The following is a 55,744-nucleotide window of genomic DNA, read 5'->3' on the forward strand; positions in this document are numbered from 1 at the left end:
GAGGCGCTCCAAGAGGCCCTGCCGCCGCTCGTGGAGCTGTGCCAGGCTGTCCGGAGGGCAATCGACTTCGCCGAAGCGATCAAGATGAGTATCCGCATGATTGATTCAAAATGATCCGGCGGCGCCCGCGTGGGCGCCGTCCCTTGAGGGGCCGCGAGGCCCCGGCGCCGGGATCGGATCTCCCGGCGTTCGGCGCGTCGGCGATGATCACCACTCCTTCGCTGCTACGAAGCTGCTGGCGCGCCACCAACCTCACAGGAGAAACCGATGAAATACTGCACCCGCGCCCATGTCTGGCTGCGCAGAAACCTCGTGCGCATTGCGATTGTCATGCTGCTGATCGTCCACGGTGCTCTGCTGATCTGGCCAGGCCAGTAGGTCAGGCGGGGTGCACGCTTCCTGGCCCACCGAGATGGGCGGGAGGTCCTCGCTTCCGACGATACACCGGCGCGGGCCCAAGAAAACGTGGAGCAAAAAGTGGAGCAAATTGAGAGGCATTTTCAGGCACATTGCGCTGAAATCTCTTGTTTCTATGGGCGTATGCGCATCGCATCAGGCCCAAAGTGGCGGAGAGACAGGGATTCGAACCCTGGGAGGGCTTGCACCCTCAACGGTTTTCGAGACCGCCCCGTTCGACCACTCCGGCACCTCTCCGCGAAGGGTCACGGGATGCCTCGTAATGGGCTAGCCGGGGCCGCGCAACCGTTTTCTTGGTATCGGAGACGGTTTTGACGGCACGCTCTCGAGGGGCATTGGCAGGCTTCCGAAAGCGGCGCGGGGGCGATGGCCCGGGCCACCCTTGGCAGCGGGCGCCAAGACTTCTAGATTGGCCCGGCGCTGCATCTGGGCCGCGCGGAACGGGAAGCTCGACCATGCGCCTACGATTTGCCCTCATCGCCGTTGCTGCGGGCCTGTTGCCTTTGAGCTCCATGCAGGGCGCCGTTGCGGCGCAGGAGGCAGGGCAGCAGGACCCCGCCGCCGCTCCCATGGCCTCCGAAACGCAGTCCGCAACCCCAAAGGATGACTCGGCCTCCATCGATGCGCTTTTCGACGCGCTTGGCCTTGGACAAGTGATCGAGACGATGCGCGCCGAAGGGCTCGATTACGGTGCGGATCTCAAGGCGGACCTTCTCGCGGGACAGAATGCCGCCGGCTGGGAGGAGACGGTCTCGCAGATCCATGATGCGGCCGTCCTGGACAGGCTGGTGCGATCCGAACTGGCAGAAAGGCTCGCGGGAGTCGATACGGCACCGCTCGTCGCCTTCTTCGAAAGCCCGCTCGGCCAGCGCATCGTCGCGCTCGAGATCGAGGCGCGGGTGGCGATGGCGATGGAGGGCGCCGAGGAAGCGGCCCGCACGCGTTACGCGCAGATGCTGAAGGATGGCGGGCCGCGCACCGACGCGCTCGCCGAGCTGATCGAGATCGGCGACCTGGTCGAATGGAATGTGATGGGGGCGATGAACTCGAACTATGCCTTCTATACCGGGCTCCTGGACGGGCAGGGGGACATGGCCTCCCCGGATATCAACGAGGAGCAGATCCTCACCGATGTCTGGGGCCAGGAGGAGGAAATCCGCACCGATACCGCCGAATGGATCGGGGCCTATCTCGCGCTCGCCTATGAGCCGCTGAGTGACGAGCAGATCGCGCAATACGCCGAATTCTCGCGCGGCGCCCCCGCGCAAGCATTGAACCGGGCGCTCTTCGGTGCCTTCGACGTGATGTATGCGCAGATCTCACGCGCCCTGGGCTTCGCCGCGGCGACCTACATGCGCGGCGAGGATATCTGAGGCGCCCCCATGAAGACCCTGCTGACCTTCCTGCCGCATATGGCGGCGTTCGATGCATGCTTTCCGCTGGTCGAACGGCTGGCGCATCGAGGGCGCATTCGCTGCGAGACGGTGGTCGGCCCGCGGATCCGGCAGACCGAGCCGCGGGTGGCCGACCTTCTGGAGCGGGCTGATATCGGCGCCGAGCAGGTCTCTCTTGCCGCGCTCGAGGTCTTCTCGCTGGGACGGATCATGCGGGCCGACGCGATCCTGACCCATTCGGACCCGATCGCCTATGGCAAGAAGACACGGTTGCGCGACGTCTATACGCGCGGGACGGGGCGCCGGGTTGCGATGGTGCAGCATGGCATGTTCCAGGGCGGCTTGAACTACACGCTCGGCGGGCGGCGCTGGCGGTATCATTCGGAGTTGCTGCTGCTGTGGCGCGATCTCGATGCGCGCCAGAGGGCGGAGATATTCGACGGACCGGTGCCGAGGATCGTGGAAACGGGCCTGATCAAGACCAACCGGCTACCCCTGCGCGCGCCCGATGCCGATCTCGCCGCGCGGATCGCGGCGGCCCGGCAAGTCGTCCTCATCGCCCATAACTACGGGCATGAAGAAGCCAATTACGACACGCGCGCCCGCGACCGGGCCTTCGCGACCTGGGCCCGGGTCTTCGATGCACGGCCCGATACGCTCTTCATCCTGCGCGGTCATCGCGGACGGCGCCATGCCGAGGTAGGCCCCGCGGTTGCCAAGCTCATCTCCGGGCGCGCGAACGTGCTCCTGTCGGACCGTCACGAGGGCGCCTTGCGCTTTTCGACGATCAACGACGTTCTGGCCTTCAGCGACCGGGTCCTCACCCATCCCTCCACGGTGGTGCTCGATGCGCTCGGGGCAGGCGTTCCGGTGGGGGTTCTGGACAATAACCGCGCCGAGCTTGAACCGCTTGCCCAGATCACCGATGGGGCCGCCTTCGAGGCCTTTCTCGACGCAGAGGATCCGCTGGGGCCGGCCGCGCCGCTCCTTGCCGCCTACGGCGATATCGAGCGCAATCTCGACCGTGCCGCCGAAGCGCTCGAGACGTGGATCGCGCAAGGCTGACTCCGCGCGCGAGGCCCGCGCGCAAGGGTTGACAGGACGCCCGATCGCATCGATAAGCCCGCATTCCCGTCCGGCATGTGGCCGGCGGGTGCTTGCAATGTCGCCCGCATGGGCGCGCTGTCCCAGGCCGGTCGGGCATCACGCCGCCACAATCCGCGCATCGCGCATGCCGGAGCCGAAGGACGCGGTGAAAAAGGAAGACGCATATGTTCGCGGTCCTCAAGACCGGTGGAAAGCAGTATCGGGTGCAGAGCGGAGATGTTCTGCGTGTCGAGAAACTCGCTGCCGAAGCCGGTGAAAAAGTTCAGTTCAACGACATTCTCATGATCGGCGGTACCGTCGGCGTTCCCCTCGTCGAGGGCGCCGGTGTCCAGGCCGAGGTGATCGAGCAGATCAAGGGCGAGAAGGTCATCCATTTCGTCAAGCGTCGCCGTAAGCACGGCTCGCAGCGCACCAAGGGCCACCGCCAGCAGCTGACGCTTCTGCGCGTGACCGACCTGCTCGAGAGCGGTGCTGGCGACAGCGGCGTGAAGGCAGCGGTCGGCACCGGCGGCACAGGGCGCAGCGGTGCCCGTGGCGGGCGCTATGCGATGAACGCCACGCAGCAGGCCGAGATGAAGCAGCGCGTCGCCACCGGCGGTGCCGGCGAGAAGGCGGCCGAAGCCGATGACATGAAGAAGCTCAAGGGTGTCGGCCCGAAAATGGCCGAGACGATGATCGCGCAAGGCGTGACGACCTTTGCGCAGATCGCGGGCTGGTCCGATGCAGATGTCGCCGAGTGGGACGAGAAGCTCGGCACCAAAGGTAAGATCGAGAAGGACGATTGGGTCGCTCAGGCCAAATCGCTCTCTGGCGAGTAAGGAGTAAGACCAAATGGCACATAAAAAAGCAGGCGGTTCCTCCCGCAACGGCCGCGACTCCGCGGGCCGGCGCCTCGGCGTCAAGAAGTTCGGCGGCGAAGCCGTTATCCCGGGCAACATCATCGTGCGTCAGCGCGGCACCAAGTGGTGGCCGGGCGAGGGCGTCGGTCTTGGCCGCGACCATACCATCTTCGCGACCGCCGAGGGCAACGTGACCTTCCGCAAGGGCCTTAAAGGCCGGACCTTCATCTCGGTCGTGGCGCAGGCGGAAGCGGCGGAGTAATCCACGCGATCCTCGGATCGGGCGGTTGCGCCGCGCGCGGCAACGCCCATCTGGGCAAGATCCGGGGGATCGGGGTGTACCCGATCCCCCTTTATTGATTTTGGCGTGCGGTCGGAATGACCTAAGCTCAGATTTCCGGTGGCACGGACGCGGTTCGGCCCCCGACAGGTGGATCCCTTGCCGCCAGAGTGGCAAGGTGCGCGCCAAGAGCTTTGTCCTGTTTTGGGAAACGGGGCGAAGATCGGCCGGGTGAGGGAGCGCCCCGGCAACGTGATCGAGGAGGAAAGCGACATGAACATCACCGTGCTGGACACCCAGCCCACCATCAGGTCCGGACGCTTTACCCTGCGTCCGCCGCGTATCTCGGATGCCGGCCTGATGCGGATGTATACCAGCGACGAGCGCGTGGCGCGGGCCACCGCCTCGATCCCCCATCCACTGCCGCCCGGTGCGACGGAGGCCTTCATCGAGCGGGCAATGACGCCCGGTCATACGGAGGATTGCTGGGTCATCGACGGCAGCGCCACCGAGATGGGCGAGGTCGTCGGCGTGATTTCCCTCAAGCGGATGGACCGCCTGCAATCGGAGATTGGCTACTGGGTCGCGCCGTCGAGCTGGAACACCGGGGTGGCCTCCGAGACGGTCAAGGCGCTGATCTCGGCCAATCCACAAGGGTGCTGCACCATCTTCGCCTCGGTCTTCCAGGACAATCCGGCCTCGGCGCGGGTCCTGACCAATGCGGGGTTCAACTATATCGGCGATGCGGAGACCTATTCCGTCTCCCGCGGCGCGACGGTGCCGACATGGACCTATTCTCTCAAGCTCGACTGAAGTTGAAGCTGACGCGGCCCGGCGGGGCGCCGGTCCTGACCAGCGCCCGGCTGCGGCTGCGTCCCGTCCACGAGGGCGACCTGCCGCATATCCTGCCGGGCCTTGGCAATTACGACGTGGCACGCTGGCTCGGCGAGGTGAGCTATCCCTATACCGAGGAAGCCGCGCGCCAGTTCATCGCGCAAGCCGCCTCGGCGCCCGGCCGCGTCTGGACGATCGAGCACGAGGGCGCGGCGATCGGCGGTATCGCGTTGCAGCCGGAGCTGGGCTACTGGATCGCGAGGCATGCCTGGGGACAGGGGTTCGCCACCGAGGCGGTGGAAGCGGTGATCGACGCGCATTTCTCCCGTCCCGCGGCTGGCACGCTGCACGCCGCGCTCTACCAGAGCAATGCGCGTTCGGCGGCGGTGCTGCGCAAGGCGGGCTTTCGTGCGGATGGCGGCGGCCTTGTCGCGGCCGCCCCGCTCGGCCAGCAGGTTCCCGCACAGCGCCTCACTCTCGAGCGGGGCACCTGGCGCGCCCTGCGCCGCTACAGGCTGGAGACGCCGCGCCTGCGCCTGCGCGAGCTGCGGCCCGGCGATTGGCGCGCGGTGCAGCGGATCGGCTCCGATCCCCGCGTGGCCCCGATGACGATGTCCACGGCGATGCCTTGGCTGCGCGCGGATGTGGAGCGCTGGATCGCTCTGTCGCGCTATCGTGGCCGGCCCGGCTTCCGGGCCGCGATCGTGCTTCCGGGCGGGCGCCTCGGGGGCGTGGCCGGCCTTGGCGGCGCGCCGCTGTCCTGCGCCTTCTTCATCGATCCCGCGCTTTGGGGACGCGGCTACGCGACCGAGGCGCTCTCGGCTTTCCTCGCCGATTGTGCCCGCCGCTTCGGCATCGACCGGGTGGAGGCGGATCACTATGCCGACAATCCCGCTTCGGGCGCCGTGCTGCGCAAGCTGGGCTTCCGGCAGATCGGCACGGGGACGGGTCATTCGCCCGCGCGGCTTGAGCCGGCACCCATACTGCTCTATCGCCTGAGCCCGATGAGTCAGAGAGGCAGCACATGAAATTCCTCGATCTCGCCAAGGTCAATGTTCGTTCCGGATCGGGCGGCAGCGGTTGCGCGTCGTTCCGCCGGGAGAAATATATCGAATATGGCGGTCCGGACGGCGGTGATGGCGGCAATGGCGGCGATGTGGTGATCGAGGCAGTGGACGGTCTCAATACCCTTATCGACTTCCGCTACCAGCAACATTTCTTCGCCAAGAACGGCCAGCCCGGCATGGGCAAGCAACGCACGGGCCGCGACGGTGACGACATCGTCCTGAAAGTGCCGGTCGGCACGGAAGTACTCGACGAGGACGAGGAGACGGTCTTGGCCGATCTTGCCGAGCTGGGCCAGCGCCTGGTGATCGCCAAGGGCGGCAATGGCGGATGGGGGAACCTGCATTTCAAGAGCTCGACCAACCAGGCGCCCCGTCGTTCGAATGGCGGGCAGCCCGGTGTCGAGCGCGTGCTGTGGCTTCGGCTCAAGCTCATCGCGGATGCAGGATTGCTGGGATTGCCGAATGCCGGCAAGTCGACCTTCCTCGCGGCGACCTCGAATGCCCGTCCCAAGATCGCCGATTATCCCTTCACCACGCTGCATCCCAACCTCGGGGTGGTCGGGGTCGACAAGGCCGAATTCGTCGTGGCCGACATCCCCGGGCTGATCGCCGGCGCTCATGAGGGGCGGGGGATCGGCGACAAGTTCCTCGGCCATGTCGAACGCTGCGCCGTGCTGCTGCATCTCGTGGACGGCACCTCCGAGGACGTGGCGGGTGATTACGAGACGATCATCGAGGAGCTCGAGGCCTATGGCGTCGTTCTTGCCGAGAAGCCGCGCGTGACCGCCCTCAACAAGATCGACGCGCTCGACGACGAGGAACGCGCCGAGGCCCGCGCCGCGCTCGAGGCGGTGGCCGGACCGGTGATGATGATGTCCGGCGTCAGCCGCGAGGGCCTGACGGAAGTCCTGCGCGCCGTGCGGGCCGAGATCACCGATGACCGGGTGCGCCAGAAGATCGCGGAGGCCGGCGGCGAGGATGCGGAGGACGCGCCTTGGACGCCCTGAACGGCGCGCGGCGCCTGGTCGTCAAGATCGGCTCCGCGCTTCTCGTTGACCGCGAGAGCGGCGATCTTCGCGCAGGCTGGCTCGCGGCCTTGGCGCAGGATGTCGCGCGCATCAAGGCGCGCGGCACGGATGTGGTGCTCGTCTCCTCGGGCTCGATCGCGCTGGGGCGCGGCGTGCTCGGCCTCGAGCAGGGCTCCTTGCCGCTGGAACAGGCGCAGGCCGCCGCTGCCGTGGGGCAGATCCGTCTTGCGCGCGCCTATGAGGAGATGCTGGCACCCCATGGCCTGATCGCGGCGCAGGTGCTCGTCACGCTCGAGGACAGCGAGGACCGGCGCCGCTATCTCAACACTCGCGCCACCCTCGCGCAGCTGCTCGGCCTCGGCGCCATTCCGATCGTCAACGAGAACGACACCGTGGCCACCGACGAGATCCGCTACGGCGACAATGACCGCCTCGCCGCGCAGATCGCCGTGACCGTCGGTGCCGATTGCCTCGTGCTGCTCTCCGATGTCGACGGGTTCTACAGCGCCAACCCGCAGATCGACCCGCAGGCGCGCCGCTACGATGTCATCGACCGGATCACCCCGGAGATCGAGGCGATGGCCGGTGATGCCGGATCGGGCCTGTCTAAGGGCGGAATGAAAACCAAGCTGATGGCCGCGCGGACCGCGACGGGCGCGGGATGCGCCATGGCGATCACCCAAGGCGCGCCCGAGCATGCCCTGTCGCTCCTCGAGGCCGGGGCGCCCTGCACCTGGTTCACCGCCGAGACGGATCCGCAAACGGCGCGCAAGGCCTGGATCGCCGCGATGAAGCCGCGCGGCACGATCAGCATCGACGCAGGCGCCGAGGCGGCGCTCTCGGCCGGGCGCTCGCTGCTGCCCGCCGGGGTCCGGGCCGTCTCCGGCCGCTTCGGCCGCGGGGATCCGGTCAGCGTGGCGGGGCCGCAGGGCGGCGTGATCGCGATCGGCCTGACGCGCTATACCTCACAGGAAGCCGAGGCGATCCGGGGGCGCCACTCCTCGGAGATCGAGCCCACATTGGGGTATCCGGGACGGGCCGCCCTGATCCACCGCGATGACCTCGCGATCTGAACAGGCCCGGGACAACAGCGCCGCGATGCGCATGAGACGAGAGTGATCCGATGACCGCAGAAACCGATATCCACCAGATGATGCAGAAGATCGGGCGCGATGCGCGCAGTGCCGCACAAGCCCTGTCCTGCGCGAGTGCGGAGCGGCGCAGCCATGCGCTCGAGGTGGCGGCGCGAACCTTGTGGGAGCGCCGCGCGGAGATCGTGGAGGCCAACGAGCGCGACATGGCGCTCGCCCGTGAAAAGGGGCTTGCCGCGGCGATGCTCGACCGGCTGATGCTCGACGAGACGCGCATTGCCGCGATGCGCGACGGGGTTCTCGCGATCGCGCGGCAAGCGGATCCGGTGGGGCAGGTGATGGCCGAATGGGATCGCCCCTCGGGCATCCATATTCGCCGCGTACGCACGCCCTTGGGTGTAATCGGGGTGATCTATGAGAGCCGCCCGAACGTGACCGCCGATGCCGGGGCGTTGTGCCTTCGGGCGGGCAATGCCGTCATCCTGCGCGGCGGCTCCGAGAGTTTCGAGAGTTCCGGCGTCATCGCCGACTGCCTTGCCGCTGGCCTTGCCGCGGCCGATCTGCCGCAGGCATCGATCCAGAGGGTGCCGACCCGCGAGCGCGCCGCCGTGGGCGAGATGCTGTCGATGACCGGCATGATCGACGTGATCGTGCCGCGCGGCGGCAAGAGCCTCGTCGCGCTGGTCGAGCGCGAGGCGCGCGTTCCCGTCTTTGCCCACCTCGAGGGGATCGTTCATGTCTATCTCGACAGGGAAGCCGATCCCGAGAAGGCGCTGCGCGTGGTGCTCAACGCCAAGACGCGGCGGACGGGTATCTGCGGGGCGGCCGAATGCCTGCTCATCCACGAGGATATCGTCGACACGGTGGGGCAGGGCGTGATGCGCGCGCTGCTCGATGCCGGCGTCGAACTGCGCGTCGACGAATCGCTCCGCAAGATCGAAGGCACGCAGCCGGCGCAGGAGGATGACTGGGGCCGCGAATATCTCGATGCCAAGATGGCGGTGCGCAGCGTGTCCGGCCTCGACGCGGCGATCGCGCATGTCCGGCGCTACGGATCGCAGCATACTGACTGCATCATCACCGAGGACCAGGCGGCGGCCGACCGTTTCGGCGCCGAGCTCGACAGCGCGATCGTGATGCACAATGCCTCGACGCAATTCGCAGACGGGGCGGAGTTCGGCATGGGCGCCGAGATCGGGATCGCCACCGGCAAGATGCATGCCCGCGGGCCGGTGGGGGCCGAGCAGTTGACCAGCTTCAAATATCTCGTCTCCGGCGACGGGGCGATCCGCAGCTAGGCGCGGCGTCTAGATGCTGAACTCGAGGCGCAGCTGACGCCGGTGCAGGGTGATCGGTCTGCCGAGGGCGCGCGCGGCTTCGCGCGCGAGGGGGAAATGCACCTCTGCCGCGGCGACCTCCGCCGGGGGCGGGGAAACCTTGAGTTGCTCCCAGAGCGCGTCGATCTCGCGCATCCTGGCGCCCGCGGCGACGATGCGCCAGCCGCCGCCGCGCGGGGCGACATCGACGGTCCCACCCCAAGGCAGGGCCGTCTCGCAGCATTGCAGAATAAGGAAGATGAGCCGCGCCTCGTCGCGCGCGATGTCGTCCTCGGCATGGAGGGTGATCGCAAGCTTTCGGGGCCGGCCGACGGCATCGAGGATTGACTTGATCTCGTTGCAGCCCAGCTGCTGTCCGGGGGAGGCGGCCCCGTAGGCGATGCGGAAATACCTGATGCGCCCATTGGCACTTTCGACACTCTCGCTGATCATGGCCAGTTCGGGCGTGCCCTCGAGCCCGGTCATGCTGAGCAATTCGACGCCATTGCCGATCGCCCCGAGAGGGCTGGTCAGGTCGTGGCAGATGCGCGATCCCAGGAGCGCGGTCAGATCCTGGCTCACGCGGCACCTCCAAGATGAAGGGTTCCACCCATGAACGACATGACAGCGCTGCTCGAGCCGGGGATGATCGTCAGCCACCCGCAGCGCCCCGATTGGGGCCCCGGCCAGGTCCAGTCCAACATAGGGGGGACGGTCACGGTGATGTTCCGCGAGGAGGGGAAGGTTGTGATAGACGGATCACGGGTCAATCTGGTCATCATTAACGAATCCTGAACCCAAGGCGAGCTGCCTTCCACCCCTAGCATGATCTTGGTTAATTTTCTGTTTATACTTGGCCCGGTTCCGCCGTTTCCCAGCTGCGTTGTTGCCAAGAGCGGCGCTGCGCCCTAATCACGGGGCCGGCGCCGTCCTCCCGCGCCGCTGACCCGTGGAAGCCCATGTCCAGGATCGAACCTCGTTTCTCGCTTCGCCTCGCCAGTTGCGAGGATGACCTTCTACGCGCGCAGCGCCTGCGCTACGAGGTTTTCGTGGCGGAACTTGGCGGCGACGGGCCGATGGTGGACCATTCCCAGCGCCGTGAGACGGACGCCTTCGATCCCTTCTACGATCACCTGCTGCTCTGCGACGACGCGCGGCCCGAGGAGGAGCGCGTCATCGGCGCCTACAGGTTGCTCAGATCGGACAGCGCGGCCGCGGTCGGCGGCTTCTACGGCGCGGCCGAATACGACCTCGCGCCCCTCATGCGCAGCGGCCGCAAGCTGCTCGAGCTGGGCCGCTCCTGCCTGCATCCCGATTACCGCGGCGGCAGCGCGATGCATCACCTGTGGAGCGGGCTTGCCGATTACGTGCGGCGCCACGAGATCGAGGTTCTCTTCGGCGTGGCCTCCTTCCATGGCACCCGGATCGCCGCGCTCGCCCAGCCGCTCTCCTTCCTCCATCACCGCTACCTGGCACCAGAGGAGATCCGTCCCGTCTCGCGCAGATTCGAGCCGATGGACCTCGTCGCCGATGACGCCATCGACAGGCTCGCCGCGATCAGGGGCATACCCTCGCTCATCAAGGCCTATCTGCGCCTTGGCGGACATGTGGGCCACGGCGCCTATCTCGATACGGCCTTCAACACGACCGATGTCTGCCTGGTGCTCGACACGGCGCGCATGAACCCCAAGCTCGCGACCCTCTATGGCCGGGGGGTGGTTTGAGCTTTACCTGGTACTCGGAGGAGATGCCGGACGAGCCGGCGATCGGGATCGCGGGCCATGCGCGGGCGGTGCGGCGCGGCCTGCCGCTCGCGCTGCTGGTCACGGCGGCGCTGTCCGCGCTTCTGGCGGCGCGCCTTGCCGAACGTGTCGCCCTGCGCGGCGCGCGCCGCCTGACACCGCGCATCGCGAAATGGTCGTGCCGGGGCGCGCTGTGGCTTCTGGGCATCGGCCATGGCCGTGAGGGGCGCCCGGCCGGTCCGCCGGCCGCGCTCGTCGCAAATCACAGCTCGTGGCTCGACATATTCGCGATCAACGCCGCCGATCCGGTCTTCTTCGTCTCCAAGGCCGAAGTGGCGTCCTGGCCGGGGATCGGGCCGCTCGCCCGCGCGGCCGGAACCCTCTTCATCCAGCGCGACAGGCGCCAGTCGCAAAAACAGCGCGACGCCATGATCGAACGGATGCGCCGGGGCGATCGTTTGCTCTTCTTCCCGGAGGGAACATCGACGGATGGGCGGCGCGTGCTGCCCTTTCGCACGACGCTCTTCTCGGCCTTCTTCGCACCGGAACTGCCGGACGGCTTCAAGGTGCAGCCCGTGACCGTGCGGTTCACCGCGCCGCCCGGCGCCGACCCGCGGTTCTACGCCTGGTGGGGCAGCATGGGGTTTGGCCAGCATCTTCTGAAGGTGCTCGCCGCTCCCGGGCAGGGGCGCGTCGACGTGATCTATCACGAACCGCATGCGCCCGCCGATTTCGCCGATCGCAAGGCGCTGGCCGCCGGGGCCGAGGGGATCGTGCGCAGCGGCCTCGACGCCGAGCCTAGCTGATCGGCGCACAAAGCGCGCGCAGCGCCTCGAGCGGGGCATCGCGGTTCCAGATCTCGTCGCCGATGCCGAAGAAATCGGTGAAGGGCGCGAGCCGCTCGATCGTGGCAAGGTCCAGCGCGCCTTCGGCAACCACCGGCACCTCGATCATCTCCGACCACCATTCGAAAAGTTCGGCCTCGGCCTGCGCGCCGGTGCCAAGCCCGCTCGTCCCCGCAGGACCGAAGCAGACGTAATCGGCCCCCGCCTCGCCGGCATTCATCCCGTCATGGCGGGACGTGCCGCAATGGGTTCCGAGGATCGCATCCGCCCCCAGCTCCTCGCGCAGCTTGCGCAGGTTGTGCTTGCCGCCCGAGACATGCACCCCGTCGAGGCCGAGCCGCTCGGCGAGCTGCACATGCTCGGCCATCACGAGCGCCACGTCGCGCGCATGGGCCACCTCGCGCAGCGCATCGCCCGCCCGCGCCATCGCATCCTCGTCCGATCCCGCCAGCGCGAGCCTGACGCAGGCGACGGGCACGCTGTCGAGGATGGCGGCGAGCTGATCGGGGAAGCTCTCGAGCGACAGGGTCGGAGGGGTGATGAGATAGAGTTGCGGTTGTGCGGTCTCGGCCATGATCGTGCTCCTGTCATGCGTGCGGGCGCTATATCGCAGCGCGCCTGGCTTGACCATCACGATGCGGTCCGGCGGCCCTCCCTTGCCCCGACCGCGGGCGCGGGGCTCGGGCGGCCATTGCGCGGCTCAGAGGGGCGCGCATCCGCTGCGGTGCTTGCCCTTCGGGGCGCCGCCGCCTATCACCGCCGCCGACCCACGGCCTGTCACCTGGCCGCGCCGCTGCCCGGAGCCCCCGTTCATGACACAGCCCGCCTTCGTCCTCGTCCGCCCGCAGATGGGCGAGAATATCGGGGCCGCCGCCCGCGCCATGTGGAATTTCGGTCTGAACGAGATGCGGGTGATCGCGCCGCGCGACGGATGGCCGAACCCGCGTGCCGCCGCCCTGGCCAGCGGCGCGGGCCGGCTTCTGGACAGTGCCACCCTGCATGGCGACGTGGCGGATGCGGTGCAGGACGCCCATTACGTCTTTGCCACGACCGCACGGCCGCGCGGCATGATCAAGCCGGTCTTCACCCCGGAGGCCGCGATGCGCAAGGCGCGCGCGCTGACGGGGGAGGGACGCAAGGTGGCGGTTCTTTTCGGGCCCGAGCGCGCAGGGCTCGAGAATGACGACATCACGCGGGCCAATGGCATCATCACCGTCCCGGTGAACCCCGAATTTCCCTCGCTCAACCTTGCGCAATGTGTCCTGCTGATGGGGTATGAGTGGCAGCGCGAGGTGACGGAGCGCGCCGGCGAGACGCTGGAGATGGCCGGGACGGAGCCTGCGACGGTGCTCGACGTCGAGACCCTGGCCGAGCATTACGAGCGGCGCCTCGAGCAGGCCGGTTTCTTCTTTCCCGAGGAGAAGGCACCGCATATGCGGCGCGTGCTGCGCAACCTGTGGTCGCGGATGCCCCTGATGCGCGCCGATGTGCAGCTTCTGCACGGGGTGCTGCGTCAATTGGTTCGGGGCCGCGGCGGGCCCGAGTGACTTGAAGGCGGCGAGGGCCATGTCTACTGTCCAAGCGCCAGCCGGGAAAGGACCGTCATGAGCACCAAGCGTTCGATCTTCGAGGATGTGGGCCGGGAGAACGGCAGGGCCGCACCGGCACCCGTGGGCGCGATCGCCGCCAAGTCGCGCGGCGCGCGGCGGGGTATCCGCATCTGGCTCTGGGTGCTCTTCGCCATGGTCGTCGTGATGATCGCCGTGGGCGGATTGACGCGCCTGACCGATAGCGGGCTGTCGATCACCGAGTGGAAACCGGTGACGGGCGTCCTGCCACCGCTTTCGGTGGCGGATTGGCAGACGGCCTTCGACAAGTATCGCGAGATCCCCGAATACCAGCTGCAGAACAAGGGAATGAGTCTGTCGCAATTCCAGTTCATCTATTGGTGGGAATGGGGTCACAGGCAGCTCGGCCGGGTGATCGGCCTTGTCTGGGCGATCGGTTTCGCCGGTTTCGCACTGGCGCGCCGCATCCCCGCGGGCTGGACCGGCAGGCTGCTTCTGCTCGGCGGGCTCGGCGGCCTGCAAGGCGCGATCGGATGGTGGATGGTGTCTTCCGGGCTCGAGGGCGAGCGGCTCGATGTGGCCTCCTACCGTCTTGCGACCCATCTGGGCCTGGCCTTCGTGATCCTGGGGCTGATCGCCTGGTATGCGCTGTCGCTGTCGCGGCCCGAGGCGGGCCTGATGCAGGCGCGGCGCTGGCGCGAGCACCGGCTGCGGCAGCTCGGCATCGGCCTCGCGGCGCTGACCTTCGTGCAGATCCTGCTGGGCGCGCTCGTGGCCGGCATCGACGCGGGGCGCAACTATGTCGACTGGCCCTTGATGGGCGGCGGTTTCTGGCCGCCCTTTCCCTTCGAGATGACGCCCCTGTGGCGCAACTTCTTCGAGAATGACGCCCTCGTGCAGTTCATGCACCGGATGAGCGGTTATCTCCTGCTGATTGCCGGGGTCGGTATCTGGTGGCGCGCGCGCCGCTCGGCCAATGCCGCGACGCGCGGTGCCTTCGCCGCGATGCTGGCGATGATGCTGTTGCAGATGGTGATCGGCATCGCGACGGTTCTGCATGGCGCGCCCTGGCATATCGCGATCCTGCATCAGCTGGGCGCGGTCGTGCTCTGGGTGCTGGTCCTGCGGGCCGTGCACCGGGCATCCTACCCCTTGGCGCAATCCGTGCGCGGTACGGCGGGAGCAGTCCGATGAACCGATCGCGCACCGCGGCGACACCTGCGCCGGGTAGTGACGGCGCTGCGGCCTTCGCGGCCCTGATGGCCCATCAGCGGAGCAGTGAGGCGCTCGGGCAGATCGCCGGACGCCTCGGCTGGGACCAGGAGACGGTGATGCCGCGCGGCGCGTCCGAGCAGCGCTCGGTGGAAACGGCGGCGCTGGAGGAGGTGCTCCACGCCCGGCGCAGTGATCCGCGTGTCGGTGAATGGCTCGCGCGGGCGGAAGCGCCCGATGCGGCCGGCGCGGCCAACCTGCGCGAGATCGCGCGCCAGCACGAGCGGGCCGCCCGAGTTCCCGCAGCGCTTGCCTCCGAACTGGCCCGGGTCATCAGCCTTGCGCAGGGCAAATGGGCCGCCGCCCGTGCTGCCGAGGATACGGGCGCCTTCCTGCCGGTCCTGTCCGAGGTCGTCGCGCTGCGACGCGAGGAGGCCGCCGCGATCGCGCGGGGGGGCGATCTCTACGACACCCTGCTTCAGGATTACGAGCCGGGCACGAGCGCGGCGGCGATCGAGACGCTTTTCGCCGAACTGCGTCCGGGCTTGCGCGCGCTGCGCGACCGCGCGCTCGGTGCCGGCAAGGCGCCGCCCGTCCTGAAGGGCCGTTTCGCGCCCGAGCAGCAGCGCGCCCTGGCGCAATTGATCGCCGAGCGGTTCGGCTATGACATGGCGCGCGGCCGGATCGATATCGCCGTGCATCCCTTCTCGTCGGGCTCGGGCGACGATGTGCGGATCACCACCCGCGTCGATCCGCAGGACCCGTTCAACTGCATCTATTCGACGGTGCACGAAGTGGGGCACGCGGCCTACGAGCAGAATGTGAGCCCCGCCTACGCGCTCAGCGCGATCGGCCACGGGGCCTCGATGGGCGTGCATGAGAGCCAGAGCCGCCTTTACGAGAACCAGCTCGCCCGCTCGCGCCCTTTCACCGCCTGGCTCCACGCCGAGATGAGCCGCCGGTTCGGTGATCTGGGGATGGACGAGGCGGAATTCTACGGCGCGGTCAACCGGCTGCAACGCGGCTTCATCCGCACCGAGGCTGACGAGGTGCAATACAACTTGCATGTCATGCTCCGCTTCGAGCTGGAGCGATCGCTGATCGACGGCAGCCTCGCGGTGGGTGATCTGGAAGAGGCCTGGTGCGTGCGGTTCCACGAGGATTTCGGTCATGCCGTGGACCGTCCCTCGAACGGTATGCTGCAGGATGTCCACTGGTCCGTGGGGCTCTTCGGCTATTTCCCGACATACACGCTCGGCAACGTCTATGCGGGCTGCCTGAACGCCGCGCTCAGGCGCGACTTGCCGGAACTCGACACGGCCCTCGCGCAGGGCGATCCGTCCCCTGCGACGGCATGGCTGGGCGAGAAGGTGCAGCGGCACGGTGCCTTGCGCGGCCCGGCCGAGACGATCGCCCATGCGACCGGCAGCGCCCCCACGGCGGCGCCGCTGCTTTCCTATCTCGACGACAAGTTCTCGGGGATCTACGGGCTCTGATCGGCCCGCCTCGCCGCTTGCGGGGCGCGGCTTTTCCAAAGCTCGGGGCGGCGGCGCTGGCAGCAGGCGCGCCGCCCCCCGAGTCCGCCGCGGGGGAGCAGGACCCCCTATTCGCACGACGGGAAGGCGTGAACCCGCGGCGTCGGCTGCGGGCCTGCCAAAACGCGTCAGGCCGGTGCCGCGCCCTGTGCCTCGCCGCGCGTCCGGCTGGCCCGGAAGACGGCCTGGCAGACGGACCAGATGTTGATCAGCCAGCCCAGCAGGATCGCCCAGAGGACGATGCTGAGCATCATCATCATCAGGCCCTTGGCCCATTCGCGATTGTAAATCTGTCCCGATCCGCACAGCAGCAGGGAGAGGACCCCCGCCAGCAGGGGCGAGCGGCCATGCGCCTCGGCCTGCGTGCTGTCCTCCTGGGCGGCGAGTGGCGCGGGGGCGCCGGTGACGAAAGCGTCCGGTGCCAGCGCCTCTGGCATGAGCAGGAGCGGCTCGGCCGTCTTGCGCCCAGCATCCGAAGCCCCGGACCGTGCATCGGCCTTGCTGTCCTGCGCGGCGGGCAGCTCGCTTGCGACGGGGGCGTGCACGGGCGGGCGGCTCGCCGCCTCGATGGCCTCCTGCAGGGCAGCCTCGCGCGCTGCCTCCTTTGCCTTGCGGGCGGCGGCGGACTGCGCGGCGGCGTGCAGATCGACGGCCGAGGGGGACGCCTGCGCCTGGCCGCGGACCTTGGCGCCGCGCGGCGTGCGCACGCCCTTGATCGGCGATCGGCTTTGCGCGGTGCGGCGGAACTGCGTGACCTCGGCGCTGCCGCGCTCGCTGCGCAGAACGGTCGGGATCAGGGGCTCGGCTGCGGTCTCGCGCTTCTTGCGGATCACCTTCCGGCTCTCGATCTGGCCGGTCACGTAGGGGCCCGGACCGGTGGCGCGGGGCTTGGCCCGCTCGGCACCGCACTGGCTGGGAACAAGGATCGAGGAATGGGCTTGCCTGCGCGGCGCACCGTGTTCACGAGCGGCAGAGATGGCGAGTTCGAGGCGTTCTGTACGATAGGTCATGGCAAAATCCACATGCTTTCAATGCCGATCAGTCTAGACAGGATAAGCGCGTGAAAACACTGCGTCGAAACAGTGAGGGCGTTTTGCAAAGATTTCTTCGCCAGCCCGGCATAATGGTGTTGGCTGCGCAACAAATCGGGCTACTTGGCAGCGTTTCGCCAATCGCCCCCGCAGGGGCGGCAACGTTCCGCCGTTGTTCAAATTACAGCATTTCGCGATTAAATGGCCCCCGGACGAATTTCGTCAGTCGAGCGGGCGAATCCGCAACCGGGTGATCCGGTTGTCCTTGCGCTGCGCAACCTCGAATCGAAACCCATGGAAGGTGAAGACCTGTCCTTGCGTGGGGATGGTCTGCGCCTCGTGGATGACCAGGCCGGCCACGGTGTTCGCCTCGTCATCCGGCAGGCTCCAGTCGGTCTGCCGGTTGATGTCGCGGATCGTCATCCCGCCATCGACGATGTAATCGCCGTTCTCGGCACGGCGCAGCGGATGCTCGGCGTCGAGGTCGAACTCGTCGGTGATCTCGCCGACGATCTCCTCGAGGATGTCCTCGAGCGTGATGAGCCCCTGCAGGGCGCCATATTCGTCCACCACGAGCGCGAAATGCGTGTGCCGATGCAGGAACTGGCGCATCTGCTCGTCGAGCGTCGTCGTCTCGGGCACGAAGTAGGGTTTCATCGCGACACCCAGAATGTCGAAATCGTCAAAGCCCTTGTTGCCCTCGTCGGCGTCGCGCTGGCGGGCATACATCGCCCGCAGCAGATCCTTGGCATGGATCACCCCGATGATGTTCTCCATCGTCGCCCTGTAGACGGGCAGGCGGGTATGGGAGGATTTGAGGCACTGCTCCAGAACCTCGACGGGGGGCAGTTCGGCGTCGATCATCTCGATCTTGGAGCGATGCAGCATGATTTCCTCGACCGTGCGTTCGCCCAGATCGAGCGCGCCGAGGATCCGGTCGCGATCTTCCTTTTCAACCACCCCTTCGGAATGTCCGAGGTTGAGCGCGCCCTCGATCTCCTCGCGCACGGCAAGGATATGCGTGTCGGGATCGGTCCGCACGCCGAAGAGGCGCAGCACGCCGCGCACCAGCATCCGGACGAAGCCGACGATCGGCGCGGTGACGCGGATCAGCAGCGCGATCATGCCGCTGACCCCGGAGGCAGCCCGCTCGGCATTGGTGATGGCATAGGTCTTGGGCAGCACCTCGGCGAAGATCAGCACCAGGAGGGTCATGATCAGCGTCGCGAGCGCCACGCCCGAATCCCCGAAGACGCGCGTGAAGAGTGCCGTCGCCAGCGATGTGGCAAGAATGTTCACGAGGTTGTTGCCGAGCAGGACGGAGCCGATCAGCCGCTCGTTGTCCTCGGTGATCTTGAGCGCTCGGGCCGCGCCGGTGGAGCCCTTGTCGGCCTGGGCCCGCAGCTTGCCGCGCGAGGCGGCGGTCAGTGCCGTCTCCGAGCCCGAGAAGAAGGCCGACAGCACCAGCAGGCCGAGGATCGAGGCGCTGATGAGCCAGAAGGCACTGTCGAAGACGGGGGTCGCGGTTTCCATGTGGCCTGCCTTGTGGTTTGCGTGTCATGTTATGGGGCGCCGATGGTCCGGGATCAAGCGGGCGCGGGCGAGGAGAGGGGCGGCAACATGCACGATCTGGGCGAGCTGACGGGTGATGTGCTGGTCTTCGGGGGCGCTTATTCGAACCTGCAGGCGGCGCAGGCGCTGATCGGCGCGGCGCAGGAGGCGGGGATCGGGCCGGAGCGGGTGATCTGCACCGGGGATCTTGTCGCCTATGGCGCCGATCCCGCGCGCTGCGCAGCCTTGCTGCTCGATTGGGGATGCACCTCGATCGCGGGCAATTGCGAGCTGCAACTGGCCGCGGGAGCCTCCGATTGCGGCTGCGGTTTCACCGAAGGATCGGCATGCGATCTGGCATCGCGCGGCTGGTTCGCCCATGCCGATGCCCGGATCGACCCGCCCTTGCGCCGGCGGCTCGGTGCCTTGCCCCGGATGATCACCTTCACCCATCGCGGGCTGCGCCACGCGGTGATCCATGGCGGCGTGCGCGATGTGGCGCGTTTCGTGTGGCCTTGCGATCCCGATGCGGTCTTCGCCGAGGAGATCGAGGCGATCGAGGATGCGGCCGGCCCCGTCGATGTCGTCCTCGCGGGTCATTGCGGCATTCCCTTCCAGCGTGATCTCGGCCGCGTCTCCTGGGTGAATGCCGGTGTCATCGGGATGCCGCCCCATGACGGGCGCCCGATGACGCGTTACGCGCGGCTTACGGAGCAGGGGCCGCGGATCGAGCGGCTATGCTACGATCACCGCGCGGCACGCGCCGCGATGGAGAATGCCGGTCTGGTGCAGGGCTATCACGCGGCACTCGAGAGCGGGCTCTGGCCGAGCGAGGACGTGCTGCCGCCACAGATGCGGCGGGCGGGCTGTCATGCGGGTTACTCGCCTTTGCGCGCCAAGGGGTGATGCTCGAGCACGAGGGCATTGAGCCGTGCATCGAGGACATGGGTGTAGATCTCGGTGGTCGAGAGGTCAGCGTGACCCAGCATCGTCTGAATGGCCCTGAGATCGGCGCCACCGGCGAGCAGGTGCGTCGCGAAGGCATGGCGCAGCGTATGCGGCGTCACCTTGCCCGGCGAGACGCCGCCGGCCACCGCGAATTCCTTGACCATGACATAGAAGCGATGCCGCGTGAGATGTCCCGCCGCGCCATGTGAGGGAAAGAGAAAACGCGGGGCGACCGTACCCGCCGGCGCCGCGTCGTTTCTTGCATCGAGGACCGCCAGCCAGTCGGCGAGTGCGCGCCTTGCCGGAGCGGAGAGGGGGATCAGACGCTCACGCCCGCCCTTGCCGCGCACCAAAAGCATCTGTGGATCACCCCGCGCGGCCGACAGGGGCAGCGAGACCAGCTCGCTCACCCGCATGCCCGTCGCGTAGAGAAGCTCCATCAGGCAGGTGTTGCGCAGCCGGTCGGCCTCGGCGCGGGCGGTGCCGCGCGCGGCGGTCAGCAGACGATCGACCTCGTCGTGATCGAGCGTCCCGGGCAGCCGCCTGTCGCGGCCGGGACCTTTCATCGTGATCGCGGGATTGCTCTCGCGCCAACCCTCCTCGAAGGCGAAGCGGTAGAGCTGCCGGATCGCCGACAGGCGCCTCGCCCGCGTCGCGCGCGACAGTCCCTGCGCATCGCAATCAACGAGATAAGCCTCGATGTCGCCCTGCGCCGCCCGGTCGAAATCGCTGCCGCGGCGCTCCAGCCAGTCGGCGAAACTGCGCAGATCGCGGGCATAGGCCAGGCGCGTGTTGCGCGCCGCGCCGAGCTCGGCCGCCTGCGCCTCGAGGAATGCCTCGATCCTGTGGCCCATGGTCATCCGCGACGCTCCAGAAGCAGAAGTTGGAGCCCCGTCTCGATAGCCACCGTCCGCAAACCCATCTGCAGCAGCAGCGCGATCCCGTCCCGCAGAGCTTCGTAATTGCCCGCCTCTCCCTCGTCGAGCAGATCGAGCGCCAGGAGAAGCGCCTCGCCCGAGCGTCCCTCGCGCAGAAGGCCGGCAAGACGCGGCGGCGGCGCCGCGGTTTCGAACCCCTCGGCGATGGCGCGCGCCTGGAGGCTCTGCGGCTCGGCGCTTTGCGGCACCCCGCGCGCCAGGGCGATGAGGAATGCATCCTGCCGGTCCTGCGGGATCGCCTGCCCGGCGATGCGTGTGCGTGCCCCCGAGAGCAGCCCGGCCTCCAGCGCGATGCGCGCCGCCGCGCCTTCCAAGGGAAGGCGGGCCAGCGCGGCGCCGTGCTGGCGCGCCAGCGGCAATTCCAGCCCGGCCGCCTGCATCGCCCGCCAGGCGGTGGGAAGGGCTTGCCCGACGGCATCCGCATCCGCCTCGCGCAAGGCCGCCTCGAGCTTCTGGACGGCGCCGACACGGTCCCACAGGCCCCCCGACGCGGCGGGGCTGCGCTCGCCGTAGATGTCCCACAGGCGTTCGGGCGAGATGGCCCCCGCCCGCGCCAGCCGCTCGGCGGCCTCGAGCCGGGCCTTCCATCCGATGATCGGCCGCAGATCGGCATGGGCATAGATCAGCGGCAGTCCCGCCGTGCGGTAGGGCTCGCCGATCGCTTCGAACATGGTGAATTCGAGTGGCGTGGGGTGGCGCGGCTTGGGCGGGGACGGCGGTGCATCCTCGTGCTCGATCTCGAGGAAGCGGTGCAGCAGGTCGAGCTCGGCGCCGGAGACGAGATCGAGCGCCTCGGCGCTTTCGAGTGTCAGCGCGGCCGTGTCCCATTCACCGCTGCGCGCGAGGCAGAAGACCCGCGCGGCATAACCGGCCCCGGCGCCTGGACGCTCGCGCATCCTCTGACAGGCGAGATCCTCGGTGCCGCTCAGCAAGGCGATGTCGAAGCGCCGCATTGAAAATTCGGGATCGTCGCGCTGCGCGGCATCGATCAGCGCCTGCGCGCCGGCAAGATCGCCAAGCATCAGGAGCGCGTCCACGCGGGCCAGGAACAGGCGGGTTCCCTCGCCATCCTCGCGCGGCGGATCGAGCTCGGCGAGGAGCATCTCGGTGAAGAGATCCCTCAGAGCGGGGAGGCTTTCGGAATGATCATGCGCGATCAGCCTGACCAGCACATCGCGCGAGGTCGCTCCCCAGAGCCCGGCATCAAGGCCGGCGCGCTGTGCGGGATAAAGGCCGATCCTGTCGAGCTCGGGCGCCCCGAGCCGGGTCACGGTCACCGGGCCGGGCAGGGCGGAGCCGCCGGCGGACCCTTCGGTCAACATGCCCGGGGCGGCATTGGCGGGCAATGCAGCGGCGAGCCCCGAGAGGATGCATGCAGCGTGCAGGGCAAGCGCCGCGGCGTGCCGGCGCGCCCCATGCCAGGCGAGGACGGGGCGCAGGGCGGCATTATGGTCCGGCATCCGGCGGCGCGGGGCAATGCCGCGAAACAGCTCAGCTCTCATCCAGGGTCACGGGCTGGACCACTTCGGAGCGATCGGGCTCCAGATCGCCAAGATAGGCATAGGCCACAAGCGCGAGGAACCCGACAATCGCAAGGAATAGCAATAGCTTGATTAGTCTGAACATGGGGGGTGCCTTCCTTGCGCGCCTGTCGGAATGGATGCGTCTGCGTCATCCTCGGCGCATTTATATATGGTCTTTCCGGCAAGATCACGCCATTCAGACAAGACGAACAAGAATTGAGCGAGACAATGCCGTTTGGCCAGTGAGTTGAACAAGTCGGTGGTGATGGTCGGCATGATGGGCGCCGGCAAAACCGCGGTGGGGACCGCGCTGGCCAAGCTGCTGGGCGTGCCCTTCATCGATTCGGATGCGGAGATCGAGCGCGCGGCGAATATGAGCATCGCGGAGATCTTCGCCCGCGATGGCGAGGCCTTCTTCAGGGATCGCGAATCGCAGGTCATCGCGCGTCTGATGGAAGGTCCGCCGGCGATCCTGTCGACGGGCGGCGGGGCGTTCATGAACCCGGCGAACCGCACGATGATCGGGGAGCGGGGCGTGTCGGTCTGGCTGAAGGCGGATCTCGCAACGCTCTGGAGCCGCGTGAGGCACAAGGACACGCGCCCGCTGCTGCGCACGCCGAACCCGCGCGCCACGCTCGCGGAGCTCTGCGCCAAGCGCGAGCCGGTCTATGCGCTTGCCGACATCATCGTCGAAAGCATGGCCGATCTGTCGGTCGAGGCGATGGCGCACAAGGTGCGCGACGCGATGGCCGGCCGGCCCGACCTGCTCGGATAGCAACACGGATGAAGCGCGGCCCGCCCTTGCAGGGATCCGGGCCGCGGGAAAGAGCGAAGGCATGAACGATACCGTCGAGGTCAGCCTCGGAACACGCAGCTACGAGGTGCGGATCGGGCCCGGCCTGATCGGCGAGGCCGGTGCGCAGATCGCGCCGCTACTGGCCCGCCGGAAGGTCGCCATCGTCACCGACGAGAATGTCGCCGCGCTGCATCTCGGCCCGCTCGAGGATGCCCTGGGGCGTGCGGGCATCGCGTCGGACGCGCTGGTCCTGCCCGCCGGGGAGGGCACGAAGTCCTGGCCGCAGTTCACCCGCACCACGGAATGGCTGCTTGCCTGCCGGATCGAGCGCCGCGACATGGTCATCGCCCTGGGGGGCGGGGTGATCGGCGATCTTGCCGGTTTCGCGGCGGCGGTGCTGCGCCGGGGTGTGCGCTTCGTGCAGATCCCGACATCGCTGCTGGCTCAGGTCGACAGCTCGGTCGGCGGCAAGACCGGCATCAACGCGCCGCAGGGCAAGAACCTCATCGGGGCCTTCCATCAGCCGAGCCTCGTCCTGGCCGATATCGACGCGCTGGCCACCCTGCCGCGACGCGACCTTCTCGCCGGCTATGGCGAGGTCATGAAATACGGCCTCCTGGGCGATGCGCGCTTTTTCGACTGGCTCGAGACCAACGGGCCCGCCCTCGCGGATGGTGACGGCGGGGTCCGGCAGGAAGCGGTGCGCCGCTCGGTGGCGGCAAAGGCCGGCATCGTGGCGCGCGACGAGACCGAACAGGGGGAGAGGGCGCTACTCAATCTCGGCCATACCTTCTGTCATGCGCTGGAGGCGGCCACGGGCTATTCGGACCGGCTGCTGCATGGCGAGGGCGTTGCGATCGGGTGCGCGCTCGCCTTCGAGCTTTCGGCGCGGCTGGGCCTGTGTTCGCAAGAGGAGCCCGGCCGGGTGCGCGCGCATCTGAACGCGATGGGCCTGAAGACGGACCTGAGTGACATTCCCGGCGATCTGCCGGGCGCGGAAGCCCTTCTGGAGCTCATGGGGCAGGACAAGAAGGTGGTGGATGGCCGCCTGCGGTTCATCCTTGCGCGCGGTATCGGCGCGGCCTTCGTGGCGGAGGATGTCGACCGCGCGGCGGTGCTCGGGGTTCTGGAGGACGCGCTCGCCCACGGCTGACCCAAGGGCCTCGGCGCTTCGGACGCCTTCGCCGGGCCCGCGTGCAAGCCCGGAGGCCGGACGGCACCGCTCATCGCCCAAGCATGGCCGCGGGACTAGCAGGGGAGGCCGGGACATGCATCCCGGCCCCTTCGGCTCAGAACGGGATCTCGTCATCCATGTCGTTGGACCGGCCACCGCCGCCACCGCCGCCGCCGTAGTTGCCCTGGCCGCCCTGGCCGCCATAACCGCCGCCGAAATTGCCGTCATCGGAATAGCCGCCGCCCTGACTGCCCCCGCCGGCGCCGCCCTCGCCGCGCCCGTCGAGCATCGTCAGCTCGGAGCGGAAGGGCCGCAACACCACCTCGGTGGAATAGCGGTCCTGGCCGGACTGGTCCTGCCATTTGCGGGTTTCGAGCTGGCCCTCGATATAGACCTTCGAGCCCTTGCGCAGATATTGCTCGGCCACCCGCGCGAGCGGCTCCGAGAAGATCGCGACGCTGTGCCATTCGGTGCGCTCCTTGCGCTCGCCTGTGGCCTTGTCCTTCCAAGTCTCGGAGGTCGCGATCCGCAGGTTGCAGACCTTGCCGCCGTTCTGAAAGCTGCGCACCTCGGGGTCACGCCCGAGATTTCCGATCAAGATCACCTTGTTGACCGATCCTGCCATGTTGTCGCTCCCTCGATTCTGACATTCGGCTGCGCTTATACCCCGGCGCGGCGCCGAGCGACACGGTGGAACCGCAGCCTCCGCACCCCCCGGGCGGTGACGCCGCACCCCGGAATGGTCCCGCCTATGAGTTTGTTAGTCTTTCGCGGTCATTTTCATCGCATCCCGATTCCTCGAAAGGCAGATGATGCGAATGATCCAAGCGGCCCTCGCGCCGGTCCTTCTTCTCGCGCTCGGCATGGCCGGCACGGCCACACGCGCCGAAACCGCGGCCGGTCAGAGCCGTCTCGCGATCTTCCAGAGCCAGACAGGCGTTCTGGACGGCCGCGCGGCGCAGCAATATCTCGCCTCTGCGCGCCTGATCGCACCGGGGGCGGCCAAGGCGGCCGAGCCCGCGGCGCCCGAGCCCGAACGCAAGGCGGCGGCGCCGGGATACAAAGGCAAGTATCGAGGGCCCTATCTCAAGCTTGCTCGGGCGGCAGCACGCCGCAATGGCGTTCCCGAAGAGCTGTTCCTGCGCCTGGTGCAGCAGGAATCGGGCTGGAACGCGCGTGCCCGATCGCGGGCGGGAGCGATCGGGCTGGCGCAGCTGATGCCCGGCACCGCGAGGGAGCTTCGTGTCGATCCGACCCTGCCAGGACAGAACCTGGAGGGCGGTGCGATCTACCTCAAGCAGCAATATGACCGCTTCAAGGACTGGCGGCTCGCCCTTGCCGCCTACAATGCCGGGCCCGGCGCGGTGCAACGTTACGGCGGTATCCCGCCCTATTCGGAGACCCGGAACTACGTGCTCAAGATCTGGGGCAGCTAGGCCGGACGCCCGCTCATGACATCTGGCGCTTCGCCTTGGATCCGAGCTTTTGCGCCAGGGTTTCGATATCCGTTCCGCTGGCCCGGGGGATGACCTTGTAGGCCGCGTTGACCGCGCAGAAAAGCGCGAAACCCAGGAGACCAATGCAGATCAGGATGACGAGGATATTGCCGAATGTCTGCGAGGCGAGCCAGTCGAAGACCTTGCCGACGCCGGCGGCCTTGTTGGGATCAGCCGTCATGGCCGCGAAGACAAGAAAGCCGCCGATGATCGCCACGATGATCCCCTGCGCGGCGACACCGGCGCGCAGCGCCGGGTTCCAATGCACGGTGAAGTGATTCGCCGCCAGGTGCTTTCTGTATTTCTGCGCCCAACCCTTGTTGATGTAGTAGATACCGGCGCCGATCACTGCAATGCCGGCAATGCCGACGATCCAGCGCCCGCCGGGCCATTTCATGACCGTCCCGGCCAGTTTTGCGATGCCCGAGCCGCCTCCACTGTCGCTGCCACTGTTGAGCAGGACACCGATCACCGTGACGCCAAGCGCCAGATGGACCGCGCCTGTGACGATCATGCCGATCCTGGCGATGATGCCCTTGCCATCCGTGCCGTAGCATTCGAGGTCGTAAAGCGCGTCGATCAGCCTCCAGACCGCGTAGCACCCCATCCCGAGCGCGATGAGCACGAGAACCGCGATGCCCCATCCGCTGCCCTCAAGCCGCGCGAGGGCCGTTTCCGTCCCCTGGGCCTGTCCACCGCGCATGATCGCCCAGAGCGACAGCCCCGCCACGGCGAGATAGACGAGCGCGCGCCCCGCATATCCCGCCCGCATTACCGGTATCGCCCAAGAAAAATCGCGTGAAGCCATTCAATCGTCTCCCTGTGTTGCAGGGGTAAGCGGAGGGGACGCGTCCGGGTTCCGTTCACTGCCCGCAAGAGAGATCACCGGGGTCATCGCGGCAAGCTGGGTGCGGCTCAGATGGCATTTGATCAGATGCCCCGGGGCGGTCTCGACCATCGGGGGCACGACGGTCTCGCACAGGTCACCCGGCACCTGCGACTTGCGGTGGCAGCGCGTCTGGAACGGGCAGCCCGGCGGCGGGTCGATCGCGGAGGGAACGTCGCCTTCGAGGACGATCCGCGTCTTTTCGACCCGCCTGTCCGCGATCGGGACGGCCGAGAGCAGTGCTTCGGTATAGGGGTGGTAGGGCGGGGCGAAGACCTCGTCCGTCGTGCCGATCTCGACGACATGGCCGAGATAGAGGACCATGACGCGGTCGCTTATATAACGCACGATGCTCAAATCGTGGCTGATGAAGAGCAGGCTGGTGCCGCGGTCGGCCTGTATCTGCATCAGCAGTTCGGTCACCGCCGCCTGGACGGAGACATCGAGAGCCGAGACGGGCTCATCGGCGATCACCAGCGTCGCATCGCCGGCAAAGGCCCGTGCGATCCCCACGCGCTGCTTCTGACCGCCCGACAACTGGCGCGGCTTGCGATCGGCGAAGCTGCGCGGCAGCTTGACCAGGTCGAGAAGCTCGAGCATCCGCTCACGGTTCTGGCGCGCGCTGCCGCCGGAGCCCAGGATCTCGATCGCGCGTATGATCTGCCGTCCGATCGTCATCGAGGGATTCAGTGTATCAAACGGGTTCTGGAACACCATCTGCATCGCGGAGACGGTCGATCCCTCCCGCTGCGAGACGGCTACCTGGGCAAGCTCTTTCCCCGCGAAGGTGACGCTGCCACCGCTGGCCCGTTCCAGACCCACCAGAACCTTGCCGAGAGTGGACTTGCCGCAGCCGCTCTCGCCGACGATGGCGAGCGTCTCGCCGGCGCGCGCCTCGAAGGAGAGCGACTGGTTCGCCTTGACGACTTGCCGCGCACGCCCCTCCGGCGCGTAGACCTTGTCGAGCCCCTCGACCTTCAGCACGACCTCGCCGGGGGTTGCAGCCCCGCGGCCGCTGCGCCCGAGCGGAGGCCGGGACCAGTCGATCTCGTCAATACGCAAGCAGCGCGCTGCGCGGCGCGGATCGGTCCCGGCCTCCTCAGGCCCCGCCAGGGGGATCATCGGGATCTTGGTGGCATCGCAGCGTCCGGCTTCGAAATACGCGCATCTCGGTCCGAAATTGCAGCCCGGCGGCCGCGCGTCGGGCAGGGGGAAATTGCCCGGGATGGCCTCGAGCGGACGGGTCAGCCTGTCGGCGCCAGGCAGCGGTATCGCACGCATCAGGGCCTGCGTGTAGGGATGGCGCATAGCGCCGAAGACCTCGCCGACCGTGCCCGTCTCGACCGCCTCGCCGCTATACATCACGCAGACACGGTCGCAGGTCTCGATGACCAGGCCCAGATTGTGGGAAATGAAGAGGATCGACGTGCCCTGCCGCTTGCCGATCGCGGCGATGAGGGCGATCACCGCCGCCTCGACGGTCACATCGAGCGCCGTCGTCGGCTCGTCGAGGATCAGCAGGGCCGGCTCGCTCATCAGGGCCATGGCAATCACGATGCGCTGCTGCTGTCCGCCCGATAGCGTATGGGGATAGCTGTCCATGATCCGCTCGGGGTCGGGAAGCTGGACATCGTGCAACATGCGCAGCGCCCGCGCCCGCGCCTCGGCGCGGCTCGTGCCCTCGTGAACCATCGGAACCTCCATAAGCTGCCGCCCCACGCGCAGTGCGGGGTTCAGGCTCGACATCGGCTCCTGGTAGACCATGGCAATCTCGCGGCCCCTGATGCGCCGCAGCTCGCCGGGCCGCAGGGCCGTCAGGTCGCGGCCGTCGAACCGGATGCTGCCCGCGGTGACGGCGCCGTTCCGGCCCAGATCGCCCATGATGCCCAGGGCAACCGTCGATTTGCCGCAGCCGCTCTCGCCCACGAGGCCGAGCGTCTCGCCCGGACGCAGCTCGGCGCTGAAATCCATCACCGCCGGGATCGCCCCGCGCCGCGTGTCGAAGGAGATCGACAGGTTCTCGATTGCCAAGATCGGCGCCACGTTCTGCTGCTCGTTCATGACCTGCCCTTTCACATTCGTATAAATACCGCGGGGTCCGGGGCAGAGCCCCGGCCGTCTTCAGTCGCGAAGGCTTTCCTCGCGCACGCCGTCGGCCAGCAGGTTGAGCCCCAGCACGAGGCTGAGCAGGGAGATTGCCGGCGCGAGAGCGGGGTGAGGATAGATGCTCAGGAGCTTGCGCCCCTCGTTGATGGTGCTGCCCCAGTCGGGGCTTTCGGGACTGAGTCCCAGCCCGAAGAAGCCGAGGGTGCCGAGCAGGATCGTCGTGTAGCCGATCCTGAGACAGAAATCGACGATGAGCGGTCCGCGCACATTCGGCAGGATCTCCCAGAGCATCACGTACCATGGCCCCTCGCTGCGGGTTCTGGCCGCGGCGATGTAGTCGCGCTCGCGAATGTCGAGCCCGAGCCCCCGGACGATGCGGAACACCGTCGGCGCGTTGACGAAGACAACCGCGACGAAGACCACGAGCATACTCGGCGGAAAGCTGATGAGCCCGAGCGGATCGGCATCGAGCGCGATCCCGAGATAGAGCCACCCGCCCACCAGGATCGTCACGCCGAGCAGAACCGCGCGGCGCACCGGCCTGACATGCGTGCGCGAGTTGACGAGGACGATGGCGAAGATCAGCGGCAGCACGAACAGCACGGCCGCCATCCTGCCCGGAACGCCCGAGGCGACGATCTCCGGCGTGACCAGAAGATAGAAGAGCAGGATGACCGGAAAGGCGAGGATGAGGTTCGCCGCGAAGGTCAGGACAGTGTCCAGCCAACCGCCGAAATAGGCCGCTGGCAGGCCAAGCGTGATGCCGATCATGAAGGCGAAGAGTGTGGCGGCCGGCGCGATCTTCACCACCTCCCAGGCGCCCATGACGACACGGCTGAAGACGTCCCGCGCGAGGTTGTCGCCGCCCAGCAGGACATGCGGATACTGTCCATCCTCGGCCATCCGCAGCGCCGAGCCCGGCGGCGCGTTCTTCATCCCGCTCAGCGGCGAGAGGGGATCATGGGTGATCAGCAGGTCCGCCGCCCCGAAGATGCCGGTCAGCACCCAGAAGGAGACGAGCGCCAGCCCCGCGATCCCGGCCGCGCTCGAATAGAGGCGCCCGTAGAGCCCGAGCCGCGCGCGAAAGACGAAGGACAGCGCGCCCAGCGCGCCCATCGCCGCGAAGACGGGCCACAGGCGGATGCCGAGTGCCACGATGATCTGTGCCGCGCCGAGCTGTTCCATGACCGGTCCTCTTCAGGATACGGCGATGCGCGGATTGAGCCACGCATAGCCGATATCGGAGATGAGCTGCGTTGCCAGGACGACGACGACCGACACGACCGAGACGCCGAGCAGCAGGTCGATATCGTTGTTGCCGGCGGCCTCGACGAGGGTCCAGCCGAAGCCCTTGTAGCTGAACAGCGTCTCCACGATGACCACCCCGTTCAGCAGCCACGGGATCTGCAGCATGATGACCGTGAAGGGCGCGATGAGCGCGTTGCGCAGCGCATGGACGAGAACGATCCGGCCGAAGCCGAGCCCCTTGAGCCGCGCGGTGCGGATATATTGCGCGGTCATGACCTCGGCCATGGAGGCGCGTGTCATGCGCGCGATATATCCCATTCCGAAGAGCGAGATCGTCAGGACCGGAAGGAAGAAATTCTCGAAGGTCGCGTTCTCCATCGCGCTGCTCGCGGTGCCCTTGAGCCATTTCAGCCCACCGGCGGAGGAGGCGAAGACCGCGATGAGGATGACACCGGAGACATATTCGGGCGTCGCCGTGGTGACGATCGACACGGTCGAGAGCGCACGGTCGCTGCGCGATCCCTCGCGAATTCCGGCAAGCACCCCGATCAGCAAAGCGCTCGGCACCATCAGAACGAGGACCCAGCCCATGAGCTTGCCGGTCAGGGCGAGCCGCGTCGCGATGATCTCGGTCACGTCCTGGCGAAAGACCGTCGAGCGGCCCCAATCGCCCTGCAGGATGCCGCAGTAGCGCGCGGCGGTGGCGCCCTCCGCCTCCGTATCGGGCGCGTCATCGCCGGCCTCCGCCTGCCGTGCCTCCCGAAGCGACAGGCACCGGCCGACGGGCCGGCCCGCGGCGTCTTGGCCGACATGGGCCGGCAGCACGCCGAGCCAGCGGCCATATTTGACGGGGAGGGGCGCCAGGTGGCCCCGCGCCTCGAGCCATGAGGCGACCTGCTCGTCGCCCATCCTGACATTGCCGGCGCTCTTGGCCAGCTTCTCCAGATTCGGAGGAAGGTTGGTGAGCCAGAAGACGATGAAGGTGAGGCACAGCGCCGTCAGCAGCATCATCGCCACGCGGCGCAGGATGAACAGGATCATGCGCGGTCCTCGTTCGGGGATGTGCACGCACCCAGCCCAGCGCGCCGGTGGAGCGAGCCATATGGGCGGGCAACAGGACGGCCCCCGGCGCGGGTCTTCGCACCGGGGGCCGGTTCAGCCAGTCGCTCGGAAGCCGCGAGCACGTTCCAGCTCAGGCGGCAAAGCCGATCTTGTAGAGATGGATCTCGTGCGAGGGATGCTTCTCGGCGCCCACGAGCGTGTCCACGTAATGAGTGTAGAGCGAGCGCCAGTAGGGCTGGATGATCACCCCTTCCTCGCGCAGGATCATCTCGAGCTCGGCGGTTACCTTGCTGCGCTCCTCGGCATCGGCGATCGCGTTCGCCTTGTCGATCAGCGCGTCGAAGGTCTCGTCCTCGAACGCCGTTTCGTTCCAGGCGCCATCGCTGCGATAGGCGAGGTAGAGGACCTGGACGCCCAGGGGGCGGTGGTTCCAGGTGGTGGCGCTGAACGGGTACTTGGTCCAGTCGTTCCAGAAGGTGGAGCCGGGAAGGATGGTCCGGCGCACCTTCAGCCCTGCATCGCGCAGCTGCGCCGCCGCCGCGTCACCGGTGTTGCGCTGCCAGTCGTCGTCGAGGGTGATGAGCTCATGCTCGAATTCCTCGAGCCCGGCTTCCTTCATCAGCTCGAGCGCCTGCGACGGGTCGGTCTCGGCGGGGCCGATATCGGCATATTCGGGATGGATCGGCGCCACGTGGTGGTTGGCCGCCACCCGGCCGCGCCCCGAGATGCCAAGCTCAAGAAGGACGTTGTTGTCGATCGCGAGCGCGAGCGCGCGGCGCGCCTCGCGGCTGGAATAGGGGACGGTGCCATCCACCTCGGCCTTCTGGTTGGGGCGCAGCACGATGGTCGAGGCGGTGACCACCTCGGACTTGGTCCAGCCGAGCCCGTCCATCACGTCGACGAAATCGCCGATCGTCTCGTAGAAAAGATCGACCTCGCCCGAATCGGCCGCGGCGACCCAGGAGGATGGATCGGTGCCGTAATCGATGAACTCGACGGTATCGACATAAGGCCCGCCATAGATCTCGGTGCCCCACCATTCCTGCTCGGTGTTGCGCGTCAGGACCGCCTTCACGCCCACCTCCATCGAGACGGGGACGAAGGGCCCGGTGCCGATGCCGTTGTCGAAGGGATCGCCGCCGGCATAGCTTTCATGCGTGATCGCGGCGGGATAATCGGACAGGTTCGCGATCAGCGCGATATCGGGGTTGGAAAAGTTCAGGATGACCGTCGAATCGTCGGGCATCTCGATCGCGCCTTCGCGCGCCTGCCCGGTATCGGGGTTCATCAGGCCGGCCATGCGGCTCGGCATCGAGTTCGATTCCATCGAGCTGTCGCACCAGCCCTCGATGTTGCGCACGACGTCGCGCGCGGTGAAATCGTCGCCATTGTTCCACTTAACGCCCTTGCGCACGTTGAGGACGTAGCGGGTCGCGTCGTTGTTGACCTCCCAGCCTTCCAGAAGCATCGGGCGGAAGGTGCCGTCGGCCTGGTATTCGACCAGGTATTCGAGAAAGCCGCGCGACTGGTTTGCCAGCTCGGACCAGTCATAGGCGCGCGGGTCCTTCATCGCCTTGACGCTTTGCTGGATACGCAGGATGCCGCCGGTCTGCACATGGCTTTCGGCGCGCGCGGGAGCGGGCAGGCCGGCCATGCCGTAGGCGGCGGCGGCGCCGAGCCCGAGCGCCGTCGCGCGGGTCAGGAATTCGCGGCGGTCGAGCTTGCCATCGCGCAACTCACGGGCATGCATCTCGATTGCCGGGTGGATGCGGCTCTTGGAACTGGGGGTCATCGTCTCTCCCTTCGGGCGGGCTTCTTGGCCATGCTTGGTTTCGCCTCAGGCGTGAAACGGTGAACTTAAACCGCGCGGCGGCGAAGAACAGTCCTTTCTGCCGGGCGTTCGATCACCTTGCCGCAATCCGCGTCCAGTCCGCCATGCGGGCCCGGAACCAGGTGCGCTGCCGCTTGGCATACCGGCGCGTGGCCAGGATCGCCGCCTCGCGCGCCTCCTCCAGCGTGATCTCACCGCGCAGATGGGCGGCAAGCTCCGGTGCTCCGATGGCGCGCGCATCCGGGCGTGCGGCGTCCCAGCCGGGAAGATTGGCCCTGACCTCGTCGAGAGCGCCGCGGGCCAGCATCGCATCGAAACGCGCCTCGATCCGCGGATCGAGCATGGCCTTCGGCGCCTCCATCACCAGGCAGAGGGCGTCCCGCGGTGCCAGCAGCGGGGGCGGGGTGTCGTCCTGCCAGTCGGCGAGACCGCGCCCCGTCGCCGCCGCGACTTCCCATGCGCGGCGCAGCCGGGCGGGGTTTCGCCGGTCGAGGCGGCTTGCGGTGCGCGCGTCGATGTCGCGCAGCAGTCCGCAGAGCCCCTCCGCCTCCAGCCGCTCGCCCGAACGCTGCCGCCAGACCGGCGGTATGGCCGGAATGGGCGCGAGGCCGGCGGTCAGCGCGGCGAAGTAGAGCCCGGTCCCCCCGACGATGACCGGGCGGGGGCCGTGATCGAGATACGGCGCCACCGCGCGCAGCCAGTGTCCGGCGGAATAGGGCGCGCCGCCCGGGACATGGCCGAAAAGAGCGTGGGGCAGGGCCGCCTCTTCCCCGGCGGAGGGCCGGGCGGTGAGAATGCGCCAGTTGGCATAGACCTGCAGCGCATCGGCATTGACGACGATGCCGCCATGGGCGCGCACGATGCGCATCGCCAGCTCGGATTTTCCGCTCGCCGTCGGCCCCGCGATCAGCACGGGCCGCTCCGGGCTGGCCGCTGCCGCGATCGCCTCCTCGGGGCTCATCTGTCGATCATCCTGCGCATCTCGTCTCCGGCGATTGAATCCGGCAGGGTTTTCCGACATTTTCGCGCCGAAGGCAAAACACCGGACAAGGCAGGACAAGATGACCGATGCAGGCGGCAGCGCGCGGGCGGGCGAGGACAACCTTCCCAGCGCCACGCGCACCTATGACAGGGTGCTTCTGAAGATTTCCGGCGAGGCCCTGATGGGGCCGCAGGGCTACGGGCTGCATCCGCCCACCGTGGCGCGCATCGCGCAGGAGGTCAGGTCGGTGCACGATCTCGGCGTCGAGATCTGCATGGTGATCGGGGGTGGCAACATCTTCCGCGGCCTGCAGGGCAGCGCCCAGGGCATGGAGCGCACCACGGCCGACTACATGGGGATGCTGGCGACCGTGATGAACGCGCTCGCGATGCAGGCCGCGCTCGAGGATGAGAAGATCCACACCCGCGTGATCTCCGCCATCCCGATGGACCAGGTCTGCGAGCCTTATATCCGGCGGCGGGCGGTGCGCCATCTCGAGAAGAAGCGCGTGTGCATCTTCGCGGCCGGCACCGGCAATCCCTATTTCACCACCGACACCGCCGCCACGCTCAGGGCCAACGAGATGAGCTGCCAGGCGATCTTCAAGGGCACCAAGGTCGACGGCGTCTACGACATGGACCCGGCAAAGCATGCCGAGGCACGCCGCTACGACCGCATCACCTATGACGAGGTGCTCCAGAAGCATCTTGGCGTCATGGATGCCAGCGCGATCGCCCTCGCGCGTGACAACCGCCTGCCGATCGTGGTCTTCTCGCTGGATGAGCCCGGCGGATTTCGCGGCATTCTGGCGGGCAAGGGAACCTATACCATCGTTCACGACTGATCCAGGGGCGACGGGATGCGCCGGCTCGCCCGCCAGCTGGTGCGGCCCGGCTGCCCCGCCGGCGGGATCGCGGGTGGCCGGGGCCTATACAAGAGTTGCCGTTTGGGAATATATCCGGGCGCAACGCCTTAAAATTCGAAGAGAGCATGTTCCATGGCTGACGACGACAAGGAAATCGACATCGACGACCTCAAGCGCCGGATGGATGGCGCCATGACGGCCCTGCGTCACGAGTTCGCCTCGCTGCGCACCGGGCGCGCCTCGGCCTCGATGGTCGAGCCGATCATGGTCGATGCCTACGGGGCGCCGACGCCGATCAACCAGGTCGGGACTGTCAACGTGCCCGAGCCGCGCATGGTCACCATCACCATCTGGGACAAGAGCCTGGTGGGCAAGGCCGAAAAGGCGATCCGGGAATCCGGCCTCGGGATCAACCCGGTGATCGACGGGATGACCATTCGTCTGCCGATCCCCGAGCTCAACGAGGAGCGCCGCATCCAGCTCTCAAAGGTCGCCGGCAGCTATGCCGAGAATGCCCGTGTGGCGATCCGCAACGTGCGGCGCGACGGCATGGACCAGCTCAAGAAAGCCAAGTCGGCCGGCATGTCGGAGGATGATCACAAGATCTGGTCGGGCGAGGTCCAGGAGATCACCGACAGCCATATCGCCGCGATCGACAAGGCGCTCGAGACCAAGCAAGAAGAAATAATGCAGGTCTGACCCCCGGTCAGGCGCTGGCATGTATCGAAGGAGCCGCGCAATGAGCAGCACGAACCCCCAATCCCGGCCGTTGCATGTCGCCGCGATCATGGACGGCAACGGGCGCTGGGCGCAGGCCCGGGGGCGGCCGCGACTCTTCGGCCACCACGCCGGGGCCAAGCGGGTCAAGGAGATTGTCAGGGCCTGTCCCGATCTGGGGGTCAAATACCTCACGATCTTTGCGTTCTCGACCGAGAACTGGAAGCGGACCCAGACCGAGGTTGCGGGGCTGATGAAGCTTTTCCGCCGCTACATCCGGCGCGAGGCGGGCGATCTTCTGGCAGAAGGGGTGCGGGTCCGCTTCATCGGTGACCGTGTCAAGCTCGACGCGAAGCTGGTGCGGATGATGGACGAGCTGGAGCTTCTGACCAGCCGCAACGACAACGTGCACCTGACGATCGCGCTCAATTACGGGGGGCGCGACGAGCTTGGCCGGGCCACCAAGCGGCTGGCGCAGGAAGTCGCCGCGGGGCGCATCGAGGCATCCAAGGTCGACGAGACGACGCTGGCACGCTTTCTCGACACATGCCTGCTTCCCGATCCCGACCTCGTCATCCGCACCTCCGGCGAGGCGCGGATCTCCAATTTCCTGCTCTGGCAGTCGGCCTATGCCGAGTATGAGTTCATCGACACGCTCTGGCCCGACTTCTCCACCGAGGTCTTCGCCGGGGTGCTCGACAGCTTCGCGGCCCGCGAGCGCCGGTTCGGCGCCGTTCCGGCATGAGCGCTTCGGGGAAATGGGATGACCTCCTCACCCGGCTGACCTCTGGCGGCATCGTCGCCTCGATCGGCCTCCTGGCGGTCTGGTTCGGCGGGCCGATCTTCCTGCTCCTGACGACGGCGATCAGTGCCGTCATGGTCTGGGAGCTGGTGCGCATGCTCGACAAGAATGCCCCCGCGGTGATGATCGCCGGCAGCGCCGCCGTGGCGCTCCTGATCGCGCTTTTCGTGCCCGTGGGCTATGCCGTGCCGCTGTTGATCGCGCCCGTCTTCGTAGGGTTCGGACAGCTTGAGCGCCGCCGCGCGACGTTCAGTCTCTTTTCGGTGATGATCCTGCTGGCCGGCTACGGCCTTTTCGTCTTGCGCGACCAGTATGGCTTCTTGTGGATGATGTGGCTCGTGCTGGTGGTGATCGCCACCGACATCGCCGGCTACTTCGCGGGACGCTTCATCGGGGGGCCGAAATTCTGGCCCCGCGTCAGCCCCAAGAAGACATGGGCCGGGACGATTGCCGGCTGGGTCGGCGCGGCCCTCGTCGGGGCGGCCTTCGTGATCTGGGGTGACGCGCAGGCGCAGGTGATCGGCCTTTCGGTCGCCCTGTCGATGGCATCGCAGATCGGCGACATCGCCGAATCGGCGGTGAAGCGCCGCGTCGGCGTGAAGGACAGCTCCAACCTCATCCCCGGTCATGGCGGCCTCTTCGACCGGTTTGATGGCATGCTCGGCGCCTCCATCCTGCTGCTGATGCTGGGCCGTCTCGTGGCCTTCCCGCCGGGCCTGTCGTGAAGCGCATCGCGATCTTCGGGGCGACCGGCTCCATCGGATGTTCGACGCTCGACCTCATCGGCAGGACGCCGGATGCCTACAGTGTCGAGGTACTGACAGGCGGGCGCAACATCGAGCGCCTTGCCGCGCAGGCCAAGCATCATGGCGCGGCCCTCGCGGTGACGGCCCACGAGGAGGCCCTGCCGGAGCTGCGCGAGCGCCTTGCCGGGAGCAGGGTCGAGGCCGCCGCCGGGCGCGCCGCCCTGATCGAGGCCGCGCAGCGCCCCGCCGACTGGACCATGTCCGCGATCGTCGGGGCCGCCGGACTGGCACCGGGGCTCGCGGCCCTTGCGCAAGGCAACACGCTTGCCCTCGCGAACAAGGAGAGCCTCGTGACCGCGGGACCGCTCCTGATGGAGCGCGCGCGGCAGCACGGGGCCCGCATCCTGCCTGTCGACAGCGAGCATTCGGCGGTCTTCCAAGCGCTTGCCGGCGAGCGGATCGAAGCGGTCGAGCGCGTGATCATCACCGCCAGCGGCGGTGCGCTGCGCGATTGGCCGCAGGAGCGTCTTGCGCATGCCACGCCAGAGGAGGCCGGCGCCCATCCCAATTGGGACATGGGTCAGAGGATCACCATCGACAGTGCGAGCATGTTCAACAAGGCGCTCGAGCTGATCGAAACGCATGAGTTCTTCGGGATCGCGCCAGAGAAGATCGAGACGCTGGTGCATCCTGAATCGATGATCCACGCCATGGTGGGGTTCGTGGATGGCGCGCTGATGGCCCATGTCGGCCCGGCGGATATGCGCCATGCGATCGGCTACGCCCTGCACTGGCCCGAGCGCCGCGCGCTTCCCGTCGAACGGCTCGACTTCGCCGCGCTCGGCGGTTTCACATTCCGCGCTCCCGACGAGGACCGCTGGCCGGCGCTGCGCCTCGCGCGCGAGGTCATGGCCGCGGGCGGGTTGAGCGGCGCGATCTTCAACGCGGCGAAGGAGGCGGCGCTCGACGCGTTTCTTGCACGCCGCATCGGCTTCATGCAGATGGCGCAGATCGTCGAGCGCGTCCTCGCACGAATGTCAGGCGACGTGAGCCTCTCCGGCGATCTTGACCTTGATAAGGTCGAGCAGGCCGATCATCTGGCACGTATCCGCGCGGGCGAAGAGATCGCTGCCCTTTCCGGACGGATGCCGGAACGCGCCGGCGCCACCTACAGCCTCACCTGATCGAAAGAGAGCATGGACCTGATTTCCCTCATCCCGTCCTTCGGCGGTTTCCTCTACACGGTCGGGGCCTTCGTGGTCGCGCTCAGCGTCATCGTGGCAGTGCATGAATACGGCCATTACATCGTCGGCCGCTGGTCCGGGATCCATGCCGAGGTCTTCTCGCTCGGCTTCGGGCCCGTCCTCTTCTCGCGTCGCGACCGGCGTGGCACCCTGTGGCAGGTGGCCCTGTTGCCGCTCGGCGGATACGTGAAATTCGCAGGCGACGCGAACGCGGCTTCGGTGGGCGAGGCGGATACCCCCGGTCTCGATGCGCAGGAGCGGCGCCGGACCATGCATGGCGCGCCACTCTGGGCGCGCGCGGCCACGGTCGCGGCCGGGCCGGTCTTCAACTTCATCCTGTCGATTGTCGTGTTTTCGGCCGTCATGATGATCCGCGGCGTGCCGAGCGATCCGCTGACCGTGGACGACATCATCGCGCTGCCCCCGCAGGTGCAGGAGCTGCGTCCGGGTGACGAGATCCTGTCGATCGCGGGCCGCGAGGCGCCCGATCTTGACGGGTTCGGCGCTTTCGTCGACGCCCTCCCCAAGGAGCCGGTGCTCGATTACGAGGTTCTGCGCGGCGATCAACGCGTAACCGTCAGCGCGCCTTACCCGATGCCCGCCGCCGTGGGCGGAGTGACGCCGCAATCGGCGGCGGCGGATGTGGACATGCGCATCGGCGACGTGATCACCGCGGTCGATGGCGCCCCGATCTTCGCCTTCGACCAGCTGCGCGAGAAGGTGGCCGCGGCCGATGGCGCGACGATGGAGCTCGACGTCTGGCGCAGCGGTCCGGGCGATGGCGCGCGTGAGACATTCGTCCTCGCGCCGCGCCGGGTCGATCTCCCGGCGGCCGATGGCGGCTTCGAGACGCGCTGGCTGATCGGGATCACCGGCGGGCTGCTCTTCGAGCCGCGCACCGCGATGCCGGGTCCGCTCGAGGCGATCGGCTACGGCGCCGAGCAGACGGTCTTCATCGTGCGCTCGAGCCTGTCGGGCCTTTATCACATGGCCGCGGGGCTGATCAGCTCGTGCAACCTGCGCGGCCCGATCGGCATCGCGCAGACCAGCGGCGCGGCCGCCAGCCAGGGCTGGATCAGCTTCGTGTGGTTCATCGCCGTGCTCAGCACCGCGGTCGGGCTGCTCAATCTCTTTCCAATCCCGGTGCTCGATGGCGGCCATCTGGTCTTCCACGGCTACGAGGCGGTGACGGGCCGCCCGCCGAGCGAGCGTGCGCTGAACGTGCTGATGGCGATCGGTCTCGCACTTCTTGGAACCTTGATGATCTTCGCGCTGACGAACGATCTCTTCTGTCCCTGACGCGGGTCCATGAGGGCGGAGGGCATGCGCTTTTCCGCCCAATTGGCGTCACAATCCTCGCCTAGAGCTTTCGGTGAGACGTGACATTTCGAGGCGGAGATCATGGAGCACATTCAGGCGGGAACGCGCAGCATTCAGCTTATCTGCAAGCTCAATTCCGACAGGCTTCTTTATGCCGCGACCATCGCGACCGCCCTTGCCGCGGGCGCGTTCGTGGGATCGCTTTAACGTCCTGAACCACGTCCCGGCGCCGGTATCGGAGGCGGATCGCAGGCCAGTGATGGCAGGCGTCTCGCGCGATCGGGCGCCGCGAAAACTGTGGCCCGCTTGAGCCTCGCAGCCACCCCCCGAACCCGGGGCACATCCCTTCAAGTCATTTTGACAAGGCCCGCCAATCTGGGTAGGCAGATCACACAGGCTTGAAGGCAGTGGATGGGGCAGATGGTGAATTCGGTGAACGGCTCGGCGCAGCGGTATGATTTCGCGCGCGCGCGAAAAGGTCTGGCGCTTGCCGCCTTGCTTGCGGGCACCGCCCTGTCGGTCGGTCTGCCCGGACCGATCCTCGCGCAGGCCTTCGGCTTCGGCTCCGTCACCGTCGAAGGCAACGAGCGGATCGAGGACAGCACCGTCCTGTCCTATGCCAAGATCGGGCAGGGCGCCGTCAGCGGCGGCGAGCTGAACGCCGCCTATCAGCGCATCGTCGCCTCGGGCCTTTTCGAACAGGTCGAACTGGTTCCGCAGGGTGACAGCCTGGTGATCCGGGTCGTCGAATATCCGACCGTCAGCCAGATCAACATCGAGGGCAATCGTCGCATCGAGGACGAGGAACTGATGGCGCTCGTCACCTCCGAGCCGCGCCGTGTCTTCAACCCCCAGACCGCCGAGAGCGACGCGGCGGCCATCGCCAAGCTCTACGAGGCGCGCGGGCGGCTCGCGGCGAGCGTGACACCGCGCATCATCCGCCGCTCGGACAACCGCGTCGATCTGGTCTTCGAGGTCGTCGAGGGCGGTGTCGTGGAAATCGAGCGCCTTTCCTTCGTGGGCAACCGCGCCTATTCCGACGGGCGGCTTCGCCGCGTGCTCCAGACGAAGCAGGCGGGGCTGCTGCGCCGGCTGATCAGCCGCGACAGCTTCGTCGCCGACCGCATCGAGTTCGACAAGCAGCTCTTGCGCGATTTCTACGCCGCGCGCGGCTACGTGGATTTCCGCATTCTCAGCGTGAACAGCGAGTTCGCCCGCGAGCGCGACGGCTTCTTCATCACCTTCAACGTCCAGGAAGGGCAATCCTTCCGCTTCGGACGGGTCACCGCCAGCAGCGAGCTGTCGCAGGTGAACGCGCAGGACTTCCTCGATGTCTCCGGGATCGACAGCGGCGACACCTACTCGCCGGCCGACGTGGAGAATACCATCGCGCGCATGGAGCGCCTGGCTCTGCGCAAGGGCCTCAACTTCGTCAGGGTCGAGCCGGTGATCAGCCGGGACGCGCGCAACCTCGCGCTCGACGTCGAGTTCAAGCTGGTGCGCGGACCGCGCATCTTCGTCGAGCGGATCGACATCGAGGGCAACGCGACGACGCTCGACCGCGTCATCCGCCGCCAGTTCCGCATCGTCGAGGGCGACCCGTTCAACCCGCGCGAGGTGCGTGCCAGCGCCGAGCGCATCCGTGCCCTTGGTTATTTCGCGAGTGCCGAGGTCGACTCGCGCCAGGGCACGACGCCCGAGCAGGTGATCATCGACGTCGATGTCGAGGAGCAGCCCACGGGCAGCCTCTCCTTCGGCGGCAGCTACAGCGCCGATAACGGGCCCGGCCTCAATATCAGCTTCTCCGAGCGCAACTTCCTCGGCCGCGGCCAGACATTGCGCTTCGAGGTGACGACCGGCACCGACAGCGCCAATACCGACCTCACTTTCATCGAGCCCTATTTCCTTGGCCGGAACCTGCAATTCCGCTTCGATGCCTTCTACAACATCGCCGATCTCGACGAGGCCTCCTACAACACCCGCGTCGTCGGTTTCAGCCCTTCGATCGAGTTCCCGATCGGCGAGGATAGCAGGCTGCAACTGCGCTACAGGTTGTCGAAGGACACGATCTCGAATGTCGATCAGGGCGATCCCGATGATCCCACCGACAACGGCTCCTCGCCGATCCTCCAGGCCGAGGAGGGCAGCCGCTATACAAGCCAGGTCGGCTACAGCTTCAGCTATGACACGCGCCGCACGGGTCTCGATCCCAATACCGGCTACCTGCTGCGCTTCGGGCAGGATATCGCCGGGCTCGGCGGTGACAGCGAGTATATCCGCTCCACGGCGCTCGGCGTCGCCCAGACCAAGGTCTACAACGAAGAGGTGACGCTGCGCGCGACGCTCGAGGGCGGGTCGATCAACGCGATCAACGACCAGACGACGCGGGTGACGGACCGCTTCTTTCTCAACAGCAACCAGCTGCGCGGCTTCGCGCCGCTCGGCGTCGGTCCGCGCGATCTGAACGCGACCAACAGGGACGCGCTCGGCGGCAACGCCTATGTCGCCGCCCGGCTCGAGGCCGAGTTCCCGCTCGGCCTTCCGGAAGAATACGGGATCACCGGCGGTCTCTTTCTGGATGCAGGCTCGGTCTGGTCGCTCGACAATGTCGAAGGCGCCGGCGGCGTCGAGGTCGACGACGATTTCCATCTGCGCTCGTCGGTCGGCGTGTCGGTTTTCTGGACCACACCCATCGGCCCGCTGCGCTTCAATTTTGCCAAGGTGCTTGAGGCACAGGATTACGACGAGGAGCAGCCCTTCAACGTGACCATCTCGACCACGTTCTGATCCGGTGCAAAGCTCCCTGCTTCTCCGAGCCGCCCTGATCGCGGCCCTGTCCTGGCCTGCCGGCGGATCGGCGCAGCAGGAAACCGCGCCTGAACCATCCGGCCAGCGCACTGCCCCGCAGCCGCGTCCCGAGCCCGGCGGGGCGTCGGGGACGCCGCCCTTGCGGCCGGCGCCACGGGGTGGCGGGGATGCGCCTGATGGCGGATCGCTTCCTGCCGAGGCGGCGCCCTCGGGGGAGGCCGGCATGCAGCCCAGCGCGTTCGTGCCCACCGGGATCCTCGTGGTCGACCAGGAACGGCTCTTCTTCGAAAGTGTCTATGGCAGGGAAATCCTGGCCGAGATCGATCGTCGCACCGATGCGCTCGCCGCCGAGAACCGGGAGATCGAGGCGGAGCTCGTCGCCGAGGAGCGCGAGTTGACCGAGCGCCGCTCGGCGATGCAGGCGAAGGCGTTCCGCGAGCTTGCCGAGGCCTTCGATGCGAAGGTGCATGATCTGCGCCAGGCGCAGGATGCGAAAGTGCGCGACGTGACACGCCTGCGCGAGGAGGCCCGGCAGCGCTTCTTCGGCGAGGCGGGCGAGGTGCTGACACAGATCGTGCGCGAGCGCGGCGCCGTCGTCCTGATGGATCGACGCTCCGTCCTTGCCGCCGTTCCCGAGAGCGACATCACCGACATCGCGGTTGCCCGGATCAATGCCGAGCTGGGGCAGGGTGGAGCGGACCCCGAGGCCCGGGCGCCCGGTGGCCGGCCACTTTCGCCCGATGCGTCGACATCCGGCAGGCCGGGATTCGATGCGCCGTCGCCCGCCGATACGGAAGCGCCCGCCAGCGGCGGATAGAGGCACCGCCGGAAACTTGTCACTCCGGCCCGCGCTTGCTAGTCAGACTGGGATCGCGGCGCCGCCGGCCGCACCGAGGGGATCCGAATGACCGACACGAAGACCGCCGACATCCACTTGATCCAGAGGATCATTCCGCACCGCTATCCCTTCCTGCTCGTGGACAAGGTGCGCGACATCAAGGGCCACGAAAGCGCGATCGGCATCAAGAATGTCAGCTTCAACGAGCCGCATTTCCAGGGGCATTTTCCCGGCGCGCCAATCATGCCCGGCGTGACCATCGTCGAGGCGATGGCGCAGACCGCGGCGGTGATGGTCGGGGTGGCGCAGGACCTCGCGGACAAGGAGTTCCTGGTTTATTTCATGGCCATCGAATCCGCCAAGTTCCGCCGGAAGGTGGTGCCGGGCGATGTGCTCGAGATGCATGTGACGACGAAGCGCGGCGGCGGCAAGGTGTGGAAATTCCACGGCCGTGCCGAGGTCGACGGGGAGCTCGCCTGCGAGGCCGAGTTCACCGCGATGATGGACATGCCCAAGTAGATGCAGATCCCCGCGACAGCCCGGGTTCATCCCAGCGCCGTGGTCGAGCCGGGCGCGGTGATCGGCGAGGACGTGCGGATCGGTCCGTTCTGCTGCGTCGGTCCCGAGGTCGTGCTTGGTGCGGGCGTGGAGCTTCGCAGCCATGTCGTGGTTACCGGCCGCACAAGGATCGGCGCGCAGACGGTCGTCTTTCCCTTCGCCTGCCTGGGGGAGATCCCGCAGGACCTGAAATTCGCTGGCGAGCGGACCGAGCTGATCATCGGGGCGCGCAATCGCATTCGCGAGCATGTCACGATGAATACCGGCACCAGCGGCGGCGGCGGCGTCACGCGGGTCGGTGATGACGGGCTTTTCATGGCCGGTGCCCATGTCGCGCATGATGCGCAGGTCGGCGACCGTGTCATCATGGTGAACAATTCGGCCCTCGCCGGCCATTGCGTGCTTGGCGACGAGGTGATCCTCGGGGGGCTCTCGGGCGTTCACCAATGGGTCCGGATCGGGCGTGGCGCGATTATCGGAGCGGTGACGATGGTGACCGCCGACGTGATGCCGCATGCGCTCGTGCAGGGACCGCGCGGCAGCCTCGACGGGCTCAATCTCGTCGGCCTGAAGCGCAAGGGCGTCCCGCGCGAGGAAATCGCCGCGCTGAGGGCCGGCTTCGAGACACTCAGGGGCGGCGACGGCGCGTTCCAGGACCGCGCGCGTGATCTTCTGGAACGCACCCAGAGCGAGCTGCTGCGCGAGATTGCGCAGTTCATCCTCGATCGCAGCGATCGCGGCCATCTCACCCCGTCATGAGCCTGGCGCTCCTTGCAGGAAAGGGACAACTACCCGTGCTGGTGCATCGGGCCTGCGCCGCCGGGGGAGATGCGCCGCTGGTGATCGAGCTCGAGGGCGTGCCGAGCGATCTCGACCGGGAGGTGGTCACCGAACGCTTCCGCCTCGAGACGATCGGAAGCCTGATCGCGCGCCTAGAGGCGCGCGGCGTTCGCCGACTGTGCCTTGCCGGGGCCGTGCGCAGGATGCCGATCGACCCGGCCCTGATCGACGTGGCCACGATGCCGCTCGTTCCGCGTCTGACGGCGGCCCTGTCGCAAGGCGATGACGGTGCGTTGCGCTGCGTGCTTGCGCTGTTCGAGGAGGCGGGGATCGCGATCGTAGGGGCGGATGAGCTTGTCCCCGGCCTTCTGCCGGCGGCGGGATGGTTGGGCGCGGTGCCCCCCGGCGGCCCCGGACCGGAGCTTGCGGCGGACGCGGCGCGCGCGGCGCGATGCGTGTCGGCGCTCGGCGCGCTCGACATCGGGCAGGCTTGCGTCGTCTCGCGCGGGCAGGTGCTCGCGGTCGAGACCTTGCCCGGAACGGACTGGATGCTGCACAGCCTGGCCGCCGGACATGACGGTGCGCCCGGCGGAGTACTCTACAAAGCGCCGAAACCCGGCCAGGATCGCCGTGTCGATCTTCCGGCGATCGGACCTGCGACCGTGCGTCTTGCCGCCGAGGCGGGGCTGTCGGGTATCGTGTTGGCGCAGGGCGGGGTGATGGTGCTCGGCGCGCAGGAGACGGGGCGCGAAGCTGCCGATCTTGGGCTTTTCATATGGGTGCGCGACGGGAAGGACGGATCGTGAGGGTTTTCCTGATCGCGGGCGAGCCCTCCGGCGACAGGTTGGGTGCCGCCCTGATGCGTGGTTTGCGGGTGTTGCAGCCGGATGTGCAATTCGCGGGCGTGGGCGGCGATGAGATGACCGGCGAGGGCCTGCGCAGCCTGTTCCCGATGCAGGAGCTTTCGGTAATGGGGATCACCGAGGTGCTGCCGCGCTATCCCTCCCTGCGCCGCCGCATGGTCGAGACCGCCGATGCGGTGATCGAGGCCGAGCCCGATGTCCTCATCACCATCGACAGCCCCGATTTCTGTCTTCGCGTGGCCAGGCGCGTGCGTGCGGCGAGCCCGCTGCGCATCGTGCATTACGTGGCCCCGTCGGTCTGGGCGTGGCGGCCGGGGCGGGCACGGAAGATGGCCGCGCATGTGGATCAGGTCCTCGCCCTCCTGCCGTTCGAGCCGCCCTACATGGAAGCGGCGGGAATGCGGTGCGATTTCGTCGGCCATCCGGTCGCGGAGGAGCCGCAGGCCAATGTCTCGCAGCGCGCCGATTTCCGCCGCGACTGGGACCTGGGGGAGGCGCCGCTTCTCCTGGTGCTGCCGGGGTCGCGCAAGAGCGAGGTCGAGCGGCTGATGCCGGTCTTCGCCGAGGCGGTCGAGATGCTCGCCGCCGCCCGGCCAGACCTGCGCATCGTCATCCCCGCCGCGGCCCCGGTGATCGGCAGGGTCCGGGAACTCGCGGCACGGTGGCCCCACACGCCGCTCATCCTCGATCCCGCGGAGGGAGAAGATCCCGCCTCCCGGAAGAGGGCCGCCTTCGGCGCCGCCGATATGGCGCTCGCGGCGTCCGGCACGGTCTCGCTGGAGCTTGCGGCCGCCGGAACGCCGATGGTCATCGCCTATGACATGTCCTGGCTCAGCTGGCAGGTGATGAGCCGGATGGTGCGCATCGAAAGCGCCACCCTCGTCAACCTGGTGACCGACACGAAGATGGTGCCCGAGTTCCTTGGGCCCGATTGCCGGCCCGGTCCGATCGCCGGCGCCCTGATCGCCCTCGCGCAGGATCCGGGACGGCAGGACGCTGTCCTCGATGCCGCGATGACGGCGCTTGGACGGGGAGGCGAGGAACCCGGCCTGCGTGCCGCCCGCGCGGTGCTTGCCGGGATCGCGGGCCTCGGCGAGGATGGGGGCGCGGCGCTCTAGCGCTCGCGCCCGTCACCCGATCAGTAGCCGCGCCAGATCCAGCCGCCGCCGAGGATCCGGGGGCTTTCCGGATCGTAGAAGACACAGGCCTGTCCCGGCGACACACCATCCTCCGCCACGACCAGTTCCACCTCCGCCTCATGCGTCCCGCGCGGCCGGATGAGCGCCTCGCGCGGGGGCCGGGTGGAGCGCACCTTGACATCGAGCCGCCAGCTCTCGCGGCTTTCGAAGGGCGCATCGCCAAGCCAGTTGATCTCGCGCACCGGGATCGTGCGGGTGGCCAGAAGCTCCTTGGGGCCGACGACCACCTGCCGCTTGTCGACATCGAGCCTGACGACGTAGAGCGGCTCGTCGAGGCCGCCGATGCCAAGGCCCCGGCGCTGCCCGACCGTGTAATGGATCACGCCGCGATGCTCGGCGAGCACGCGCCCGTCGACATGTACGATCTCTCCCGGATCGGCGGCGCCGGGGCGCAGTTTCTCGATCACGGCGGCATAGTTTCCGTCGGGCACGAAGCAGATGTCCTGGCTGTCGGGCTTGTCGGCGACCCCGAGGCCGTAGCGCGCGGCAAGGCTGCGTGTCTCGGCCTTGCTCGCCAGGTGACCAAGCGGGAAGCGCAGGTAATCGAGCTGCTCCGGTGTCGTCGAGAACAGGAAATAGCTCTGATCGCGCGCGGCATCGGCCGCTGAGTGCAGCTGCGCGCCGCCGGGGGCCGCGACCCTCTGGATGTAGTGGCCGGTCGCCATGCAATCGGCGTCGAGATCGCGCGCCGTTTCCAGTAGGTCCTTGAACTTGACGCGCTCGTTGCACCGGATGCAGGGAACCGGGGTCGCGCCGGCAAGGTAACTGTCGGCGAACTCGTCGATCACTGCCTCGCGGAACGTGTTCTCGTAATCGAGCACGTAATGGGGAAAGCCCATCTCCTCGGCCACGCGGCGCGCGTCGTGGATGTCGAGACCTGCGCAGCAGGCCCCCTTCTTGGCGAGCGCCGCGCCGTGATCGTAGAGCTGCAAGGTGACGCCGACGACGTCGTAACCCTCCTCCTTGAGCATCGCGGCCACGACGGAGCTGTCAACTCCGCCGGACATGGCGACGACGACACGCGTCTCGGCCGGCGGCTTTGCGAAGCCGAGCGAATTGAGCGGCAGGCTGGTGTCGAGCGCCATGATGCGTCGATCCCTTCGGGCATGGAGTGGATTGGAGGGAATATAAGAAAAACGGTTGTATTCGCAAGTCCGTGTTTCACCTGCCGTTAAAGGGCCGACCCTACCCATGTGCAGCGGGGGCATCAGAGGGTGAAAGACAATGTACTTGAGAAAAGTGGACGGCCCGCGGGCCGTGACCCTGCCCAGTGGCCAGGTGATGACGCGTGCCGACCTTCCCGATCCCAAGACGAAGCGTTGGGTTGCGAGCCGCAAGGCCGCCGTGGTGCGCGCGGTCGCCGCCAAGCTGATCACGCGAGAGGAGGCGATGTCGATCTACGAACTCAGTTCCGAGGAACTCACGGCCTGGGCACAGGCTGTCGTGGACCATGGCGAGGCTGCACTCAAGACGACACGTCTGCAGAGGTATAGACAACCTTAGCGTGTGCGGCTACTCTCTATCCTGAGGTAACCAAGGTTTAACCATTCTTGCGCAACTTGGTCCCTGTCAGGATTTGCCCATCGGAGAGCCCCCATGCGTGTTTTGCTAGTCGAGGATGACCCCACAACATCGCGCAGCATCGAGCTGATGCTGACCCATGCCAATTTGAACGTCTATTGTACCGATATGGGGGAGGAAGGGATCGATCTGGCGAAGGTCTATGATTACGACCTGATCCTGCTCGATCTGAACCTTCCCGACATGAACGGGCACGAAGTGCTGCGCCAGCTGCGCATGTCGCGTATCGACACGCCGATTCTGATCCTGAGCGGTGCGAACGATACCGATAGCAAGATCAAGGGCTTCGGTTTCGGGGCGGACGATTATCTCACCAAGCCCTTTCACCGCGAAGAGCTGGTTGCCCGGATTCATGCCATCATCAGAAGGTCGCAGGGCCATGCGCAGTCGGTAATCAATACCGGCCGGATATCGGTCAATCTCGATGCAAAGACCGTCGAGGTGGAGGGCACGCCCGTACATCTGACCGGCAAGGAGTATCAGATGTTCGAGCTGCTCAGCCTGCGCAAGGGCACGACCCTTACCAAGGAGATGTTTCTCAACCATCTCTATGGCGGAATGGATGAGCCGGAGCTCAAGATCATCGACGTGTTCATCTGCAAGTTGCGCAAGAAACTGACGCAGGCAACGGGCGGCGACAGCCATATCGAGACGGTCTGGGGCCGGGGATACGTGCTGCGCGATCCCGAGCCAAGGATGATGGATCAACCGCTCGCCGCCCATGGCTGATCCCGGCAATGCCCTTCGATTTTTCGGCGGGGCATTGCGGGCCATCTCTGGACCGAAAGGTGCCGCGCTTCTATCACGTTGCCTGAGGCGACGATGAGGGCGAGGCGATGGTTGATAGACGTGACGCGGAGACATCCTCGGCGGTCGAGTTGGACGCGGAAGCGGCCGCCAGCGAGCTGGCGGAACTCGCGGCGACGCTCGATGCCGCGAACAGGGCTTACTACGTAGAAGACGAGCCCTTCATCGACGACGCCCGCTACGATGCGCTCAAGCAGCGCAACGCGGAACTTGAGCGTCGTTTCCCCGAGCTTAAGCGCTCTGACAGTCCGAGCGAGAAGGTCGGCGCGCCGGCTGCCGACGGATTTTCCAAGCTCGCGCATCGTGTGCCGATGCTGTCGCTGGGAAACGTCTTCACCGACGAGGATCTGGGCGAGTTCGACCGGTCTGTACGCAATTACCTGGGCCTCGATACCGAGGCGCCGTTGCCCTACACGGCCGAGCCGAAGATCGACGGGTTGTCGCTTTCCCTGCGCTATGAGGGCGGCCGGCTGACCGAGGCCGCGACCCGCGGCGACGGACGGATCGGCGAGAACGTCACCGCCAATGCGCGGACGATCGCGGATATTCCGCAAAGTCTCACCGGCGCTCCCGACATCCTGGAGGTGCGCGGCGAGGTCTATATGAGCCATGCCGATTTCGCCGCGCTGAACGCGCGCCAGGACGCGGCGGGGGCGAAGACCTTCGCCAATCCGCGCAACGCCGCGGCAGGAAGCCTGCGCCAGCTCGATGCGTCCATCACCGCCAGCAGGCCGCTGAGATTCTTCGCCTATACCTGGGGTGAGACCAGCGCCCCGCTTGCCGGCACTCAGATGAAGGCGATCGCGCGGCTCGCTGATCTCGGCTTCAGCACCAATCCGCTGACACGGCTTTGCAGCAGTCTGCCGGAAATGATCGCACATTACTCCGAGATCGCGGAACGCCGGGCCATGCTCGGCTACGATATCGACGGCGTGGTCTACAAGGTCAATGCGCTCGACCTGCAGGCCCGCCTCGGCTTTCGATCGACGACGCCCCGCTGGGCGGTCGCACACAAGTTTCCTGCCGAGCTTGCCTGGACCGTGCTCGAGCGTATCGAGATCCAGGTTGGCCGCACGGGGGCGCTCTCGCCTGTGGCCCGTCTGACCCCTGTGACAGTGGGCGGGGTCGTGGTCTCGAACGCGACCTTGCACAACGAGGATTACATCGCCGGTCGTGATGCCGCCGGCGGGGTCATTCGCGGTGGGCGCGATATCCGCGAAGGCGATCATGTCGAGGTGTTCCGCGCGGGGGACGTGATCCCGAAGATCGCGGATGTCGACCTGGGGCGCCGCCCGGCCGATGCGGTGCCCTTCGTCTTTCCCGAGCAATGTCCGGAATGCGGCTCGGCCGCACCGCGGGCGCCGGGCGATGCCGTGCGCCGCTGCACGGGCGGCCTGATCTGTCCGGCGCAGGCTGTCGAAAGGTTGCGCCACCTCGTCTCCCGCGCAGCCTTCGATATCGACGGGCTCGGGGCGAAACAAGTGGAGCAATTCTACCGCGACGGCTGGATCGCCGAACCGGCGGATATCTTCACCCTGCGCGCCCGCTACGGGCAGGGGCTGCAGCAGCTTCGCAACCGCGAGGGTTGGGGCGACAAATCGGCCCGGTCATTGTTCGACGCGATCGACAAGGCGCGCCGCGTGCCGCTTGCCAAGATGATCTTCGGCCTCGGAATCGCGCATGTCGGCGAGGTCGCGGCGCAGGTTCTGGCGCGCCATTACGAGACATGGGATGCGCTTGCCGCTGCGATGGATGCCGCCGCACAAGAGCCCGCCGCTCATGCCGAGGATGACAAGGCCCGCAAGGCTGCCCTCGCCGAAAGCCCACACTGGGCCGACATGATCGGGATCGACGGGATCGGCTTCACCGTCGCGGTCAGCCTGGTGACGACGATGCAGCAGCACGCCGAGCGGGCATCCATCGACCGTCTCGTGGCCGAGCTCGATATTCTGCCGGAGCAGCGACCGGACATGACCGCGAGCCCGGTTTCCGGCAAGACGATCGTCTTTACCGGCAGCCTCGAGAAGATGACACGGGCAGAGGCGAAGGCGAGCGCCGAACGTCTCGGCGCGAAGGTCTCGGGCAGCGTTTCGGCGAAGACCGATCTTCTGGTGGCCGGCCCCGGGGCGGGATCGAAGGCTGGCAAGGCGGCCGATCTGGGGGTCGAGGTCATCGACGAGGATGGCTGGCTCACGCTGATCGGGATGCAATGAGCCGCCCCGAGATACTTTTCCCGCTCTATTCCACCCTGACTGCCTTGCCGGGGATCGGGGCGAAGACGGCCACGCTCTTCGAGACGATGCAGGTGCGCCGACCGCGCGATCTCCTTTTCACCCTGCCACATTCCGGCATCGATCGCAGCCGGATCGAAACGATCGCGCAAATCGAGACGCCCCGGATGGTCACGGTCGAAATCGAGACGCGCCGTCATATCGCGCCGAGCGCCAAGGGCCGACCGTGGCGGGTCGAGGTGGATGACGGCACGGCCAGTTTCCAGCTCGTTTTCTTTCACGCGCGCGAGGATTGGCTTTCGCGGCAATTGCCAATCGGCGCGGCGCGGATCGTATCGGGAAAACTGGAGCGTTTCGACGGGATCGGACAGATCGTCCATCCCGATCATATCCTCGCACCCGAGGAGGCGCAGTCGATCCCCTCATTCGAGCCGGTCTATCCGCTGGTCGCCGGAATCACGCAGAAACTGATGGCCAAGGCCAGCGCCGCGGCACTCGCGCTCGCGCCCGATCTCGGCGAATGGATCGACCCGGCTCTCAAATCCCGCGAAGCTTGGCCCGATTGGACACAGGCCCTGCAGGATGCGCATTGGCCACAGGGCCCCGAGATGCTGGCGCCAACGGCACCGGCCCGTGCCAGGCTTGCCTATGACGAGCTCTTTGCCCATCAACTGACGCTCTCCCTGGCAAGAACCGCGCGCCGCAAGCGCGCCGGGCGCCCTTCGGTTGCGACCGGGCGGCTGCAATCAAAAGTCCTCGCCGCGCTGCCATATCGGCCGACGGGCGCGCAACTGCGCGCGATCGAGGCCATCGCGGATGACATGGCCGCGCCGCAGCGCATGAACCGGTTGCTGCAGGGCGACGTGGGCTCGGGCAAGACACTGGTCGCTTTCATGGCGCTGCTCGCCGCGGCCGAGGCCGGCGGGCAGGGGGCCATGATGGCCCCGACCGAGATCTTGGCCCGGCAGCATCTCGAAAGCCTGCAACCCCTTGCGGAGCAGGCCGGCGTGGTTCTGGAGCTTTTGACCGGCCGGGACAAGGGCTCGGAACGCGCAGCCAAGCTCGCCGCCATCGCCTCCGGCGATATAAGAATCCTCGTCGGCACCCATGCCGTCTTCCAGAAGGATGTGCAGTTCAACGATCTGCGTCTGGTGATCATCGACGAGCAGCACAGGTTCGGTGTTGGCCAGCGTCTGGAACTCGGTGCGAAAGGCGCGGCGAGCGACATCCTCGTGATGACCGCGACCCCGATCCCGCGCAGCCTGGCGCTGGCCCAATACGGCGACATGGACCTGTCGATCCTCGACGAGAAGCCCCCGGGACGGCAGCCGATCCAGACGGCGCTGCTTCCCCTCGACCGCATACCGGACGTGACCGAACGCCTGCGCGGCGCGGTGCGGCAGGGGCGGCAGGCCTACTGGGTCTGCCCCCTCGTCGAGGAGAGCGAGGTCAGCGCGCTTACCTCCGCGCAGGAGCGCTTCACGCGGCTGCGTGCAGCCCTCGGTGAGGATAGCGTCGGGCTGCTGCATGGGCAGATGCTCCCGGCGGAGAAGGACGCGGTGATGGCAAAGTTCGTCTCCGGCGCGCTGTCGGTGCTCGTCGCGACGACGGTGATCGAGGTCGGGGTTAACGTGCCGGCCGCCACGATCATGGTCATCGAACATGCCGAGAGCTTCGGCCTGTCGCAGTTGCACCAGTTGCGGGGCCGGGTCGGGCGCGGCTCGGATGCGTCGACCTGCCTGCTGCTCTACGCACCGCCACTGGGGGAGACCGGCCGCAAGCGGCTAGAGATCATGCGCGAGACGGAGGATGGCTTCCGCATTGCCGAGGCAGACCTTGAAATTCGCGGGGCCGGGGATCTCATCGGCCACGCGCAATCGGGCCTGCCGCGCTTCCGCATCGCCGATCTCGAGCGTCAGGCCGGGCTGATGGCCACGGCGCAACGCGACGCGAGGGCGCTCCTGGAGACCGATCCGGGGCTACAGACGCCGCGCGGGCAGGCGGCGCGTCACCTTTTATGGCTCATGGAGCAGGACGAGGCGATACGGTTGATCAGCGTCGGATAAGCCTCCCTTTCAAATTGTTCTCACTTCGTTCCGAAATTGCTTGCCATGAATAGGTCAATATGAGAACAAAGAAGAAACAGAAGCGAAGGGAGGATCGGATGTTCAGCGTGATCAAGGTCAGTTTCTCGAGATCGACGACATTCGTGGAAGATCTGTGTGGAGTGTTTGCTCTTGCAGCGCTCTTTATCGCTGGCCTCTACCTTCCAGCTCTCCTCTGAAGGCTCATCCTCTAACTTCTGTTGCCTGTGACCTGCCTACGGCTCGTGGCCGCCCGGATCGCAGTCCGCTCATGTCCCCTGATGCGGCTGCACTCGATCAACCCATCATTCCGCTTCCTGCCTGGGGCGTTTGATGATCCGGCTCCGGCACGAGCATACTTTCCTGCCGCCATCCCGACCGGATGCGCGGCAGTTTTTTTTGCGTGAGGACAATCTTGCGGCGCGATGTCGGCCAAATCGATGGATGGACAGCCGCCTCAAGCGGTGCCGCGGAGAGCCTTGTGCACCGCCTCAGGCGTAGCTGGCACCATTCGCCGCCGTTTCGGCCTCCGCCGCGGCCTCCGCCGCAGCTTCGATTGCGAGAAGAATCGAGGCATGCCGGTTCTTGTAATCGCGCGCAGGTTCGAGCACCTCGAACCCGTCGAACGGCGCGGGGGGCACCGGACCATCCGCTTTCAGCATGGCCTGCAACGCGTCACGGGCCGCGTCGATCTCCGCGCGGCTGCGCCCGATTATGTTGTGCCCGACCACTGCGGCCGCCGCCTGTCCAAGGGCACAGGCCTTCACGTCCTGCCCGAATGCCGCGACGCGGCCGTTCTCGAGCGAAAGATCGACCGTCACCGTCGAGCCGCAAAGCGGAGAGCGCCTGCGCACACTGGCCTGCGGGTCCTCCAGGCGGACGGCATGGGGAATGTCCGCGGCGAGCTCGAGGATCCGTCCCGAGTAAAGCTTGATCAGATCACTGTCGGCCATGGCTTTCCCTTTCGGCTTGCCGGTCATAGATAGTCCTGCGTCAGCGCCAAGAAAAGGATCCTCGCCCATGTCTTTCGACCCGTCCAGCCTGCGTTTCGACGCAGCCGGCCTCGTACCGGTAATCGCGCAGGACGCGCAGAGCGCCGAAATCCTGATGATGGCCTGGATGAACGAGGAGGCGGTGCGCCGGACCTTCGAGACGGGGCGCGTCACCTATTGGTCACGCTCGCGGCAGTCCTTCTGGGTGAAGGGGGAGACGAGCGGCAATCTGCAACATCTCGTCGAGCTGCGCATCGACTGTGACCGCGACTGTCTTCTAGTCTTGGTGCGGCAGGAAGGGCCCGCTTGCCATACCGGTCGCAGGAGCTGTTTCTACACCGCCTTGCGCGACGGCGAAGAAGTCGAGATCCAGTCGCCTCAGGGCTGACACCCGATCATCGCCCACACATCTTGCGCCGTGGCGCCGTCTCGCCTGTAGGCGGAGATGGCGCGCGCATCGTCGCGTTTCGCCAGCCGTTTGCCGGTCTCGTCGCGGATCAGCGCATGATGATGGTAGCGGGGCACGGGCAGGCCGAGCATTAGCTGCAGAACGACGTGAATGCGTGTTGCCTCGAAAAGGTCGCGCCCGCGCGTGACGAGAGAGATGCCCTGCGCGGCATCATCGAGAACGACCGAAAGGTGATAGGACGTTCCCATGTCGCGCCGGGCCAGAACGATCTCTCCGACTTCCTCGCGCAGGATGTGCGGCGTCACCTCGATCCGTCCCGTCTCGCCAAGCGCATCGGGCCCGCTTTCGATGAAATGGACGCCAGAGCCGATGGCATCGCACATCGCGTCCATCCGCAGGCGCAGCGCATGGCCCTCCGGGAGGTCGGGTCCGGACGCGATTTCACGATCCGAACAGGTTCTCGGATAAAGAAGCCCGTCCGGTCCGATTGCCGGCGGGTCGCCCTCCTGGGGGGCTGATGCCGCCTCGGCAATATCCCGGCGCGTGCAGGCACAGGCAAAGAGGGCCCCGGCGGCCCACAACCGCCGCAGCGCTGCCCTGTAGACATCGTGCCGCTGGGATTGTCGAAGCACCGGGGCGGGCCATGACAGCCCCAACCATTCGAGATCGTCGAAGATCGCGCGTTCCCATTCGGGACGGGAACGTGCGGCATCGATATCCTCGATCCGCAGCAGGAATTGTCCCCCGGACTCGTGCGCTTTTCTATGGGCCACCGAAGCGGCATAGGCATGACCCAGGTGCAGCGGACCCGTGGGAGACGGTGCGAACCTCGTCGTGAACGGCGCGCCCGTCACCCGCTTACGGCACCACCGGAGGACAGCCAATCGGACCAATCCTCCTTGGCGCGATCGGTATAGGCCTTGTAGCGGTCCTTGCGTCCCCGGCGACCGGATTTGAGGCCGCCGACGGGCGGGAACAGCCCGAAATTGACATTCATCGGCTGGAACGTCTTGGCGTCCGCGCCGCCGGTGATGTGGGTCACGAGCGCGCCGG

Annotated in this window: 55 protein-coding genes and 1 tRNA gene (1 of these 56 cut by a window edge); 37 read left to right on the forward strand and 19 right to left on the reverse strand. The window is 67.2% G+C overall.

The window, feature by feature from the left end; genetic code table 11:
• Positions 1-564: 564 nt before the first annotated feature.
• A tRNA-Ser gene (locus PMES_RS12040) sits at positions 565-654 on the reverse strand.
• A 218-nt stretch (positions 655-872) separates the two neighbouring features.
• On the opposite strand from PMES_RS12040, the gene PMES_RS12045 reads away from it, so the two are divergent.
• The 9 genes from PMES_RS12045 (at position 873) to PMES_RS12085 (ending at position 9,355) form a co-directional block, all read left to right on the forward strand.
• A complete protein-coding gene (locus PMES_RS12045) occupies positions 873-1,790 on the forward strand; it encodes a DUF2059 domain-containing protein (RefSeq protein ID WP_159965974.1) in 918 nt (305 codons plus the stop codon).
• Positions 1,791-1,799: 9 nt separating this feature from the next.
• Positions 1,800-2,876: a hypothetical protein gene (locus PMES_RS12050; RefSeq protein WP_159965975.1), complete on the forward strand. Its 1,077-nt coding sequence runs from the start codon at positions 1,800-1,802 to the stop codon at positions 2,874-2,876.
• Between the two features lie 206 nt (positions 2,877-3,082).
• Complete coding sequence (locus tag PMES_RS12055) at positions 3,083-3,736, forward strand: 50S ribosomal protein L21 (RefSeq protein ID WP_159965976.1); 654 nt, start codon at positions 3,083-3,085, stop codon at positions 3,734-3,736.
• A 13-nt stretch (positions 3,737-3,749) separates the two neighbouring features.
• A complete protein-coding gene (gene rpmA / locus PMES_RS12060; RefSeq protein ID WP_159965977.1) occupies positions 3,750-4,019 on the forward strand; it encodes a 50S ribosomal protein L27 in 270 nt (89 codons plus the stop codon).
• Positions 4,020-4,310: 291 nt separating this feature from the next.
• The gene (locus PMES_RS12065; RefSeq protein ID WP_159966032.1) at positions 4,311-4,850 is read left to right on the forward strand and encodes a GNAT family N-acetyltransferase; all 540 of its coding nucleotides are present in this window, start codon (positions 4,311-4,313) and stop codon (positions 4,848-4,850) included.
• A complete protein-coding gene (locus PMES_RS12070; protein ID WP_159965978.1) occupies positions 4,823-5,899 on the forward strand; it encodes a GNAT family N-acetyltransferase in 1,077 nt (358 codons plus the stop codon). The genes PMES_RS12065 and PMES_RS12070 overlap by 28 nt, the downstream gene beginning before the upstream one ends.
• Positions 5,896-6,945 (forward strand): GTPase ObgE, encoded by a 1,050-nt coding sequence (obgE, locus tag PMES_RS12075; RefSeq protein ID WP_159965979.1) that lies wholly within the window; start codon positions 5,896-5,898, stop codon positions 6,943-6,945. The genes PMES_RS12070 and obgE overlap by 4 nt, the downstream gene beginning before the upstream one ends.
• A complete protein-coding gene (gene proB / locus PMES_RS12080; protein ID WP_159965980.1) occupies positions 6,933-8,039 on the forward strand; it encodes a glutamate 5-kinase in 1,107 nt (368 codons plus the stop codon). The genes obgE and proB overlap by 13 nt, the downstream gene beginning before the upstream one ends.
• 50 nt (positions 8,040-8,089) lie before the next feature.
• Positions 8,090-9,355, forward strand: a complete 1,266-nt coding sequence (locus PMES_RS12085) for a glutamate-5-semialdehyde dehydrogenase (protein WP_159965981.1) — start codon at positions 8,090-8,092, stop codon at positions 9,353-9,355.
• A 9-nt stretch (positions 9,356-9,364) separates the two neighbouring features.
• Here the strand turns inward: PMES_RS12085 and PMES_RS12090 are convergent, their stop codons facing one another.
• A complete protein-coding gene (locus tag PMES_RS12090; RefSeq protein ID WP_159965982.1) occupies positions 9,365-9,955 on the reverse strand; it encodes a histidine phosphotransferase family protein in 591 nt (196 codons plus the stop codon).
• A 30-nt stretch (positions 9,956-9,985) separates the two neighbouring features.
• On the opposite strand from PMES_RS12090, the gene PMES_RS12095 reads away from it, so the two are divergent.
• From PMES_RS12095 to olsA, 3 genes are all read left to right on the forward strand, one after another.
• Positions 9,986-10,168, forward strand: coding sequence for a DUF3553 domain-containing protein (locus tag PMES_RS12095; RefSeq protein ID WP_159965983.1), 183 nt, complete (start codon positions 9,986-9,988; stop codon positions 10,166-10,168).
• Positions 10,169-10,332: 164 nt separating this feature from the next.
• Positions 10,333-11,097 (forward strand): L-ornithine N(alpha)-acyltransferase, encoded by a 765-nt coding sequence (gene olsB / locus PMES_RS12100; protein WP_159965984.1) that lies wholly within the window; start codon positions 10,333-10,335, stop codon positions 11,095-11,097.
• Positions 11,094-11,921: a lyso-ornithine lipid O-acyltransferase gene (gene olsA, locus PMES_RS12105; RefSeq protein ID WP_201289001.1), complete on the forward strand. Its 828-nt coding sequence runs from the start codon at positions 11,094-11,096 to the stop codon at positions 11,919-11,921. Before olsB ends, olsA begins: the two co-directional genes overlap by 4 nt.
• On the opposite strand, the gene PMES_RS12110 is transcribed toward olsA, so the two are convergent.
• A complete protein-coding gene (locus PMES_RS12110) occupies positions 11,914-12,534 on the reverse strand; it encodes a thiamine phosphate synthase (RefSeq protein WP_159965985.1) in 621 nt (206 codons plus the stop codon). The genes olsA and PMES_RS12110 overlap by 8 nt on opposite strands.
• Positions 12,535-12,772: 238 nt before the next feature.
• Between PMES_RS12110 and PMES_RS12115 the strand changes: the two genes are divergently transcribed.
• Genes PMES_RS12115 through PMES_RS12125 form a run of 3 tightly spaced genes read left to right on the forward strand, consistent with a single transcriptional unit; the run spans position 12,773 to position 16,236 of the window.
• A complete protein-coding gene (locus PMES_RS12115; RefSeq protein WP_159965986.1) occupies positions 12,773-13,507 on the forward strand; it encodes an RNA methyltransferase in 735 nt (244 codons plus the stop codon).
• Positions 13,508-13,564: 57 nt separating this feature from the next.
• Positions 13,565-14,722 carry a heme A synthase gene (ctaA, locus tag PMES_RS12120; protein WP_159965987.1) on the forward strand — a complete coding sequence of 386 codons (1,158 nt, stop codon included), beginning with the start codon at positions 13,565-13,567 and terminating at the stop codon, positions 14,720-14,722.
• Positions 14,719-16,236, forward strand: a complete 1,518-nt coding sequence (locus PMES_RS12125; RefSeq protein ID WP_159965988.1) for a carboxypeptidase M32 — start codon at positions 14,719-14,721, stop codon at positions 16,234-16,236. Before ctaA ends, PMES_RS12125 begins: the two co-directional genes overlap by 4 nt.
• 167 nt (positions 16,237-16,403) lie before the next feature.
• Here the strand turns inward: PMES_RS12125 and PMES_RS12130 are convergent, their stop codons facing one another.
• Positions 16,404-17,285, reverse strand: a complete 882-nt coding sequence (locus PMES_RS12130; protein WP_159965989.1) for a hypothetical protein — start codon at positions 17,283-17,285, stop codon at positions 16,404-16,406.
• A gap of 243 nt (positions 17,286-17,528) precedes the next feature.
• Entirely contained in the window at positions 17,529-18,839 is a 1,311-nt protein-coding gene (locus PMES_RS12135) for an HlyC/CorC family transporter (RefSeq protein ID WP_159965990.1), read from the reverse strand.
• Between the two features lie 42 nt (positions 18,840-18,881).
• On the opposite strand from PMES_RS12135, the gene PMES_RS12140 reads away from it, so the two are divergent.
• Positions 18,882-19,763 carry a metallophosphoesterase family protein gene (locus PMES_RS12140; RefSeq protein WP_328809157.1) on the forward strand — a complete coding sequence of 294 codons (882 nt, stop codon included), beginning with the start codon at positions 18,882-18,884 and terminating at the stop codon, positions 19,761-19,763.
• On the opposite strand, the gene PMES_RS12145 is transcribed toward PMES_RS12140, so the two are convergent.
• The 3 genes from PMES_RS12145 to PMES_RS16855 are packed head-to-tail and all read right to left on the reverse strand — an operon-like array spanning position 19,736 to position 22,369.
• The gene (locus tag PMES_RS12145; protein ID WP_159965991.1) at positions 19,736-20,665 is read right to left on the reverse strand and encodes a tyrosine recombinase; all 930 of its coding nucleotides are present in this window, start codon (positions 20,663-20,665) and stop codon (positions 19,736-19,738) included. The two genes, PMES_RS12140 and PMES_RS12145, sit on opposite strands and share 28 nt — an antisense overlap.
• Positions 20,662-22,245: a hypothetical protein gene (locus tag PMES_RS12150; RefSeq protein ID WP_159965992.1), complete on the reverse strand. Its 1,584-nt coding sequence runs from the start codon at positions 22,243-22,245 to the stop codon at positions 20,662-20,664. The genes PMES_RS12145 and PMES_RS12150 overlap by 4 nt, the downstream gene beginning before the upstream one ends.
• On the reverse strand, positions 22,235-22,369 hold the full coding sequence (locus PMES_RS16855; protein WP_268892419.1) for a hypothetical protein: 135 nt from the start codon (positions 22,367-22,369) through the stop codon (positions 22,235-22,237). Before PMES_RS16855 ends, PMES_RS12150 begins: the two co-directional genes overlap by 11 nt.
• Positions 22,370-22,501: 132 nt before the next feature.
• Between PMES_RS16855 and PMES_RS12155 the strand changes: the two genes are divergently transcribed.
• A complete protein-coding gene (locus PMES_RS12155; RefSeq protein WP_159965993.1) occupies positions 22,502-23,041 on the forward strand; it encodes a shikimate kinase in 540 nt (179 codons plus the stop codon).
• Between the two features lie 61 nt (positions 23,042-23,102).
• Entirely contained in the window at positions 23,103-24,215 is a 1,113-nt protein-coding gene (gene aroB, locus PMES_RS12160) for a 3-dehydroquinate synthase (protein WP_159965994.1), read from the forward strand.
• Positions 24,216-24,351: 136 nt separating this feature from the next.
• Here the strand turns inward: aroB and ssb are convergent, their stop codons facing one another.
• Positions 24,352-24,861 carry a single-stranded DNA-binding protein gene (ssb, locus tag PMES_RS12165; RefSeq protein ID WP_159965995.1) on the reverse strand — a complete coding sequence of 170 codons (510 nt, stop codon included), beginning with the start codon at positions 24,859-24,861 and terminating at the stop codon, positions 24,352-24,354.
• Between the two features lie 187 nt (positions 24,862-25,048).
• Between ssb and PMES_RS12170 the strand changes: the two genes are divergently transcribed.
• Positions 25,049-25,672: a lytic transglycosylase domain-containing protein gene (locus tag PMES_RS12170; RefSeq protein ID WP_159966035.1), complete on the forward strand. Its 624-nt coding sequence runs from the start codon at positions 25,049-25,051 to the stop codon at positions 25,670-25,672.
• Between the two features lie 13 nt (positions 25,673-25,685).
• Here the strand turns inward: PMES_RS12170 and PMES_RS12175 are convergent, their stop codons facing one another.
• From PMES_RS12175 to miaA, 6 genes are all read right to left on the reverse strand, one after another.
• Positions 25,686-26,540, reverse strand: a complete 855-nt coding sequence (locus PMES_RS12175; RefSeq protein WP_159965996.1) for a DUF1206 domain-containing protein — start codon at positions 26,538-26,540, stop codon at positions 25,686-25,688.
• Positions 26,541-28,679, reverse strand: a complete 2,139-nt coding sequence (locus PMES_RS12180; RefSeq protein WP_159965997.1) for a dipeptide ABC transporter ATP-binding protein — start codon at positions 28,677-28,679, stop codon at positions 26,541-26,543. It abuts the gene before it with no gap.
• A 60-nt stretch (positions 28,680-28,739) separates the two neighbouring features.
• A complete protein-coding gene (locus tag PMES_RS12185) occupies positions 28,740-29,909 on the reverse strand; it encodes an ABC transporter permease (protein WP_159965998.1) in 1,170 nt (389 codons plus the stop codon).
• 12 nt (positions 29,910-29,921) lie between these two features.
• Positions 29,922-31,013 (reverse strand): ABC transporter permease, encoded by a 1,092-nt coding sequence (locus tag PMES_RS12190; RefSeq protein ID WP_159965999.1) that lies wholly within the window; start codon positions 31,011-31,013, stop codon positions 29,922-29,924.
• A 151-nt stretch (positions 31,014-31,164) separates the two neighbouring features.
• Positions 31,165-32,826, reverse strand: a complete 1,662-nt coding sequence (locus PMES_RS12195; protein WP_159966000.1) for an ABC transporter substrate-binding protein — start codon at positions 32,824-32,826, stop codon at positions 31,165-31,167.
• Between the two features lie 112 nt (positions 32,827-32,938).
• Positions 32,939-33,826 carry a tRNA (adenosine(37)-N6)-dimethylallyltransferase MiaA gene (gene miaA, locus PMES_RS12200; RefSeq protein ID WP_236549791.1) on the reverse strand — a complete coding sequence of 296 codons (888 nt, stop codon included), beginning with the start codon at positions 33,824-33,826 and terminating at the stop codon, positions 32,939-32,941.
• A 100-nt stretch (positions 33,827-33,926) separates the two neighbouring features.
• Here miaA and pyrH point away from each other — a divergent pair, with 100 nt between their 5' ends.
• The 13 genes from pyrH (at position 33,927) to lpxB (ending at position 46,506) form a co-directional block, all read left to right on the forward strand.
• Entirely contained in the window at positions 33,927-34,691 is a 765-nt protein-coding gene (pyrH, locus tag PMES_RS12205) for a UMP kinase (RefSeq protein ID WP_159966002.1), read from the forward strand.
• 153 nt (positions 34,692-34,844) lie between these two features.
• Positions 34,845-35,411, forward strand: a complete 567-nt coding sequence (gene frr, locus PMES_RS12210; protein ID WP_159966003.1) for a ribosome recycling factor — start codon at positions 34,845-34,847, stop codon at positions 35,409-35,411.
• Positions 35,412-35,451: 40 nt separating this feature from the next.
• Complete coding sequence (gene uppS, locus PMES_RS12215; protein WP_159966004.1) at positions 35,452-36,174, forward strand: polyprenyl diphosphate synthase; 723 nt, start codon at positions 35,452-35,454, stop codon at positions 36,172-36,174.
• Complete coding sequence (locus PMES_RS12220) at positions 36,171-36,956, forward strand: phosphatidate cytidylyltransferase (RefSeq protein WP_159966005.1); 786 nt, start codon at positions 36,171-36,173, stop codon at positions 36,954-36,956. The genes uppS and PMES_RS12220 overlap by 4 nt, the downstream gene beginning before the upstream one ends.
• A complete protein-coding gene (gene dxr / locus PMES_RS12225; RefSeq protein ID WP_159966006.1) occupies positions 36,953-38,161 on the forward strand; it encodes a 1-deoxy-D-xylulose-5-phosphate reductoisomerase in 1,209 nt (402 codons plus the stop codon). Before PMES_RS12220 ends, dxr begins: the two co-directional genes overlap by 4 nt.
• 12 nt (positions 38,162-38,173) lie before the next feature.
• Positions 38,174-39,520, forward strand: a complete 1,347-nt coding sequence (rseP, locus tag PMES_RS12230; protein WP_159966007.1) for an RIP metalloprotease RseP — start codon at positions 38,174-38,176, stop codon at positions 39,518-39,520.
• A gap of 102 nt (positions 39,521-39,622) precedes the next feature.
• Positions 39,623-39,748 (forward strand): hypothetical protein, encoded by a 126-nt coding sequence (locus PMES_RS16860; RefSeq protein WP_268892420.1) that lies wholly within the window; start codon positions 39,623-39,625, stop codon positions 39,746-39,748.
• Positions 39,749-39,961: 213 nt separating this feature from the next.
• Positions 39,962-42,328: an outer membrane protein assembly factor BamA gene (gene bamA, locus PMES_RS12235; protein ID WP_159966008.1), complete on the forward strand. Its 2,367-nt coding sequence runs from the start codon at positions 39,962-39,964 to the stop codon at positions 42,326-42,328.
• A gap of 244 nt (positions 42,329-42,572) precedes the next feature.
• Positions 42,573-43,166, forward strand: a complete 594-nt coding sequence (locus PMES_RS12240; protein WP_159966009.1) for an OmpH/Skp family outer membrane protein — start codon at positions 42,573-42,575, stop codon at positions 43,164-43,166.
• 87 nt (positions 43,167-43,253) lie between these two features.
• Entirely contained in the window at positions 43,254-43,706 is a 453-nt protein-coding gene (gene fabZ / locus PMES_RS12245) for a 3-hydroxyacyl-ACP dehydratase FabZ (protein WP_159966010.1), read from the forward strand.
• Complete coding sequence (lpxA, locus tag PMES_RS12250) at positions 43,707-44,504, forward strand: acyl-ACP--UDP-N-acetylglucosamine O-acyltransferase (RefSeq protein ID WP_159966011.1); 798 nt, start codon at positions 43,707-43,709, stop codon at positions 44,502-44,504.
• Positions 44,501-45,331 (forward strand): LpxI family protein, encoded by an 831-nt coding sequence (locus PMES_RS12255; RefSeq protein WP_159966012.1) that lies wholly within the window; start codon positions 44,501-44,503, stop codon positions 45,329-45,331. The genes lpxA and PMES_RS12255 overlap by 4 nt, the downstream gene beginning before the upstream one ends.
• Complete coding sequence (gene lpxB / locus PMES_RS12260) at positions 45,328-46,506, forward strand: lipid-A-disaccharide synthase (RefSeq protein WP_159966013.1); 1,179 nt, start codon at positions 45,328-45,330, stop codon at positions 46,504-46,506. The genes PMES_RS12255 and lpxB overlap by 4 nt, the downstream gene beginning before the upstream one ends.
• A 20-nt stretch (positions 46,507-46,526) precedes the next feature.
• Here the strand turns inward: lpxB and mnmA are convergent, their stop codons facing one another.
• Positions 46,527-47,672, reverse strand: a complete 1,146-nt coding sequence (mnmA, locus tag PMES_RS12265; RefSeq protein ID WP_159966014.1) for a tRNA 2-thiouridine(34) synthase MnmA — start codon at positions 47,670-47,672, stop codon at positions 46,527-46,529.
• 139 nt (positions 47,673-47,811) lie between these two features.
• Between mnmA and sciP the strand changes: the two genes are divergently transcribed.
• From sciP to recG, 4 genes are all read left to right on the forward strand, one after another.
• Positions 47,812-48,090, forward strand: coding sequence for a CtrA inhibitor SciP (gene sciP / locus PMES_RS12270; RefSeq protein WP_159966015.1), 279 nt, complete (start codon positions 47,812-47,814; stop codon positions 48,088-48,090).
• Between the two features lie 93 nt (positions 48,091-48,183).
• Positions 48,184-48,897, forward strand: coding sequence for a response regulator transcription factor CtrA (gene ctrA, locus PMES_RS12275; RefSeq protein ID WP_159966016.1), 714 nt, complete (start codon positions 48,184-48,186; stop codon positions 48,895-48,897).
• Positions 48,898-49,004: 107 nt separating this feature from the next.
• Complete coding sequence (gene ligA, locus PMES_RS12280; RefSeq protein WP_159966017.1) at positions 49,005-51,188, forward strand: NAD-dependent DNA ligase LigA; 2,184 nt, start codon at positions 49,005-49,007, stop codon at positions 51,186-51,188.
• Positions 51,185-53,272: an ATP-dependent DNA helicase RecG gene (gene recG / locus PMES_RS12285; RefSeq protein ID WP_159966018.1), complete on the forward strand. Its 2,088-nt coding sequence runs from the start codon at positions 51,185-51,187 to the stop codon at positions 53,270-53,272. The genes ligA and recG overlap by 4 nt, the downstream gene beginning before the upstream one ends.
• 509 nt (positions 53,273-53,781) lie before the next feature.
• Here the strand turns inward: recG and PMES_RS12290 are convergent.
• Positions 53,782-54,243 (reverse strand): iron-sulfur cluster assembly scaffold protein, encoded by a 462-nt coding sequence (locus PMES_RS12290; protein ID WP_159966019.1) that lies wholly within the window; start codon positions 54,241-54,243, stop codon positions 53,782-53,784.
• Positions 54,244-54,310: 67 nt separating this feature from the next.
• Here PMES_RS12290 and hisI point away from each other — a divergent pair, with 67 nt between their 5' ends.
• Positions 54,311-54,670, forward strand: coding sequence for a phosphoribosyl-AMP cyclohydrolase (gene hisI, locus PMES_RS12295; protein WP_159966020.1), 360 nt, complete (start codon positions 54,311-54,313; stop codon positions 54,668-54,670).
• Here hisI and gluQRS read toward each other — a convergent pair.
• Together gluQRS and trmFO are read right to left on the reverse strand one after the other, a co-directional pair.
• On the reverse strand, positions 54,661-55,575 hold the full coding sequence (gene gluQRS / locus PMES_RS12300; protein WP_236549793.1) for a tRNA glutamyl-Q(34) synthetase GluQRS: 915 nt from the start codon (positions 55,573-55,575) through the stop codon (positions 54,661-54,663). The two genes, hisI and gluQRS, sit on opposite strands and share 10 nt — an antisense overlap.
• Positions 55,542-55,744, reverse strand: the final stretch of a protein-coding gene (gene trmFO, locus PMES_RS12305) for a methylenetetrahydrofolate--tRNA-(uracil(54)-C(5))-methyltransferase (FADH(2)-oxidizing) TrmFO (protein ID WP_159966021.1). It continues 1,156 nt past the right edge of the window; only the last 203 of its 1,359 coding nucleotides appear in the window; the start codon falls outside the window, past its right edge — the gene reads right to left on this strand; the stop codon is at positions 55,542-55,544. Before trmFO ends, gluQRS begins: the two co-directional genes overlap by 34 nt.

Origin of the sequence: Profundibacterium mesophilum KAUST100406-0324 (assembly GCF_009835145.1) — a bacterium.
Lineage (GTDB): Bacteria > Pseudomonadota > Alphaproteobacteria > Rhodobacterales > Rhodobacteraceae > Profundibacterium > Profundibacterium mesophilum.

Excerpts from the sequence above, each read along its gene's own strand:
- PMES_RS12135 (WP_159965990.1), bottom strand. The coding sequence starts at position 18,839 with ATGGAAACCGCGACCCCCGTCTTCGACAGTGCCTTCTGGCTCATCAGC.
- PMES_RS12050 (WP_159965975.1), top strand. The coding sequence starts at position 1,800 with ATGAAGACCCTGCTGACCTTCCTGCCGCATATGGCGGCGTTCGATGCA.
- miaA (WP_236549791.1), bottom strand. The coding sequence starts at position 33,826 with ATGAGCCCCGAGGAGGCGATCGCGGCAGCGGCCAGCCCGGAGCGGCCC.
- PMES_RS12070 (WP_159965978.1), top strand. The coding sequence starts at position 4,823 with ATGGACCTATTCTCTCAAGCTCGACTGAAGTTGAAGCTGACGCGGCCC.
- mnmA (WP_159966014.1), bottom strand. The coding sequence starts at position 47,672 with ATGGCGCTCGACACCAGCCTGCCGCTCAATTCGCTCGGCTTCGCAAAG.
- PMES_RS12220 (WP_159966005.1), top strand. The coding sequence starts at position 36,171 with ATGAGCGCTTCGGGGAAATGGGATGACCTCCTCACCCGGCTGACCTCT.
- PMES_RS12190 (WP_159965999.1), bottom strand. The coding sequence starts at position 31,013 with ATGATCCTGTTCATCCTGCGCCGCGTGGCGATGATGCTGCTGACGGCG.
- PMES_RS12150 (WP_159965992.1), bottom strand. The coding sequence starts at position 22,245 with ATGAGAGCTGAGCTGTTTCGCGGCATTGCCCCGCGCCGCCGGATGCCG.
- PMES_RS12240 (WP_159966009.1), top strand. The coding sequence starts at position 42,573 with ATGCAGCCCAGCGCGTTCGTGCCCACCGGGATCCTCGTGGTCGACCAG.
- rpmA (WP_159965977.1), top strand. The coding sequence starts at position 3,750 with ATGGCACATAAAAAAGCAGGCGGTTCCTCCCGCAACGGCCGCGACTCC.
- PMES_RS12290 (WP_159966019.1), bottom strand. The coding sequence starts at position 54,243 with ATGGCCGACAGTGATCTGATCAAGCTTTACTCGGGACGGATCCTCGAG.
- PMES_RS12195 (WP_159966000.1), bottom strand. The coding sequence starts at position 32,826 with ATGACCCCCAGTTCCAAGAGCCGCATCCACCCGGCAATCGAGATGCAT.
- uppS (WP_159966004.1), top strand. The coding sequence starts at position 35,452 with ATGAGCAGCACGAACCCCCAATCCCGGCCGTTGCATGTCGCCGCGATC.
- PMES_RS12045 (WP_159965974.1), top strand. The coding sequence starts at position 873 with ATGCGCCTACGATTTGCCCTCATCGCCGTTGCTGCGGGCCTGTTGCCT.
- fabZ (WP_159966010.1), top strand. The coding sequence starts at position 43,254 with ATGACCGACACGAAGACCGCCGACATCCACTTGATCCAGAGGATCATT.
- recG (WP_159966018.1), top strand. The coding sequence starts at position 51,185 with ATGAGCCGCCCCGAGATACTTTTCCCGCTCTATTCCACCCTGACTGCC.
- ctaA (WP_159965987.1), top strand. The coding sequence starts at position 13,565 with ATGAGCACCAAGCGTTCGATCTTCGAGGATGTGGGCCGGGAGAACGGC.
- olsB (WP_159965984.1), top strand. The coding sequence starts at position 10,333 with ATGTCCAGGATCGAACCTCGTTTCTCGCTTCGCCTCGCCAGTTGCGAG.
- frr (WP_159966003.1), top strand. The coding sequence starts at position 34,845 with ATGGCTGACGACGACAAGGAAATCGACATCGACGACCTCAAGCGCCGG.
- ctrA (WP_159966016.1), top strand. The coding sequence starts at position 48,184 with ATGCGTGTTTTGCTAGTCGAGGATGACCCCACAACATCGCGCAGCATC.
- ligA (WP_159966017.1), top strand. The coding sequence starts at position 49,005 with ATGGTTGATAGACGTGACGCGGAGACATCCTCGGCGGTCGAGTTGGAC.
- PMES_RS12255 (WP_159966012.1), top strand. The coding sequence starts at position 44,501 with ATGAGCCTGGCGCTCCTTGCAGGAAAGGGACAACTACCCGTGCTGGTG.
- pyrH (WP_159966002.1), top strand. The coding sequence starts at position 33,927 with ATGACCGATGCAGGCGGCAGCGCGCGGGCGGGCGAGGACAACCTTCCC.
- PMES_RS12140 (WP_328809157.1), top strand. The coding sequence starts at position 18,882 with ATGGTCCGGGATCAAGCGGGCGCGGGCGAGGAGAGGGGCGGCAACATG.
- ssb (WP_159965995.1), bottom strand. The coding sequence starts at position 24,861 with ATGGCAGGATCGGTCAACAAGGTGATCTTGATCGGAAATCTCGGGCGT.
- PMES_RS12095 (WP_159965983.1), top strand. The coding sequence starts at position 9,986 with ATGAACGACATGACAGCGCTGCTCGAGCCGGGGATGATCGTCAGCCAC.
- obgE (WP_159965979.1), top strand. The coding sequence starts at position 5,896 with ATGAAATTCCTCGATCTCGCCAAGGTCAATGTTCGTTCCGGATCGGGC.
- PMES_RS12115 (WP_159965986.1), top strand. The coding sequence starts at position 12,773 with ATGACACAGCCCGCCTTCGTCCTCGTCCGCCCGCAGATGGGCGAGAAT.
- PMES_RS12180 (WP_159965997.1), bottom strand. The coding sequence starts at position 28,679 with ATGAACGAGCAGCAGAACGTGGCGCCGATCTTGGCAATCGAGAACCTG.
- PMES_RS12065 (WP_159966032.1), top strand. The coding sequence starts at position 4,311 with ATGAACATCACCGTGCTGGACACCCAGCCCACCATCAGGTCCGGACGC.
- PMES_RS12185 (WP_159965998.1), bottom strand. The coding sequence starts at position 29,909 with ATGGAACAGCTCGGCGCGGCACAGATCATCGTGGCACTCGGCATCCGC.
- PMES_RS12055 (WP_159965976.1), top strand. The coding sequence starts at position 3,083 with ATGTTCGCGGTCCTCAAGACCGGTGGAAAGCAGTATCGGGTGCAGAGC.
- PMES_RS12110 (WP_159965985.1), bottom strand. The coding sequence starts at position 12,534 with ATGGCCGAGACCGCACAACCGCAACTCTATCTCATCACCCCTCCGACC.
- hisI (WP_159966020.1), top strand. The coding sequence starts at position 54,311 with ATGTCTTTCGACCCGTCCAGCCTGCGTTTCGACGCAGCCGGCCTCGTA.
- PMES_RS12170 (WP_159966035.1), top strand. The coding sequence starts at position 25,049 with ATGCGAATGATCCAAGCGGCCCTCGCGCCGGTCCTTCTTCTCGCGCTC.
- PMES_RS12130 (WP_159965989.1), bottom strand. The coding sequence starts at position 17,285 with ATGACCTATCGTACAGAACGCCTCGAACTCGCCATCTCTGCCGCTCGT.
- aroB (WP_159965994.1), top strand. The coding sequence starts at position 23,103 with ATGAACGATACCGTCGAGGTCAGCCTCGGAACACGCAGCTACGAGGTG.
- PMES_RS12145 (WP_159965991.1), bottom strand. The coding sequence starts at position 20,665 with ATGACCATGGGCCACAGGATCGAGGCATTCCTCGAGGCGCAGGCGGCC.
- PMES_RS16860 (WP_268892420.1), top strand. The coding sequence starts at position 39,623 with ATGGAGCACATTCAGGCGGGAACGCGCAGCATTCAGCTTATCTGCAAG.
- rseP (WP_159966007.1), top strand. The coding sequence starts at position 38,174 with ATGGACCTGATTTCCCTCATCCCGTCCTTCGGCGGTTTCCTCTACACG.
- PMES_RS16855 (WP_268892419.1), bottom strand. The coding sequence starts at position 22,369 with ATGTTCAGACTAATCAAGCTATTGCTATTCCTTGCGATTGTCGGGTTC.
- lpxA (WP_159966011.1), top strand. The coding sequence starts at position 43,707 with ATGCAGATCCCCGCGACAGCCCGGGTTCATCCCAGCGCCGTGGTCGAG.
- bamA (WP_159966008.1), top strand. The coding sequence starts at position 39,962 with ATGGTGAATTCGGTGAACGGCTCGGCGCAGCGGTATGATTTCGCGCGC.
- PMES_RS12125 (WP_159965988.1), top strand. The coding sequence starts at position 14,719 with ATGAACCGATCGCGCACCGCGGCGACACCTGCGCCGGGTAGTGACGGC.
- PMES_RS12085 (WP_159965981.1), top strand. The coding sequence starts at position 8,090 with ATGACCGCAGAAACCGATATCCACCAGATGATGCAGAAGATCGGGCGC.
- sciP (WP_159966015.1), top strand. The coding sequence starts at position 47,812 with ATGTACTTGAGAAAAGTGGACGGCCCGCGGGCCGTGACCCTGCCCAGT.
- PMES_RS12175 (WP_159965996.1), bottom strand. The coding sequence starts at position 26,540 with ATGGCTTCACGCGATTTTTCTTGGGCGATACCGGTAATGCGGGCGGGA.